A 49227-nucleotide genomic window follows, 5' to 3' on the forward strand; every position below is an offset into this window, starting at 1 on the left:
TGGGGATGTCATGCGTCCCTGCTCTCTACGGGGATACGGGATCCTCGGTGACGGCTACGGTCGGGGGTGAGGGCGCCCCGGAGCGCTTCCCCGCCCCGGCCCGCCCAGGTGTGCTCGCCGCCACATCGTGAGGGTCATGGTGGCCCCCCGCAGCCATGCCCGGCCAATGCCAACTTGGCCGCGCCCCATAGCCATCAGGGCATATCATCCCGCGCCGTCAGGGCATAACCTCCCCGCATGGACCTGCCCCGCCTGCTGGACGGACGCCTGAAGCTCCGTCACCTGATTCTCGTCGACGCGCTCACAGAGCAGGGCAGCGTCGTCGGCGCCGCCGCCTCGCTGCACGTCACCCAGCCGGTGGTGACCCGGGGGCTGCACGACCTGGAGGCCATCCTCGGCGTCTCGCTGTACGACCGCGGGCCGCGCGGCATCACCCCCACCGTGTACGGCGCCGCCTTCACCGACCATGCGCGCGCGGTCCTCGCCCAGCTGGGGCAGGCGGCCCGGCACGTGGTCGAGATCGCGGACGCCGACCGGGGCACGGTCAACGTCGGCATCCACCTCGCCGGGTCCAACCTGCTGCTGCCGCGCGCCATCGCGGCCGTCAAGACCCGGCACCCGCTGCTGACTGTCGTGGTCCGCGAGGCGACCCCGGAGGCTCTGCTGGTCGACCTGGAGGCGGGCCGCATCGACCTGATCCTCGGCCGGCTGACCTCGCTCGGCGGCGAGAGCACCGTCCGCGAACGCCTCTACGAGGAGTCCGTGCAGGTCGTGGTCGGCGCCGCACACCCGCTGACCGGGCGGCCGGAGGTCTCGCTCCCTGACCTCGTGGCGCACCCGTGGATCCTGCCCGGGACGGAGACGGTGCTGCGTCGCGAGCTGGAGGAGTTCTTCGTCCGCAACGGTGTGGCGCTGCCGGAGAACCGGGTGGAGTGCACGTCGTTCCTCACCGTGCGCCAGCTCCTGGTCGACACCGACGCCGTCGCCGTACTGCCGGGCCTGATCGGCCGGGGCGACCCTCGCCTGGCCACGCTGCCCGTCCCGCTCGACCCCATCGGGCACAGCGTCGGGGTCACCCTGCCCGCGGGGCGCCCGCTCGGCCCTTCGGCGCAGAAGCTGCTGACCACGTTGAGGTCGGTGGCGGGCGAGCTGGACGCGCGCTGAACGGGCGGTCGTACGGACGCACACCCGTCGTGGCGATCGAGGGCGCGCCGCAGCTCCCATGCCCGTTCGGCTATAGCTCAGACGCAAATTGACATTAGACAGACATAGATCGCCTGGCGGATGCTCCTCGTGCGGACCGAGAGTCGACGAGCAAGGGGCACATCACGATGAATCCGGCGCACTACATCGGCGGGACATTCCTTCCCCACGGCGACGCCCCCGGCGGTGACGCCACCGGGACGCTCCCGCTGATCGACCCCGTCGACGGCGCCGTCCGGGGACGGGTGCCCGAGGCCGGCCGGGAGACGGTCGACGCCGCCGTCGCCGCGGCCCGCGCCGCCCTTGCCGGGCCCTGGGGCCGGACCTGCGCCGAGGAACGCGGGGCCGCGCTGCGCCGGATCGCCGACGGGATCGAGGCGCGCTTCGAGGAGTTCGTCGACGCCGAGGCGGCGGACACCGGTAAGCCGCGCGAGCTCGCGGCCACCGTCGACATCCCCCGCGCCATCGGCAACTTCCGCGCCTACGCCGACCTGCTGTACGGGGGTGCGGAGCGCTCGTACAGCACCTCGGTTCCGGGGTGGAGCGCCGCCGGTACGGGTACGGGTACCGGCACGGGTGTCTCGGCCGGATTCGGACGTGCGCTCAACTACACCGTCCGGCGGCCGCTCGGCGTGGTCGCGGTCGTCTCGCCGTGGAACCTTCCGTTGCTGCTGCTCACCTGGAAGGTGGCTCCGGCGCTCGCGGCCGGCAACGCCGTCGTCGCCAAGCCGTCCGAGGAGACCCCCTCGACGGCCACCCTGCTCGCCGAGGTCATCGGCGCGGCCGGGCTGCCGGACGGAGCGTTCAACCTGGTCCACGGCAGGGGCGCGGGCGCGGCGGGCGAATATCTGACGTCACACTGTGACGTCGACGCCATCGCGTTCACCGGCGCCTCGGCCACCGGCACCGCCATCATGCGCGGCGCCGCCGACCACCTCACCCCGGTCTCCTTCGAACTCGGCGGCAAGAACGCCGCGTTGGTCTTCGCCGACGCGGACCTGGCGGCCGCCGTGGACGGCACCGTGCGCTCCGCGTTCACCCACTCCGGTCAGATCTGCCTGTGCACGGAGCGGGTCTACGTCGAACGCCCGGTGTTCGACGAGTTCGTCGCCGCGCTCGGCGAGCGGGCCCGCACCCTGACCGGCTACGGCCCGATGATCTCCGCCGCCCACCGCGACAAGGTGCTCGCGTACTACCGGCTGGCCGCCGAGGAGAACGCGCAGGTCATCGCGGGCGGCGGGGTGCCGCGGTTCGGCGACGCCCGGGACAGGGGCTTCCACGTGGAGCCGACCGTCCTGACCGGCCTGCCGCAGGACTCCCGCCTCCTGCAGGAGGAGATCTTCGGCCCGGTCTGCCACGTCGCCCCCTTCGACACCGAGGAGGAGGCGCTGCGGCTCGCCAACGACAGCCGCTACGGGCTCGCCGCGACCGTGTGGACCAGCGACCTGTCCCGCGCGCACCGCGTCGCCCCGCAGGTGGCGGCCGGGGTCGTCTGGGTCAACTGCTGGAACCTGCGCGACCTGCGCACCCCCTTCGGCGGCAGCAAGGACTCCGGCATCGGCCGGGAGGGCGGCACGTATTCGCTCGACTACTTCTGCGAGCCGGTCAACGTGTGCGTACAGATCTGACGCCGCAGGCCGCACCCGCAGGACACCACCCGAACCGCCCCCGTCAGACAGTGGAGTGAGACTCCGTGACCGATCTCTGCACCCCGCCCGACGCCTCCACGAACACCTCCGTCGACGCCGCAGCCGCCCGGCTCCTCGCGGCGCACGCCTCCGGCACCCCCTGCGCACCCGTACGCGACCTGATCGACGACCTCGACACCGCCTACGCCGTCCAGGACCGGCTGACCGAGCACTGGCTGGCCCAAGGACGCCGCCTCACCGGCCGCAAGATCGGCCTGACCTCACCTGCCGTGCAACGTCAACTCGGCGTCGGCACCCCGGACTTCGGCATGCTCTTCGCGGACATGGCGGTGCCGGACGGCGCGGAGGTCCCGACGGGCGCCGTCCAGCAGGCCCGGGCGGAGGCCGAGGTCGCGCTGGTCCTGGAGGCCGACCTCACCCATGACCGGCACACGGTCGCCGACCTGCTCAGGGCCACCGCGTTCGCGCTGCCCGCGATCGAGGTGTGCGGCAGCCGCGTCCGCGACTGGGACATCGCGATCACCGACACAGTCGCCGACAACGCCTCCTCCGGCCTGTACGTCCTCGGCACCCGCCCGGTCCCGCTGCGCGACCTGGACCTGCGGCTCGCCGGGATGGTCCTGGAGCGCCGCGGCGAGCAGGTGTCCACAGGGGCGGGCGCCGCCTGCCTCGGCCATCCGCTGACGGCCGCGCTCTGGCTCGCCGACACCCTCGTACGGGTGGGCCGTCCGCTGCGCGCGGGCGACACCGTCCTCACGGGTGCGCTCGGCCCGATGGTGCCCGTGGCGTCGGGCGACGTGCTCGAAGCCCGCATCGACGGGCTCGGCGACGTCCGCGTCGCCTTCTCCCCCGACGACTCCGACTCCGACTCCCACTCCCACTCCGTCAAGGAGGCGTGACATGCCCGGACAGCACACCACCACCCCGGACGCCGCCGCCCCGGAGGCCACCGCCCTCGCCGCCGCCCTGGACGCCGCCGCCCTCGCCGGCCGCCCCACGGCCCGCCTCACCGACACCACTCCGCTCGACGTGCCCACCGCCTACGCCGTCCAGCGTGCCGGGGTCGACCGCAGGTGCGCGCGGGGCGAGTCGCTGATCGGCGTCAAGATGGGGTTCACCAGCCGCGCCAAGATGGCCCAGATGGGCGTCGACGACGTCATCTGGGGGCTGCTCACCGACGCCATGCTGGTCGAGGACGGCGGCGTCCTCGACACCGGCGGCCTCATCCACCCCCGGATCGAACCCGAGATCGCGTTCCTGCTCGGTCGGCCGCTGTCCGGCCGGGTCACCCCCGCGGAGGCCGCCCGCGCGGTCGCCGGCGTCGCTGTCGCGTACGAAGTACTCGACTCCCGGTACGACGGTTTCCGGTTCACCCTGCCGGACGTCATCGCCGACAACGCCTCCGCCGCCCGCTTCGGCGTCGCCGCCTGGCATCACCCGGACCGCGTGGACCTGCGCAATCTCGGCCTTACCGTGGAGTGCGACGGCCGCCCGGTGGCCACCGGTTCGTCCGCGGCGGTCCTCGGGCACCCGCTGCGCTCCCTCACCGCCGCGGCCCGGCTCGCCGCCGAGGCGGACGTCGTACTGGAGCCCGGCTTCGTGGTCCTCGCGGGCGCGGCCACGGCCGCCGTACCGCTGCCCCCGGACGCGTACGTACGGATCTGCGCGGCGGGTCTGGGCGCGGTGGAGGTGACGACCCGATGAGCAACGACCCCGGACTCCTGGTCGAGGGCAAGGCGCGGCCGCGCGGACGTTTTCCGCACCTCAAACGCGCCGGTGACCTGGTCTTCGTCTCCGGCACCAGCTCCCGGCGGCCGGACGGCTCCTTCGCCGGGGCCCGTGCCGACGCCCTCGGCACCACAAGCCTCGACATCCGCGAGCAGACCCGCGCCGTGATCGAGAACATCCGCGACCTGCTGCGCGCCGCCGGCGGGGACCTGTCGGACGTCGTCAACGCCTCCGCGTACCTGGTCAACATGAACGACTTCGGCGGCTACAACGAGGTCTACGCCGAGTACTTCGACGAGACCGGCCCCGCCCGCACCACCGTGGCCGTCCACCAACTCCCGCACCCGCACCTGCTCATCGAGATCGCCTGCGTCGCCCACCTGCCCCGTGTCACGCCCTGAGGAGCACCACCATGCACCTGCCGAAGATCACGAACGGTCTGCCGTTCAACTTCCACGAGTGGATCGACGCCCACCAGAAGCTGCTCAAACCGCCGGTCGGCAACGTGCAGATCTGGCGGGACGCCGACCTGATGGTCACCGTCGTCGGCGGCCCCAACCAGCGCACCGACTTCCACGACGACCCGCTGGAGGAGTTCTTCTACCAGCTGCGCGGCAACATGGTGCTGCGGGTGATGGAGGAGGTCGGCCGGCCCCCGGTCGACGTGCAGATCAACGAGGGCGACGTGTTCCTGCTGCCGCCGCACGTACGGCACTCCCCGCAGCGTCCGGAGCCCGGCAGCATCGGCCTCGTCGTCGAGCACGCCCGGCCGGAGGGCAAGCGGGACGCCTTCGAGTGGTACTGCGTCAAGTGCCATCACCTGGTGCACCGTTCGGAGCTCCAGCTCTCCTCGATCGTGGACGACCTGCCGCCCGTCTTCGAGTCCTTCTACGGCGGCGACCGCACCTGCCCGCACTGCGGTGCCGTGCACCCGGGCCGGCAGTGGCCCGAAGAGCTGCGCCCGCGCACCCGGACCCGCGCCTGATCCGCCGGACATTCCACAGCCCCCACGGAGAACCCCCTTGTCTGTCATCGACGTCCATGCCCATGTCTTCCCCCGTATCTCGGAGAGCGAGAGCCGACTCCTTGCCGGCGCCGGCGAGCCCTGGCTGCGGGTCCACCGCAACGGCACCGGCACGATGATGAGCGGCGCCGACGCGTACCGACCCGTCACCGGGCCGCTGTGGGACCCGGAGCAGCGGGTGGCTGCGATGGACACGCTGGGCGTGGACGTCCAGGCCGTCTCCTCCACTCCGCTGATGTTCGGCTACGCGGCCGAGCCGGCCCGCGCCGCCGAGTGGTGCGAGCTGGTCAACCAGCGCATCCTCGACTACTGCGCGCAGGCCCCCGACCGGCTGCTGCCGCTGTGCCAAGTGCCGCTGCAGGACCTGCAGTCGGCCTGCGAGACCGTCTCGAAGGCGGCCGCGGCCGGACACCGCGGGGTGCACATCGGCAACCACGTCGGCGACCGCTCCCTGGCGGACGGGGACATCGTCGCGTTCCTCGCGCACTGTGCCGACGAGGGCGTACCGGTGCTCGTCCACCCCTGGGACATGCCGGGCGGTGAACGGCTGCGGCCGCACATGCTGCAGTGGCTGGTCGGCATGCCCGCCGAGACCCAGCTGAGCATCCTCGGCATGGCCCTCGCCGGCACCTTCGAGCGGCTGCCGGATTCTCTCAAGCTCTGCTTCTGCCACGGGGGCGGCAGCTTCGCCTACCTGCTCGGGCGCGCCGACAACGCCTGGCATCACCGGGACATCGTCCGTGCCGACTCCCCCAAGCCGCCGTCCGCATACGTCCGGCGGTTCCACGTCGACTCGGCCGTGTTCGACCCGCGCGCGCTGCGGTTGCTGGTCGACGTGATGGGCGCCGACCGGGTGATGCTCGGCACCGACTTCCCGTTTCCGCTCGGGGAGCAGGAGCCCGGCTCGGTGATCCGCGGCTGCCCGGGCCTCAGCGAGGCCGAGCGCGCCCTCATGCTCGCCGGCAACGCCGCCGCGTTCTTCTCGCTCCGTACGGAGGGCCCGCAGGTCTGATTCGGGTTCCGGCCCCGGCTTCGGCCCCTGTCCTGGGCGGGCGCGGCCAGGAATCCGCGGCCGGGATGCACACCAGCGGGATGCACACCTGCGGGATGCACACATGCGGGATTCACACGTGCGGGGCAATCTCGGCCCGAACGCTCCCCAAGACGCCCTGCGCGCAGCAGAGTTGTGCAGATGCACCGAACGAGGACCGCAGCGGCCCTGCTCATCGCCATGACCGCCTCGGCCGTCAGCGGCTGTGTCTCCGTGGGCGGGCCGGCCGTACCGCAGCCACACTCACGGTCCGACGGGGCGGAGCCCCAGCCCGCCCCGCAGGCCCGTGGCGGCTCGGGGCCACGACTCGTGACGGCCCCGGCCCAGGAGGCGTTACGGATGATGGATCCGGCCGCCCCACAGTCCATCGACTCACTGCACGCCCCCGAACAGCCGAAGCACGACCACTCCCCCGCGAACCCGGCCTCCGGCTCCGGTCAGGGATCCGGCCCCGTGCCGTCCGAACAGCCGGGCCAACACCGGCTCGCGGACGGAACGAACCGCTCCGGCCTGACCGGTGCCGGCACCTCACCCCTGCCCGGCACCCTCGTACCGCCCAAGTCCCTGCTGCCCGGCGGCGATCCCTGCGGTCTCGGCGAGCAGTACGGGCAGTGGGACCCGGGCAGCCCGCAGGACCGCATCTGCCGTGCCGAGTACGGGAGTTGACACGTCGGCGGGCCCGGCGCGAGGACCGGGAAGCCCGCCACCCCGCCCGGCCCAGCCCGCCCCTGCCCCACCCCACCCCGCCCCGCCCCGCCCTGGCTACTCCTCACGTCGGGGCGGCGCCACCTGCCCCCCGTCCTCGCTGATCCCCAGTTGCAGCTCCAGGCGTTCGATCGCGGCGCGGATGCCGTTGCCGTACGCATCGTCCCCGAGGGTGCCGATGGCTCCGCGGGCCTGGCGGAGGTGGGTGCGGGCCTCGTCCTCGCGGTGGAGCTTCACATAGTCCGCCGCGAGGTTGAGGTGCAACGACGGGTAGAACGCGCGCACTTCGAGCGATCTGTGGTGCTGCTCCAGGCGCGCGTCGGTCAGGACGTCCGCAGCCGTCAGGGCCCGCAGGTCCCAGGCGAGTTCATCGGCCGGGTCGTCCTGGGTGTCCGCCATGTAGTGCGCGATGGTGACGCGGTGCAGCGGGTCACCGTCCTCGCCGATCTCCGTCCAGAGCGCGAGGAGACGGTTGCGCGCCTCCTCACGGTCCCCCGCCTGATGCAGCATGACCGCTTGCCCCGCCCGTGCCATCACGGCGTCCTCGGACGACTGCTCCTGCTGCTCCGCCACTGCGTTCTCCCCACTCGTACGACCATCTGCGAACACCACCGACGCTAGCCGCCGCCACTGACAATCCGGCTCAGGCGCGGGCGCTCAGGCGCGGGCGCTCAGGCGCGGGCGCTCAGGCGCGGGCGCTCGGGCGCGGGCGCTCAGGACGCAGAGGCCGCCAAGTCCGGAATGCGCCAGTCGATGGCCGCGTGGCCCTGAGCGGCGACCGCCTCGTTGATCTGCGTGAAGGGCTGGGAGCCGAAGAACTTCTTCGCCGAGAGCGGCGACGGATGGGCGCCCTTGACCACGATGTGACGCTCGGCGTCGATGAGGGGGAGCTTCTTCTGGGCGTAGTTCCCCCACAGCACGAAGACCGCCGGGTCGGGGCGGGAGGCGATCGCGCGGATCACCGCGTCCGTGAACTTCTCCCAGCCCTTGCCCTTGTGGGAGTTGGCCTCGCCCGCCCGGACCGTGAGCACCGCGTTCAGGAGGAGCACGCCCTGCCGGGCCCAGGGCATCAGATAGCCGTTGTCCGGGACGGGCGTGCCGAGCTCGGCCTGCATCTCCTTGTAGATGTTCCGCAGGGAGGGCGGGGTCTTCACGCCGGGCTGCACGGAAAAGCACAGGCCGTGGCCCTGGCCCTCGCCGTGGTACGGGTCCTGGCCGAGGACGAGGACCTTCACGGCGTCGTACGGCGTGGCCTCCAGGGCGGCGAAGACCTGCTCGCGGGGCGGGTAGACGGGGCCCTTCGCGCGCTCCTCCTCGACGAACTCGGTGAGTTCCTTGAAGTAGGGCTTCTCCAGCTCTTCGCCGAGAACCTCGCGCCAGGACTCGGGGAGCAGGGCTGCGGTGGTCGGGTCCGTCACGTGAACAACCTCCAGTGTGCGGTCACTTCTCACCGATGAACCTACCGGCGACCACTGACAACGCCGAAGGGCGGCCGGATTCCGGCCGCCCTTCGGGGTCGTGGCGCGCGATCGTCCCGGACCGCCGGCTACCAGCTGGTCTTCCGGCTCAGCTCCCACATCGTCATGATCGTCGAGGGGTCGAGGGCGCGCTCGCCGCCGGCGATCTCCTCGGAGGCGGCGACGTACTGCTTGCCCTGCCATATCGGCAGCAGCCGGACGTCCTCGACGAGGATCTCCTGCGCCTTCTCGAACTCCTCGGCCACCGCGCCGCGGTCGGTCTCACGTCGCGACTGGGGCAGCAGCTGGTCGGTGATGCGCGGGCTGGCGTAGGGGATGCCCAGGTTGTTGCGCTCGCCGACGAACGGCGCGATGAAGTTCTCCGGGTCGGGGAAGTCGGGGAACCAGCCGCGGCCGAAGACCGGGTACTCGCCGCTGCGGAAGCCCTTCTCGAACTCCTTCCAGGGGCGGCCCTTGATCGTCACCTCGAAGAGGCCGGAGTCCTCCAGCTGGCGCTCGATCTCCTCGAACTCCAGCTTGGTGACCGAGCCGTAGCGGTCCGTGGTGTACCAGAGGGTCAGCGGGACACGGCTGGTGATGCCCGCCTCGGCGAGGATCTTCTCCGCCTTGGAGGCGCTGGGCTTTCCGTACGTGTCGAAGAAGCCCGTGGTGTGGCCCGCGAGACCGGTCGGGACCATCGAGTAGAGCGGTTCGACGGTGTCCTTGTAGACGTTGTGCACGATGGCGCCGCGGTCGATGACCTGGGCGACGGCCTCGCGCACGGCGGGGTTCTTCGCCCACCGGTCCTTGGGGTTGAACACCAGGAAGCGGGTCTCGGTGCCCGCGCCCTCGACGAGCTGGAGCTTGTGCTTCCCGGCCGCGCCGCCCTGCAGGTCGACGATATCCTGCGAGGTCAGACCACGGAACGTGACGTCGATGTCGTGCTTCTTCAGCGCGCTCACCATGGCGCCCGACTCCTGGAAGTAGCGGATCGTGACCGCGTTGTTCTTCAGCTCGGCGAAGCCCTTGTAGTTCGGGTTCCGGGTGAGTTCAGCGGTTTTGCCGGCCTTGTACGAGTCGAGGTTGTACGGGCCGGATCCGACGATGCTGTCGGCCTTGCGCAGCGCGTTCGCCGGGTACTCCTGGGGGTCGACGATCGACATGGCCGGGGTGGCGAGCACGAACGGGAAGGTCGCGTCGGACTTCTTCAGGTGGAAGGTGACATCGCGGTCGCCGCTGGTCGTGACGCGGTCGAGGCTGCCGAGCAGTCCGGCGGGGCCGCCCTCGACGCCGATGTTGCCGATCCGGTCGATGGAGTGCTTCACGGCCTTGGCGTCCAGCGGGTCGCCGTTGGAGAACTTCAGGCCCTCGCGCAGCTTGCAGTGGTACGCGGTGTTCGACTCGTCGGTGAACTCGCAGGCCTCGGCGGCGTCCGGCTCGGGCGTCGCGGCGCCGGTCGGGTAGCTGACCAGGGTCTGGTAGACGTTCCGGTACAGCTCCCAGGATCCGTCCCAGGCCGCGGCGGGGTCGAGGGTGCTGGGCGCACTGGTGGTGCCGACGACGATCGGCTTCTCCTCGTCGGTACTTTCGGAAGTGAAGACACCGCATCCCGCGAGCAGGGATATGGACGCAAGAGTCGCAGCGGCCTGCAGACTTCGGGTCCGGTTGAACACGCGCACGCTCCTCGATCAACCACGCCAGGGGGTTGGCGCACCTTACCGCAGCGCCCCGCCCGGCCAACCTCCAGGCCGAGCAGGGCACTTGATGTACCGGAAAACGCCATTCATCCGTTACGTACGTCTACGTACCGGTTTGACCGTATTCTCGGCAGGCTCAGCCGACGCCCGCATTGAGGAAGATGCCGCCGTCCACGACGAGCGTCTGCCCGGTCACCCAGTCCGACTGGTCGGAGGTGAGGAAGGCCGCGGCGCCGCCGATGTCGGCGGGCACGCCGAGCCGGCCGAGCGGGTAGGCGGCGACGGCCTCCTCCTCGCGGCCCTCGTACAACGGCTTGGCGAACTTCGTCTTCACCACGGCCGGCGCGATGGCGTTGACCCGCACCTTGGGCGCGAACTCGTGCGCCAGCTGCAGGGTCAGGTTGACCATCGCGGCCTTGCTCATGCCGTACGCGCCGACGAACGGCGAGGCGGAGATGCCCGCGACGGAGGCGATGTTGACGATCGCGCCGCCGTTCTCGGACTGCCAGGCCCTCCAGGTCTGCTGGGCGAAGCCGAGCGCCGAGATCACGTTGGTCTCGAAGACCTTGCGCGCGACGTTCAGGTCCATGTCGGCCATCGGCCCGAACACCGGGTTCGTACCGGCGTTGTTGATCAGGAAGTCGACCCGGCCGAAGGCCTCCATGGCGCGTTCCACGGCGACGGCCTGGTGGGCCTCGTCGTGGGCCTTGCCGGCGACGCCGATGACCCGGTCGGCACCGAGCTTCTCGACGGCCTCCTTGAGGGCGTCCTCGTTGCGTCCCGTGATGCAGACCCGGTCGCCGCGGGCGACGAGCGCCTCGGCGATGCCGTATCCGATGCCGCGGCTCGCGCCGGTGACGAGGGCCGCACGGCCGCTGTCCTGCACGGTCATGTTCTGTGTCCTTTACGTCCCGTGTGCGTCTGTCGGGGTGCGGCCGGGTCAGTTGAGGGGGCCGCCGGCGACGTACATGACCTGGCCGGAGACAAAGCCCGCGGCGTCGCCGGTGAAGAAGGCGATGGCGTTGGCGATGTCATCGGGGCGGCCGACGCGCTGGACCGGGATCTGGGTGGCGGCCGCGGCCTGGAAGTCCTCGAAGCCCATGCCGACGCGCTCTGCGGTGGCCTTGGTCATCTCGGTGACGATGAAGCCGGGGGCGACGGAGTTCGCGGTGATGCCGAACTTGCCGAGCTCCTTGGCGAGGGTCTTGGTGAAGCCCTGCAGACCGGCCTTGGCCGCCGAGTAGTTGACCTGGCCGCGGTTGCCGAGCGCGGAGGAGCTGGACAGGTTGACGATCCGGCCGAAGCCCGCGTCCACCATGTGCTTCTGGCAGGCCTTCGACATCAGGAAGGCGCCGCGCAGGTGCACGTTCATGACCGTGTCCCAGTCGGAGGCGCTCATCTTGAAGAGCAGGTTGTCGCGGAGCACGCCCGCGTTGTTGACCAGGACCGTGGGAGCGCCCAGCTCGTCCGCGATCCGGGCCACGGCGGCCTCGACCTGCGCCTCGTCGGAGACGTCGCAGCCGACCGCGATCGCCTTGCCACCGTCGGCCTGGATCTGCTCGACGGTGTCCTTGCAGGCGGCCTCGTCGAGGTCGATGACGGCGACGGCGCGGCCTTCGGCGGCCAGCCGGATCGCGGTGGCGGCGCCGATGCCGCGCGCGGCTCCGGTGACTACGGCGACGCGCTGCTCGGTGGTGGACATGCTGGTTCTCCCTCGCCCTTGGAATGCGGCTCTCGCGGTGCGCCGGCCGGGACGGCCCGTACGGGTGAGCGACCGCTTAGTACTACGCAGACGTGACGCTAGAAGCCCTGGCACCCGGTGTCAACGGCCGGTCGGGTGCCAGGGCTTCCTGAGGTACGGGGTACGGCCTCGGGCTCAGCGCACGAGGAGGTCCAGAAGCCGCTCCACCTCGGCCTCCGGGTCGGCCGTCAGGCCGGTGTGCACGGGGCCCGGCTGGACGACCGTGGAGCGCGGTGCGATCAGCCAGCGGAAGCGCCGTCCGGCGTCGTCCCTGGCCGCCTGGCCCGCGTCCGCGCCACCCCGGCAGACGCCCTCGACGGCGCGCAGCGCGGCCCGCACGCCCGCGACGTCGGCGGCCGGGTCGAGCGCGGTCAGCTTGCGCTCGTCGAGGTGGGTGCGGGCGGCCACGAAGGACTGTGCGCGGCAGTAGACCACCACGCCCGCGTTGAACTGCTCGCCGCGCTCCACGCGGGGGACGACGCGCAGCAGCGCGTACTCGAACACGTCACGACCGTTGCGCTCGCTCACTGGCCCGCGCCCTTCTTGTCCTTGGTGGGGTGCGGCCAGGGGGCGAGGTGGTCGGTGAGCCACCCCGGTGCGTTGGACTGCTTGCGCTCCACGCGCGGGCCGAGGGTGATCCGCTCGGCGAGGCCCTGCACGCGCGCGTGCAGGACGTCGACGTACGCGCGGCGCAGCTCGTCCGGAGTCTCGAAGCCGGGCTCGTCGACCAGCCACTCGTCGGGGACGTCGGCGGCGACCTCGGTGAGGAGTTCCTCCGTCACGCGCGGGGCGAGTTCGGCGGCGGCCGCGGCGAGGTCCGGGCCGAAGGGCGCCAGCGCGTGGTCGGAGGCGTCGTACGGCTTCGCGGCGGCGGCCTGGGCGGTGCGCCAGTTGTGGTGCCAGATCATGCTCGCGCCGTGGTCGATCAGCCACAGGTCGCCGTGCCACACCAGCATGTTCGGGTTCCGCCAGGACCGGTCGACGTTGTTGACCAGCGCGTCGAACCAGACCACGCGGCCCGCCTCTTCGGCGCTCACCTCGTACGCGAGCGGATCGAAGCCGAGGGAGCCCGGCAGGTAGTCCATGCCGAGGTTGAGGCCACCGCTGGCCTTGAGCAGCTCCTGCACCTCCTGGTCGGGCTCGCCGAGGCCGATCACGGGGTCGAGCTGGATCTGCACGAGGTCGGGCACGCGCAACCCGAGCCGCCGGGCCAGCTGCCCGCAGACGACCTCCGCGACGAGCGTCTTGCGGCCCTGTCCGGCGCCGGTGAACTTCGTGACGTACGTCCCGAGATCGTCCGCCTCGACGATCCCGGGGAGCGAGCCGCCCTCACGCAAGGGCGTGACGTAGCGGGTGGCTGTGACTTCGGTCAGCATCTCGCCAGGCTATACGGCGCTCTGAACTCAGGAATCGCCGCTTCCCCCGGCATTCGGCGCGCACGTCGGCCGATCCCCGCGCGGCCTCTTGCCCGCGTCCGCGGTGATCACTACGGTCCCGCCAGGGAACCTGTCTACGCGCGTCACCCCCACCCCCGCTCTCTCTCCTCCCCGCTCCCTCCTCCCCGCCCCACACGAGAGGCCGCCCATGCAGCCGCACCACAAACTCCTGCTCCTCGCCGTCGCGGCAACCCCCCTCGCCCTGTCGGCGGCTCCCGCCCAGGCGGGCGCCGAACCCGTCGTCGCGTGGCGGCAGGTCGGTGATGACGCGCAGACCGGAATCAGCGGTCTGGCCCTGACGGCCGGACCGGCCGACCGGATCGGGGCGCTCGTCGTACGGGACAACAAGAAGCCGGGCGAGAGCAGGATCGGCCAACTCGCCTACGAGAGGGGCGAGTCGGGAGCGGCGTCCGTCACCCCGGTCGTCTGGCAGGGGCCGGAGCCGGTCGACCTGGAGGCCGTGGAGGCGGTGCCCGGGACCCCCGGCGAGTACGTCGCGCTGGCCAGTCGGGGCCTCGTCTACCATCTCCGCGCCACACCCGGCAGCGTGCGGGTTCTGGACGTGTCTCCGCTGCCCGGCATCGAAGAAGGCGCCGACTTCGAGGGTTTCGCGCTCACCTCGCAACCGGGCGGGACGGTCGCGGTCTGGGCCGACCGGGGCGCGGGGGCGGACCGTCCGGCGACGGTCTTCGCCGCGCCCTTCTCCTTCGACGCGTACGGGGCGGCATCCTTCGGGGCCGTGCAACGGGAGAGCTTCCGGGCGACGGCGCCGCAGGGCGAGGTGCGGCACGTCTCGGACATCGCCCTCACCGGCACCGGCCGGATCCTGGTGAGTTCGGCGTCGGACGCGGGGGACGACGGGCCCTTCGCGTCCGCGGTGAGCGAGGCGGGCAGGGTCTCCGTCGACGCGGCGGGCTCGCCCGTACGGCTGCGCCTCTCGGACTCCCCGACCGTCCTCGGCACGTTCGAGGAGCACAAGATCGAGGCGCTGGAGTGCCTCCCGGACAGCCCCGAGGCGGTTCTCGGCACGGATGACGAGAACCTGGGCGGATTCGTCACTTCCGCGCCTCTCTGCGGGAGTTGACGGCCCGCCCCAGGGACTGCAGGGCCGGTCCGGGGGTCTCCAGGGCCGGTCCGGGTTCTCCAGGGCGGGTCCGGGTTCTCCGGGGCGGGTCCGGGCGGGGCCTCCAGCGCGGGCCGGGGTCTCCGGGGGGTGTCCGGGCAGGGCCTCCAGCGCGAGGCCGGGCGGCGGCGGAGGCCTGCCGTCGCGGTCAAGGGCGGCGAACGCCTCCGCCGGCTCCTGCCCATGCCGAAACCGCCTGCTGGGAGCGCACGCGCTCGTCCGGGCTCACGGCGCCGCCCCCGTCGCCGTCCACCAGGGCGAAGTGCGCATCCACGGACGGCCGGGCCAGATCGCCGATCGCGCCCTGCTCGTACACCCGGGGCAGCGCACCCGCGGGTCCTTCCTCGTTCGATGGCTGTTCGCATCAGCAAGCAAGGACACCGGCGACCGGGGTCTGATCCGACACTCGCCGCCGTGATGCACCTGCCGCCAGGCAGTCGCCTTCCCGTAGTTGACACCGCCCATGCAACCCGAATGGCCGATGGAAGTCGCCGTTCACTCCAGCGAAGATCATGCCCATCGCGGCTGGACCGAGCCGCGCGGCCGGTCGGCCTCCCTCCGCCGTTCCGGCCCGTTCGCCGTGCTCACCGAACCGATGGGAGATCCCCGTGACTTTGACCGCAGACAACGTCAAGAGCGAGATGGAGGCCGCGAACCAGGCCGGTGATCCGTCCGCCGACGCCCTCGTGTCGGACCTGATCGACAGCGAGCAGGTCGACGGCGTCAACGGCCTGTTCCGTACGATCGGCACGCTCAAGCCGCACCAGGACCTCTCCCAACTCCCCGCGCCGCTCGCCGAGTTCCTGCGTGAGGCCGCCCAGGAGCCGCCGGACTGGACCGAGGCGGACGCCGCGGCGGCGGAGGGCTTCTTCGACCACCACCACGGCGTGGTCTCCATGCTTCAGGGCACCGTCGGACTCATCGGCACCTACCTCTCGCCGACCGGGGCGTTCACCCTGCGCTCCACCGGCCGCCTCGGCGGTGTCGAAGGACCGGGGCGCCGGCTGTCGCAGTCCTCGCGGCTCTTCGTCGACATGGGCAACCGCGGCGCGCTGCGCGACGGCAGCCTCGCCGCGACCGTGACCAAGGTCCGCCTGGTCCACGCCTCGGTGCGGCAGTTGCACAAGAAGAGCGGCACGTGGGACTACGCGAAGTGGGGTGAGCCGGTGTCGCAGAAGTACACCACCGGCGCCGCCTGCGTGTTCAGCGTGCAGATCCTGGAGGCGATGAAGAACCTCGGCCTCACGGTCTCCCGCGAGGACGCCCACGGGTTCCTGTGCGCCTGGCACTACGTAGACCACTACCTCGGCACCCAGGAGAAGTGGCTCCTGCCGAAGGACGTCGACGAGGTCACGCGGGCGTGGCAGTCGGAACGGGAGCGGGAGTGGGCGAAGACGGACGACGGTGTGTTCATGACCGCGCAGGCCGTCGAGTTCTACAAGAGGTTCCTGCCGCCGGGCATCCACGACGCGTTCGTCGCGATGATCCGCGTCGCGCTCACCGACCGGTACGCCGACATGGCGGGCCTGCCGCACACCGTCCTGGCCGAAGCGGGCAAACCCCTGGCCGCGGCGCACGGCGCGTTCAGCAGCACGGTCGGCGGTCTGTTCGGCGGCACCGCGAAGAAGGCCGTCGGCGTCAACCCGTACGACGACGTCATCGGCATCGCCTCCAAGGCCTACAACGAGGTCCAGCGGTACGCGCTCACCCACGACCAGGACGACCAGCCGCAGATGCACCAGGAACTCCACGACAACCGCTGACCGGCCCGAGGTCCGGCGCCCGCCCCCCTTGCCCGTAAGGACCCCACGGCGTACGGACCCACGGCGTAAGCACCACGACGCAGGAAGGGAGCGCGGTCCGGGGCTCCGTCCGCTGCGCGGGCTCAGGACCGCGGCACTGCGACCGGTCGCGGCCATGGGACCGGTCACGGCCATGGGACCGGTCACGGCCATGGGACCGGTCACGGCCATGGGACCGGTCACGGCCATGGGACCGGTCGCGGCCATGGCAATCGTCGGCCGGAACCGGTACAGATGGCGCGGTCAGGCCAACCCTTCACCCGCAGGAGGTCGCATGACTGGCCAGCCCGTTCCCGACGTGCTGTCGCCGGGGCGTATCGGTCCGTTGGAGCTCCGGAACCGCACCATCAAGGCCGCGACCTTCGAGGGGCGGAGCGACGGCGGGCTCGTCACCGACGCGCTCGTCGCGTTCCACCGGGAGGTGGCGGCCGGTGGGGTCGGCATGACGACCGTCGCCTACTGTGCCGTCGCTCCCGAGGGGCGCACGCAGTACGACCAGATCTGGATGCGGCCCGAGGCCGTGCCCGGGCTGCGGCGGCTGACGGAGGCCGTGCACGCCGAGGGGGCGGCGGTGTCGGCGCAGCTCGGGCACGCCGGGCCGGTCGCGAACCCGCGGTCCAACCGGATGGCCGCGCTCGGGCCGAGCCGGCGGTTCAATCAGCTCGGCGGGCAGCTGACCCGCGCCGCCACCGAGGACGACATCGACCGCATCGCCCGGGCCCACGGCACCGCCGCCCGGCTGGCCGTGGAGTGCGGGTTCGACGCGGTCGAGGTGCACCTCGGCCACAACTACTTCGCCAGCTCGTTCCTCAGCCCGCGGATCAACCGACGCCGGGACGCGTACGGCGGTTCGCTGGAGAACCGCGCGAAGGTGGCCCGCGCCGCGGTCCGCGCCGTCCGGGACGCGGTGGGTGACCGGATCGCGATCCTGGCGAAGTTCAACATGGACGACGGGGTCGGCGGCGGCCTCTGGCTGGACGAGGCGCTGCACGTCGCCCGCTGGATCGAGGCGGACGGCAGCGTCGACGCGCTGGAGCTGACCGTCGGCAGCTCGCTGCTCAACCCGATGTACCTGTTCAAGGGGCGGGCCCCGGTAAGGGACTTCGCGGCCGTGCTGCCGCAGCCGCAACGCCTCGGGGCGCGGCTCCTCGGCGGGCGCTTCCTGCGCGAGTACCCGTACCGCGACGCGTTCCTCCTCGACGAGGCCCGCCAGTTCCGGGCCGCCCTCGGCCTTCCGCTGGTCCTGCTCGGCGGCATCTGCGACCGGGCGTCCATGGACCTGGCGATGGCGGAGGGGTTCCAGTTCGTCGCGATGGCCCGCGCGCTCCTGCGGGAGCCGCACTTCGTCGACCGCGTACGGAGAGAGGGCGCGGCGGCGCGCTCGCTGTGCGTGCACTGCAACAAGTGCATGCCGACCAATTTCTCCGGTACGCGCTGCGTGCTGGTGTGAGTGAGATGGAATCAGCCGCCACGGAGAAGCCGGACTTTCCGAGGCAGTTCGCGCGTACGCGACGGTTCACGCTCGGGGCGCCGTGCGCCTTCACCGTCGCGCCGGACGGGACCCGCGTGCTGTTCCTGCGGTCGACCAGCGGCACCGACCCGGTGAGCCGGCTGTGGGTGCACGAGGACGGGGCGGAGCGGGTGCTCGCCGACCCGATGGTGCTCAACGGGGAGGGCCCGGTGCCCGAGGAGGAGCGGGTACGGCGGGAGCGGGCCAGGGAGTCGTCGGACGGCATCGTGGCGTACGCCTGCGACCGGCACGCGCGCGTGGTGGCGTTTTCGCTCGGCGGCGCCCTGTGGGTGGTGACGCCCGGGGGCTCTCTGCCGCAGCGCGTGCCGACGGCCGGGCCGGTGGTCGACCCGCGGCCGTCGCCGGACGGCTCCCGGATCGCGTACGTCTCGCGGGGCGCGCTGCGCGTGGTGGAAATCGACGGTGCGGGCGACCGGGCGCTGGCCGTGCCGGAGTCCGCCGACGTGACGTACGGGCTCGCCGACCACACGGCGGCCGAGTCGATCGGCCGGCACCGGGGGTACTGGTGGGCGCCGGACGGTACGGCGCTGCTCGTCGCGCGCGTGGACCACGGTCCCGTGCAGCTCTGGTACCAGTCGGACCCGGCGCGTCCGGAGCGGCCGCCGCGGGCGTTCCGGTACCCGGCGGCGGGCACCGCCAACGCCGTGACGACGCTGCGTGTGCTGCCGCTGTCCGGCGAGCCGGTGCGGGTGCGGCTGCCCGCCGCCGCGGACGCCGAGGGGCGGCCGGCGGGCGAGTGGACGGACCCGGCCTTCGAGTACGTCACCGGGGTCGCGTGGGACGCGCACGGCCCGCTGGCCGCCGTCCTCACCCGCGACCAGCGCACGGAGTACGTCTGCGCGCTCGACCCGCACACGGGCGCCGCTGAGGTGCTGCACCGACGGCACGACGCGCACTGGGTGACCGCCCTGCCCGGCACGCCCGCGCGCACCGCGTCCGGCGCCCTGATCGTGCACCGCGCGGTGGGCGACGCGGACGGCCTGGAGGTCGACGGGGCCGCCGTGACACCCCGGGGGCTGCATGTACGCGAGGTGCTCGGCACGGTCGGCGAGCGGGTGCTGTGCGCGGCGAGCGAGGACCCGGAGGAGACCCATGTGTGGTCGTACGAGGCGGGCCGGGGGTGCGAGCGGATCAGCGAGGGCCCCGGCCTGCACACCGCCGTGCCCGGCCCCGGCACGCTGCTGGTCCTGCAGACCCGGACACCGGACGGCGACACGGTACGGCTGATGCGCGAGGACAGGTTCCACGGGGACCGGCTCCGCGAGGACCGGCTCCGCGAGGACCGGCTCCGCGCGGGCGTGCGGCGCGAGGAACCGCCGCGCGAGGACGTGCCCCGCGAGGACCCGCCCCGCGAAAACCCACCGCGCGCGGGCGTGCCGCGCGTGGACCCGCCGCGCGCGGGCGTGCATCACGCGGGCGTCCAGGTGGGGCGGATCGAGTCGGTCGCGGCGCGTCCCGTGGTGCGGCACGCGCCCGTGCAACTCCGGCTCAGCAAGCGGGAGTTGCGCGGGCGGCTGTTCCTGCCGAGGGGGTACGAGCCCGGCTGCGGGCGGCTTCCGGTGCTGCTCAGCCCGTACTCGGGGCCCGGCGTGCAGCTCGTCGTGCGGGCGCCCAGCTGGCCGTCGGCCGTGTGCCAGTGGTTCGCCGACCAGGGCTTCGCGGTCCTCGTCACGGACGGGCGGGGCACTCCCGGGCGCGGCAGGGCGTGGGAACGGGCCGTCCACGGGGACCAGTTGACGCCCGTCCTCGACGACCAGGTGGACGCGCTGCACGCGGCGGCGGAGCGGCACCCGTACCTCGACCTCGGCCGGGTGGCGATCCGCGGCTGGTCGTTCGGCGGCTATCTGGCCGCCGGGGCGGTGCTGTTGCGGCCGGACGTGTTCCATGCGGCTGTCGCGGGTGCGGCCACGGCCGACCAGCGGCTGTACGACACGTACTGGAAGGAGCGCTTCCTGGGACACCCGGGCGTGCGGCCCGACCTCTACGATGCCGCCTCACTCCCCACGCATGCTCACCGCCTCACGCGCCCCCTGCTGCTCGTCCATGGCCTCGCCGACGACAATGTGGTGGTCGCACACATGCTGCGGTTTTCGGCGGCGCTGCTCGCGGCCGGCCGCCCGCATGCGGTGCTCCCGCTGGCCACGGCGACGCACGGCGCGAACGGCGAGGGCGTGGCCGACATGCTGCTGCGGCACGAGCTCGCGTTCCTGCGGACGTCGTTGAACGCAAGGGTCACATCGGCGGGGCGACCCGTGCGTCCGCTGGATTTCACGGCGCGGGCATTGGAACGTTGAACCACATCGGCGTTGAACGACACCGGGGAGTGCGTCGTACACCTCGTCAGAGCCCGGTCGACGGGCCGCTCCCCCGGCGTGCGCCCCGCGCCGGCCGCCCGTACCGGATCCGCGCAACGCCCCGTACCGCACACCCCGCAATGGAGGATGGCATGGCCGCATCGCAGGACACCCCTCGCCTGGACCCCGCCCGGCGCACCGTCGTGGCAGCCGTGGGCGCCGCAGGGCTCGCCGCAGCCGTGACGGCGTGCGGCGGTTCGGACGACTCCGGACCCGGCTCCGAGGAGACCCCCACCGGGGGCGCGGACACGGGCGCTCCCACCGACGGCGCGACGGAGGAGACGGGCGGCGACACCGGCGGCTCGGGCGGCGCCCCGCTCGCCAAGACCTCCGACATCCCCGAAGGCGGCGGCAAGATCTTCAAGGACGAGACGGTCGTCGTCACCCAGCCGACCGCCGGCGACTTCAAGGCCTTCTCGGCCACCTGCACGCACCAGGGCTGTGTCGTACGGAGCGTCTCGGGCGGCACCATCAACTGCGCGTGCCACGGCAGCAAGTTCGCGGTGGCGGACGGCAGCGTGGCGAACGGCCCGGCGACCCGCCCGCTGCCCAGCGCGAAGATCGAGGTCTCGGGCGACGAGATCCGGCTGGCCTGACGGGCCTGCGGGACGGACGCGGGAGAGGCCCCGTCGGACCTCTCCCGCCCCACCCGCCCCTTCACACCCCCTGGCCCCCTGGCCCCCTGGCCCCCTGGCATCCCTCTAGCGCTCCGCTTGAGGCTCCCGTTTCCAAGTCCTCAGCACGTCCTCCGTGGCCGTGACCGTCGCGACGAGCGACAGCGTGTTGCGGATCATCACAGGCGTGTAATCGGACGGCACCCCCGCGATCGCATCGGCCGGCACGACCGCCGTGTAGCCCAGGTTGACCGCGTCGAACACCGCGTTGGGGATGGCCACGTTGGTCGAGACGCCGGTGACGACCAGGGTGCGGCAGCCGAGGTTGCGCAGCAGCGGGTCGACGTCGGTGCCCGCGACCGGCGAGAGCCCGTGCAGCCGCCGTACGACGAAATCCTCCTCGGCGACCTCGATCGGCGGCGCCACCCGCACCGCGCGCGTACCGGACAACTGCTGCACCGGCAGCCGCTCCGCCGCGCGGAAGAGCCGGGCGTTGCGCCCCGCGCCCCGGCCGTCGGGGCGCCGCTCCGCCACCGCGTGCAGCACCTGGACGGAGGCGGCGTGCGCGGCCGCGACCAGGCGCGCGACGTTGCCGAGCGCCCCTGACTCCCGGGCCTCGCGGGCGAGTTCGGGCAGCGCGCTGTCCTCGCCGACGACACCCTGCTGGCACTCGACGGTGAGCAGCGCGGTGGTGGCGGGGTCGAGCAGTTCGGCGAGCTGTGCGCTGGACGGCATGGTTCCCCCTGTCGCTGGCCTCGGATGCGGCGGAGGGTAGCCCCCATTGCGTACCGGTGGAAGAGCGTTCATGATTTCCTGATGCATAGTCAGTTGTGGGGTCACGGCTGGCTTCCGGCGAGAGGGAGGACGGACCCATGGCCGGTACGCAGCGCAGGGGCCGCAAGATCATGATGACGCCGGACGAGCGTGACGCGTTCCTCGCGGAGCAGCGCACCTGCCGGGTCGCGACGGTCGCGGCGGACGGCGCCCCGCACGCCGGCACGCTCTGGTTCGCCTGGGACGGATCGGCGCTGTGGCTGTACTCGATCACCCGCAGCAAGCGCTGGTCCGACCTGCGCCACGACCCGCGCATCGCGGTGGTGGTCGACGCGGGCGAGGAGTACGGGGAGCTGCGCGGGGTGGAGCTGTCCGGCAGCGTCGAGTTCGTGGGCGAGGCGCCGCGCACGGGTGAGCCGTGTCCCGAACTGGCCGTTCCGGAGAAGCTGTTCGCCCGGAAGCTGTTCGGCATGGACGTGATGCCGCACGACGGCCGCCACGCTTGGGTCCGCCTCGCGCCGGATTCGATCGTGTCCTGGGACTTCCGCAAGCTGACCGCACTGAGGTGAGCCCATAGCCGGCGGCGGCCCGCCACCTAAGCGATCGATTCCCCCGCCTCCTTGAGGGCCGTGACCGCCGCGCGGATCGACGGTCTTCGGTCGGCGTCCGCGCGCCACACCGCGTACACATGACGCCGCACGCCCTGCCGCACCGGCACCACGCTCACCCCCTCCGGCAGCAGGCCGCGCCCCAGGCGCGGGGTGATGCACACGCCCAGTCCGGCGGCGACGAAGGCGAGTTGGGTGTGGTGCTCCTCGGCGAAGTGCCGGACCCGCGGCTCTATGTCCTTGGCGCGCAGGGTGTAGAGCAGCCAGTCCGCGCAGTACGCGCCATCGGGCCAGGAGATCCAGTCCTCGCCGGCCAGCTCCTCCAGGGCGATCTCCGCGCGGGTGGCGAGCGGGTGCCGCGCAGGCAGCACCACGTCCGCCGGGTCGTCGAGCAGCGGGGCCTTCGCCAGGCCGTCGGGCACCGGCAGCGGCTTGTTGTACCAGTCGAGCACCACCGCCAGGTCCAGGTCCCCGCGGACCACCGCCGCTGCGCCCTCCTCCGGCTCCAACTCCCTTGATCTGACCCGCAGTCCGGGGTGCTCCTGGCGCAGCGCCACCAGGGCCGCGGGGAACAGCCCGCGCGCGGCGGTGGGGAACGCGGCGATCCGCAGCTCGCCGACGGCCCGGCCGAGCTGCGCCTCCAGGTCCGACTGGGCCAGCTCGACCTGCGACAGGATCCGGCCCGCGTGGTCCGCGAGGAGCTGCCCGGCGTCGGTGAGGCGGATGCCGCGGCCGTTCTTGGCGAGCAGCTGCTGGCCCACCTCGCGCTCCAGCTTGGTCATCTGCTGCGAGACGGCCGAGGTCGTCACATGGAGCCCGGCGGCGGCCTTGCTCACCGAGCCGTGCCGGGCCAGGGCGTCGAGGGTGCGCAGGCGCTCCAGATTCAACATGTAAGCAATACTACGCAGTCCCACTGACAAATTCTCGCTTGTTCTACGAAATTGCTTCGGTCATCGTGAGAGGCATGGCTTCCGTCACCACGCGCCGCACCACCTCCCGCACCGCTCCCCCTCCCCCTCCCCCACCGGCCTCCGCGCCGGCCGAAGGGCGCACCCGTCCCGCCCTGGACTGGCGCATCCGTTTCGCCGCGCTCACTCTGGTGTGGGGTTTCAGCTTCCTGCTCATCAAGGTGGGTACGCAGGGCTTCGCGCCGTTCCAAGTCACGTTCGGGCGGCTGCTGTTCGGGAGCGCGGTGCTCGGGGTGGCGCTCGCGGTCAAGCGGGAGCGGCTGCCTCGCGGGCTGCGGACCTGGGGCCATCTGGCCGTGGCGGGGCTGCTCCTGAACGCCCTGCCGTTCTCCCTGTTCGCCTACGCGGAACTGACCATCCCGTCGACGCTGGCGGGCATCTGCAACGCCACCTCACCGCTGTGGGGCATGATCCTGTCGCTCGTCGCGCTCTCCGAGGACCGGCCGACGCGGCGCCGGGTGGCGGGGCTCGGGCTCGGCTTCCTCGGGGTGCTCACGGTGCTCGGCGCCTGGCAGGGCTTCAGCGGCCTGGACGTGCGGGGCACGGCGCTGGCACTGCTGGCCTCCCTGAGCTACCCGGTCGGCTGGATCTACGTCCGCCGCACGCTCGCGGGGAACCCGCACTCGAACCTGTCCCTCACGGGCGGCCAGCTGCTCCTCGCCACGGCCCAACTGGCCGTCGTCACCCCACTGTTCACGTCCCTCCCGGCCCGCCTGCCGCTTGTCCCGCTGCTCGCGGTCGCCGCGCTCGGCGCCCTGGGGACTGGGCTCGCCGTGCTGCTGCAGTTCGGCCTTGTCTCCGAGGTGGGGCCGACGACGGCCCAGATGGTCACGTACTTCATCCCGGTGATCGCGACCGCCGCGGGCGTCGCCCTGCTCGGCGAGCCGCTGACGTGGTCCACGCCGGTGGGTGCGCTGATCGTCATCGCGGGCGCGGCGCTGACGCAGTCGCGGGCGCGCCGGTCAGCACGCCGCTGAGGCAGGCGCGCCGTCACCCGTAACGGCGCGCCTGCCCCCCGCCCACCGCCGCCGCCACCGCGTCGGCCACCGTACCGATCTCGTCCGGAGCGAGGGCCGAGACCGTGATCCGTACGCCGGGGCCGGCGTTCATCCGGAAACGGGCGCCCGGGGCGACCGCCCAGCCCGCGTGCAGCAGCCGGGCGACGGCGCCGGTCTCGTCGGCGACCGGGACCCAGACGTTCATGCCCGTACGACCGTGCGCCGCGACGCCCCGCTCGGCCAGGGCCGCGATCAGCGCCTCCCGCCTGCGCCCGTAGGAATCCGCCACCACGCGCGCGTGCACGGCCTTGTCCGACCACAGCCGCGTCACCGCGTACTGCAGCACCCTGCTGACCCATCCCGGCCCGAGCCGCTGCCTGCCGCGCACCCGGTCGAGGGTGACGGGGTCCCCGGTGAGCACCGCGAGGCGCAGGTCGGGGCCGTACGCCTTCGCCGTGGAGCGCACCACCGCCCAGCGCTCGGTGACTCCGGCGAGGGGGTGCAGGGGGACGTCGACGATGTGGTGGCCGTGGTCGTCCTCGACCAGCAGGACCTGCGGGTGGTCCGCGAGCACGGAACGCAGCGCACGCGCGCGTGCCGCACTGACCGCCGCGCCGGTCGGGTTCTGCGCCCGGTCGGTGACGACGAGCGCGCGGACGCCACCCCGCAGGGCCCGCTCCACCTCGTCGGGCAGCGGCCCCTCGTCGTCCACCCCGACGGGCACCGCGCGCAGGCCGAGCGCGGGCACGAGGTCCAGGAGGCTGCCCCAGCCCGGGTCCTCCACGGCGACCGCGTCACCCGGCTTGAGGTGGGCGTCGAGCACGCGCTCGATGGCGTCGAGGGAGCCCGAGGTGACGGCGATCGGCCCGTCCGGCACGCCGTCGGCGTCGAAGAGCGCCCGCGCGGCGCGCGCCAGTTCGGGCTCCACCGCAGGGTCCCCGTACAGCACCGGCTGCCGGTCGGCGCGCTCGCCGGCCGCGGCAAGGACGCCGGCCAGGGAGGGCAGCAGGGCGGTGTCGGGGTTGCCGGAGGACACGTCGCGCGCGCCCTCCGGGACGTCCACGCCGATCGCGTCACGCGCGGAGCTGGCCGGGCGGGACCGCACCCGGCTGCCCCGGCGCCCGGCGGTCTCGATCACCCCGCGCTCGCGCAGCGTGCGGTACGCGGCCGCGACCGTATTGGGATTGACGCCCAGCTCGCCCGCCAACTCCCGCATCGGTGGCAGTAGTTGGCCCGGCTCCAGCATGCCGTCGGCGATGCCGCGCTCCACACTGGCCGCGATGTCGGCTGCGCGCCGCCCCGAAATTCGATACTCTCCTAGCACAAACCTGATTATGCACTAGTGCAATGGAGATCGCAATGTCCGTGCAGCCAGCGCCCGCCGCGTATGCCCCGACCGACCGCACCGTGCCGACCCGCGCCCGCGATCGCGCCGCGTACGACCGGGAGTCGGTGCACTCGATACTCGACGCCGGCTACCTGTGCCATCTGGGTTTCGTGCGCGACGGCGCGCCGGTCGTCCTGCCCACCCTGTACGGGCGGGTGGGCGAGCGCCTCTATGTGCACGGTTCCACCGGCTCGCGCCCGCTGCGCGAGGCCGGGCGGCAGGATCCGGGGCTTCCGGTGTGCCTGACGGTCACGCATGTGGACGGTCTGGTCCTTGCCCGTTCGGCCTTCCACCACTCGATCAACTACCGCTCCGTGGTGGTGCACGGCACCGCCCACCCGGTGACGGACCCGGAGGAGAAGCGCAGCGCCCTGGACGCGTTCGTGGACCACGTGGTCCCGGGACGGGCCGCCGACTCGCGTCCGGCCGACGCGAAGGAACTGGCCGCCACCGCGGTGCTGAGCCTCGACCTGAACGAGGTCTCGGCGAAGGCGCGCACGGGCGGCCCCAACGACGACCCCGAGGACCAGGAGCTGCCGTACTGGAGCGGCGTCCTGCCCGTCGCCCGGGCATACGGGGCGCCGGTCCCGGCGGACGACCTGGCGCCGGGGGTGGCGGTGCCGGACTACCTGAGGGCGCTCTGACGGGCGCACGGCGTTGCGGCCCGGCCGTGTCGCCCACGGCCGGGCCCGCGGTGCGGCAGTCGTTACGCGGTCGTGCGCGAGGGGGCGTTACGTGGTCGTGCGCGAGGGGGCGTTACGCGGTGGTGCGCGAGGGCGACAACTCGCCCTCCCTGTCCGGCATTCCGCCCGCCACCGGCTCGGCGGCGGCCTTGGCCGGGGTGCTGCTCTGCGCGATGAACGCGCCGACCAGGACCATCGTGCCGCCGATGACCTGCGGCGCGGACAGGTGCTCGCCGAGCAGGATCCACGCGAAGACGGTCGCGATGACCGCCTCCAGGCAGGAGACGACTCCCGCGACCTGCGGCGAGAGCCGTCGTACGGCCATCACCCCGGCCCCGTACGCCAGCACGGTCGCGATCAGCACGATCCAGCCGAGCAGCAGCAGACCGGGTACGGACGTCCCGTCCATGTCGGCCCGGCCGCTCAGGACCGACCAGTCCATGGTCCAGGGGCGCGACACGGCGGTGAGGACGACGGCGCCGATGAGCAGCCCGTACGCGATGACGCCGAGCGGGTTCGGGGCCTCCTCGCCGGCGTCGCTGCCGTGGTCGCCGAGGATGAAGTAGCCGGCCTGGCAGACGGCGGCGCCCAGGCCGAGGAGCACGCCGAGCACGTCGAAGCGCATGCCCGCCCACACCTCGACGACGCAGGCCAGGCCGCCGACGGCGAGGACGACGCCGAGCGCGGCGGCGCGGGTGACGGGCCGCCGCTGCACGAACCGGATCCAGCCGAGCACCAGCGCGGGCCCGAGGTACTCGATGAGCAGCGCGACACCGACGGGGATGCGGGAGATCGCCACGAAGTAGCAGGTCTGCACACCCGCGACGGCAAGCAGTCCGAAGCCGGCGAGCAGCGCGGGCCGCCGCGTCAGGAGCGACCGGTGCCGCCAGGCGAGCGGCAGCATGATCAGGGCGGCGCCGGCGATCCGCAGCCATACGACGTGCAGCGGGTCGAGCCCGGCCTCGATCAGCGGTTTGGCCGCGACACCGGAACCGCCGAACGCGAACGCCGAGACGAGCGCGAGACCGAGCCCGGCGCCACGGCCGGCCCCCGTCCCCCGGCCGCCCCGAACTCCCGGTCCTGCCGGGTTCCCCTGGATCTCCTGAGACGTAGACACCGGCACATCATGACAGTCGCGTAATGAGCGTCACCAGTGTTGCGCCTGACATCTCACTGCGCGAGACCGGCAGTCGGCGTCGCGCCGGGTGAGGGCGGCGCGATCAGTCGGCCGCCGCCGTCACCGCCGCGACCAGCGCCGCCGGGTCGACCCCCGCGCGCCCGAGCACTTCCACGGCCCGGCACTCCGGGTCCTGGGCGAGGGTGACGAGCAGGTCGACCCCGCCGACCTGACGGGCTCCGCGCGCCCCGGCCCGTACGAGCGCCGCCTCCATGGCGCCGGCGGCGGCCGGGGACCAGCCCGCGGCCTCTCGTACGACCGGCATCGCGCCGGAGTCCTCGACCGCGCCCTGCCACTGCAGCCCGTACCCGATGCTGCGCTGGACGAGATAGCCGAGGAGGCGGGCGACCTGGCCGCCGTCGAAGAGGGCGCTCACCGCCGGGTCGGTCTCAAGCAGCGAGTGCAGCAGGTGTGCGGTGTCGATGTGCCGGTCCCCGTCCCGGAGCGCACGTCTGCGCGCGCCTGCGACGACAGACGTCAGCTCGACGCTGAGCCGGTCGTCGGCGGCGGTACGGGTCGGGCCGGACTCCGCGGCCGGGGGCGAGCTATGCACAACCCCCACCCCATCAGCCGCGATCGGCCGTAGCATCCCCGCCGGGAAGCATTTTCGCGTCCGACACAGGTTGGGCATGCATGTGCGGGTTCTCCTCCTTACGGATGAGATCCGACCGTTCTGCCCGAAGGGGCGCGCGCCGTCTTGCTTCGCTCCCCCTGCGCAACCATGTCCCACCCCCACACGTCCCACAGGAGAGCCCCACCAGATCCACACCTGACACCGCACCTCCGGGACCACTCACGCACCACGGCGAAGGAAGCCCCACATGCCCTCCGGCCCGCACTGCACCCCCCGCAGTGCGCCGAGCCATGCGCATGAGTACGGGTACGAGTACGGGTACGAGTACGGGCACGAGTACGACTACGAGCACAGCTACGACTACCCGTGCGACGAGTACGACCAGTACGCGGAGTTCTCCGACCCCGACGAGGACACCGAGGAGTACGGCTGCTGGCTGGTGGCCCTGGCGGCCGTCGACGGCAGGAGCTACGTCTACCGCGTGTACGCGCCGCCGGACGCACTCCTGGGGGACCTTTTCTGGGAGGCCTGGCACTGCCACGACGAGGGGCCGCACGCGCGCGCGTACGACGTGTTCGACACCGCGGCGATACGCCGCATAGGCAACCTGCACCAGAACAATGGGGCCACCGGAACCGGATTCTGACGGCCCGTCAGTCTTGAAACTTCCCCACCCTGCCGCTACGTTCCGCGACACACCGGCTGCGCCCGCCGCAGCGCCCGACGAGAGAGGTGGTCGCACATGGCCGAAGTCACCGCCGAAGCACGCATCGAGGCGCCCGCCGAGAAGGTCTGGGCGAAGCTCACGGACTTCTCCGTCTACGGCGAGTGGAGCACGACCCACACCGGCTTCCCGAAGGGGGCGCCGACCTCGCTCGAACAGGGCGGCACGTTCGAGGAGAACATGAAGCTGATGGGCTTCCCGGCCGAAGTCACGTGGACCGTCGACGAGCTGGACCCCGGCCGCACGCTCTCCATCCGCGGCAAGGGCCCGATGGGCGTGAACGTCGGCACGCGCTACTCGCTGACGCCGGACGGCGACGGCACGAAGGTGCGGATCGACGGCGAATTCACCGGCGCGGCGGTCACGTTGATGGCCGGGAAGCTCAAGGACTCGGCGTCGGCCGCACTCGACGAGTCGCTGCGCAAGCTGACGGCTCTGGTGGTCTGAGTCCGACACGAGACGGCGCGGCGGCGCCCTCCCTACGGGGTGGGCGCCGCCGCGCCGACCGGCCAGCCGTCCAGGGCGCCACTCTTCAGTCCTCGTCAGTCCTCGTCAGTCCTCGTCAGTCCTCGTCAGTCCTCGTCGGCCAGGATGAGATACAGCTTCTTCCGGGCCTCGTTGACGACCGCGAGGGCCTTCTGCCGCTGCTCGGCCGAGCCCGTCTTCCAGACCTGGCCGAAGGCCTCCATCAGCCCGAAACCGGCCTGCCGGATCTCGTTGACCGTCTCCCAGTCGACGCCGCGGCCGGCGTCCTCCCAAGGGGCCTCGGGCCCTTCGGCGGCAGCTTCCGTACCGGCCTCGGTGAGCGCGAACAGCTTCTTGCCGCCCTCGCTCTCGCTGGCGATCAGGCCCTCGTCCTCCAGGAGTTGGAGCGTCGGGTAGACCGAACCGGGGCTGGGCTTCCACGCCCCGCCGCTGCGTTCGGCGATCTCCTGGATCATCTCGTACCCGTGCATCGGCCGGTCCTTCAGGAGCGCCAGGATCGACGCGCGTACGTCTCCACGCCGGGCCCTGCCGCGCCCGCCCCCTCGACCGCGACCGCCCCAGGGGCCGCCGGGTCCGCCGAATCCGGGCCCGAAGGGCCCGAAGGCCGACCTCCGCCCCTCGAACTCACCGCAGCCCCCGGGGCCGCGACCGTGTCCATGACCGCGTCCGGGCCCAGGCCCGTGTCCGTGCGAACGCATGGGAACCACTTCCTCTTCATGTCTGTACGTCTGTACGTCTCTGTACGTCGGGTTTTCCTCGCTTCGATCCACTGCGACGTGCGCATCACGAATCCAGCGGGACCATTGATCCATTGATCCATCACGTCTCTATCGCGATGGTTCGACGATATATCGGAAGCGTTCGAATGGCAAGGGGAGCTCCGCTGCATGAGGCTGAGGAGGTCGGGAGCGACCCACTCCCTGCCGAACCCGACCTGTGCTGCCCGCACGTCGGACCGAGGACCCGGCCCGGCCGGCCAGGCGCCCACCGCTCCTCCGGCAGACTGGCCGCATGACTGCAACGGACCCGACAGCGCCCTTCAAGGACGACCTGCGCTTCTACCTCCAGTCCGCCCGCGACGCGCTGCTGTGGAAGCTCGAAGGGCTCTCCGAGTACGACGCCCGCCGCCCCCTCACGCCGACCGGCACGAACCTCCTCGGACTCGTCAAGCACGCCGCGAGCGTCGAACTCGGCTATCTCGGCGACACGTTCGGCAGGCCGTCCGGCGAACCGCTCCCCTGGGTCGCCGAGGACGCCGAGGCCAACGCGGACATGTGGGCCACCGCCGGCCAGTCGCGGGACTTCGTGGTCGGGCTCTACCACCGGGCCTGGGCACACGCGGACGCGACGCTCGCGGCGCTGCCCCTGGACACCGTCGGCAGGGTGCCGTGGTGGCCGAGCGACCGGGCCGAGGTGACGCTGCACCACGCCGTCACCCGCGTCGTCGCCGACACCCAGCGGCACGCCGGGCACGCCGACATCCTGCGCGAACTCCTCGACGGGTCCGTCGGGTTGAACGAGGGCAAGGACAACATTCCGCCGGGCGACGCCCGTTGGTGGGAGGAGTACCGCGAACGCCTGGAGCGCACGGCCCGGGAGGCCGAAGAGCGGTCGTCGGCGCAGCGCTCGCCGTGAGGGTGCCGCATGCGCGGCGGAGCGATTGTCAGCCCCCTCCCCTACGGTCGACAGCGTGACCGACACCGCCGACCCCGCGCGCTCCACCCGCCAGGCCCACCGGGCCCACCCGGCCCACCCGGCCGGGCCCGGTCGCGGGCCTGGGCTGCGGTCCTCGCAAGGTCATGGCGCACCTCGCCGGGCTCGGGCTGCCCGTGCTCCTACTCGACCTGTCGTGCAGCAGTCCAGTCCGCCGGAAAGCCGGGCCACCGATCCGCAATTGGCCTTGGTTCCGCCCCGCTCCGCGCCCGTACCGTCGGGCCCATGCGGATCCGAATCGTCGACGCCTTCACCGACCGACCCTTCGCCGGGAACCCCGCCGGCGTACTCCTCCTCGACGCCTTCCCCTCCGACGCCTGGCTGCAGAACGTCGCGATGGAGGTCAACCACGCCGAGACCGCCTTCGCCCACCCGCTCCCCGTCGGCGGCGAGGCCGACTGGGCGCTGCGCTGGTTCACCCCGGCCACCGAGGTCGACATGTGCGGCCACGCCACCCTGGCGACCGCACACGTCCTGCACACCACCGGCGCCGCCACCGGGCCCGTGCGCTTCGCCACCCGCTCCGGCGTGCTCACCGCCACCGCCCACGACGACGGCGCGATCACCCTCGACTTCCCCACCGCGCACCTCACCGAGATCACCGTCGACCACGCCATCGCCAAGGCGCTCGGCGCGCAGCCCGTCGCGGCCGTCGACACCGGGCGGGCCGTCGGCGACCTGCTGGTCGAGCTGGCCGACGAACAGGCGGTGCACGCCCTCGACCCCGACCACAAGGCGCTCGTCGCCCACTCGGAGCGCGGCATCATCGCCACCGCCCGCGCCGACGACCCCGCCCGCGGGTACGACTTCGTGTCGCGCTGCTTCTTCCCGCGCGTCGGCATCGACGAGGACCCGGTGACCGGCAGCGCCCACACCGCCCTCGCCCCGTACTGGTCCCGGCGCCTGGGCCGGGACGAGCTCACCGGACTGCAGGCCTCCCGGCGCTCCGGACGCGTACGCACCGCGCTGCTCGGCGACCGCACCCTGATCACCGGCCGGGCGGTCACCGTGATCGAGGGCGAACTGCACGCCTGACGCGGCGCGTCGGGGTGGCCCCGCGTCACGCCGTGGGCAGCCACCCCACCTTGCCCGCGAGCAGCGCGTACCCCACGAACGCCCCCACGTCGAGCAGCGTGTGCGCCACCACCAGCGGCCCGACCCTGCCCCAGCGGCGGTACAGGTACACGAAGACCACACCCATCACCATGTTGCCGATGAAGCCACCGATGCCCTGATAGAGGTGGTACGAGCCGCGCAGCACCGAACTCGCCGCCATCGACGCCCCCGGCGACCAGCCCAACTGGTCGAGTCTGCGCAGCAGATAGCCGACGACGATGACCTCTTCCACGATCGAGTTCTGCGCGGCGGACAGGATCAGGACCGGGAACTTCCACCACACCTCCGGCAGCCCCTCCGGCACCACCGTCAGGTTGAACCCGAGCGCCCGCGTCGCCAGATAGAACGCGATGCCCGTGCTGCCGATCCCTGCCGCGATCACCGCCCCGCGCCCCAGATCCGGCAGCGGTCGCCGCCGGTCGAAGCCGAGCGCGCGCATCCCCGCGCCCTCGCGTACGAGCAGGTGCGCGACAAGCGCCACCGGCACCAGGGCCGTCGCGATGCCGAACAGCTGCCAGGCGAGATCGAGCCACGGGCGGCCGGGTGCGGCCGAGGCGTTGAGCGTGGCCGCCTGGTCCTTCAAGCCGCCCGGTCTTGTGGCCGAGCCGACAAAGCTGATCAGCGCGGACACCGCGCTCGCGCCGAGTGACAGCGCGAGGACGAGCAGCGTCTCGTCCCGGAAGATCCGTCTTGTCGGACGTTCCCGGCGAAAAGAACCGGCCAACGGCCCTGCCTCCGACTGCACTCCTGCCTCCATCTGTTCAATCGCGGCGCATCCCCCTCCTCACCCGCTAAGGTCTCGAAAGCAGGTACGAAGATCGTGCGCGACAGCCGAGGGGGAGCGTACGTCGACGCGAGGCCCCGCCGCCTCGTTCCGATGGCCCCGCCGCGCACCTGAGGAGGGGCACCACCGCCATGGGACGTCAGCAAACGCCCGAGCCCGCCGGGCCCGACACGTACGCGACGGACATGGCGCGATCGCGTCGCCGCTCCCGCCGCCGCACCGTGGCCATCGCGACGGTCCTGGTGCTCGGCGTGGCGACGGGCGCCGGTGTCGCCGCGCGGGGCGGCCTGCTCACGTTCGCGGGCTCCTGCGAGGACGACGCGGTCCGGGTCGACATCCTGGCCTCGCCCGATATCGCCCCGGTCCTGGACGAGGCCGCCGACCGCGCCCGCGACCGGGACGTGACGTCCGACGGCCGCTGTCTCGACGTACGCGTGCAGGCCAAGGAGTCGCACAAGGTCGCCGGGTCCCTGCAGGACGACGGGAGCCCGGAGTTCGAGGTGTGGGTGCCGGACTCCGAGCTGTGGGTGGACCGCGCGGCCCTCGGCGCCAACGAGACGGCCCTGACCCCGGCGGGGAACATCGCGTCGACGCCCGTGACCATGGGCATGGTGCCCTCGGCCGCGCAGTCCGTCGGCTGGCCGGAGAAGCGGTACACCTGGGCCGAGCTGACCGCGCTCGCCACCGAGGACGACGAGCTCCGCCTCGGGGCCGCCGACCCGGCGCGCAGCGCCGGCGGACTGCTCGCCCTGACGAAGATCGGCGCGTCCGCGGCGAAGGCCGACGGCCCGCAGAGCGACACCCAGGTCGCCGCCACCGCGAAGCTCCTCGCCCAGCGCGTGTCGGACACCGACAGCCGCGCCCTGGAGACGCTCGCCCGGGACGACTCCGACGCCGAGCAGGCCAACCCCCGGCGCAACCAGGCGCTGATCGTCTCGGAGCAGGCCGCGTTCACCCACAACCAGGAGGCGGCCGCGGACGGACAGTTGCAGCTGTTCTACCCCGAGGACGGCACGCCGCAGCTGGACTACCCGTACACCCTGGTCGACGAATCGCACATGAGCACCGACGAGAGCCGGGCGGCGCTGCGCTTCATGGCGCTGCTCGGCGAGCGGGACAGCCTGGGCCTGCTGGAGAAGCACGGATTCCGCTCCGGTGCCCGGGAACCGTCCGAGGAGCTGGTGACGGCGGCGGGCGGCAGCGAGCCCCAGCCCTACGCCACGGCGACGGCCGAGCCGCCGGAGCCCAAGGAGGTCCGGGCCACGCTCGGCATGTGGACCATCACGGTGCAGAGCGCCCGCCTCACCACGGTCGTCGACGTCTCCAACTCCATGGGCGAGATCGTGCCCAACCGCGGTCGGTCCCGCCTGGAGGTCACCAAGGCGTCCCTGGTGCGCGCGCTCTCGCAGTTCACCTCCGAGGACGAGATCGGCGTCTGGGAGTTCGCCACCTATCTCGACGGCATGCGCGACTACCGCAAGCTGGTCGACACCCGCCGCCTCGGCGAGCACACCGGCGACGGCACCACCCAGCGCGAGCGCCTCATCGCCGCGTACGGCGCCCTGCGCCCCAAGCCGGGCTACACCGGCCTGTACGACACCACCCTCGCCGCGTACAAGGACGCGCAGAAGTCGTACGTGAAGGGCAAGTTCAACGCCCTGGTGATCCTCACCGACGGCGCCAACCAGGACCCCGGGTCGATCAGCCGCCGCGCCCTGGTCGACCAGTTGGAGCGGCTGGCCGACCCGAGGCGGCCCGTGCCGCTGATCGCGATCGCCGTCGGCCCGGACGCCGACAAGAAGGAGGTCAAGGAGATCGCGGCGGCGACGGGCGGCACCGGCTACCAGATCGACGACCCGGCCCAGATGCAGGACGTCATCCTGAAGGCGATCATCGCGGCGGGCGGCAACTCGGGCAGCTGACGCCGTCGGCAAGGCGGGTCAGGTGGCCGGCCAGGCCGAGCGCGCCGGCCTGTTCGGGCAGCACGACCGCATGACGGCGTCACGGCGTCGCGGCGTCGCGCGTCGGCCGCGTCGGCCGCGTCACGGCGTCACGGCGTCACGGCGTCACGGCGTCACGGCGTCACGGCGTCAACCGCAGCACGGGGTCACGGAGTCGCCGCCGCCGGCCCCGGCAACAGCCCCACCGGCCAGGTGTGCACCGGCTCCCCCCGGTGCATCAGCTCGCCGTACCGGCGCGTGGTCGCCGCGAGCGCCTCCCCGCGCGCCAATCCGCCCCGTACCGCCCGGTGAAAGGTCGCCGCCTGCCAGGACGCCCCGTTCATGCGCCGTCGGCACCGCCCCTCGATCACCCCGAGATACAAGTCCCGGTCCCCCGGCTCCACCCCCCAGGCGTCAAGCCCTGCCGCGGCCAACGGCAGCAGCTCGTCCCGTACGAGATCGACCGCGGGCAGCATCTGCGTACCGCCGAACCGCCCGGGGCGGGGCCACTCCAGCTCCGCCTCGATGCCGTACCGGCAGGCCGCGTCGAAGTTCCGCTCGGCCGACGCGAACGGCAGCCTGGACCACACCGGGCGCGCGTCCTCGGCGAGGGCCCGCACGATGCCGTAGTAGAACGCGGCGTTCGCGATCACGTCCGCGACGGTCGGCCCGGCGGGCAGCACCCGGTTCTCCACCCGCAGATGCGGTACGCCGTCCACGACCCCGTACACCGGACGGTTCCAGCGGTAGACCGTGCCGTTGTGCAGCGCCAGCTCGGCGAGGCCCGGCACCCCGCCGTCGTCGAGCACCCGCAGCGCGTCCTCCTCGTCGCAGATCGGCAGCAGCGGCGGAAAATAGCGCAGGTTCTCCTCGAAGAGGTCGTACGCCGAAGAGATCCACCGCTCCCCGAACCAGGTGCGCGGGCGCACCCCCTGAGCCTGCAGCTCGGGCGGCCGCGTGTCCGTGGACTGCAGAAACAGCGGCGGCCGCGACTCGCGCCACAGCTCGTGCCCGAACAGGAACGGCGCGTTCGCCCCCAGGGCGATCTGTACGGCGGCCACCGCCTGCGCGGCGTTCCAGACGTCCGCGAACCGGCCCGGGGTCACCTGCAGATGCAGCTGCACGGACGTGCACGCCGACTCCGGGGCGATCGACGTGGACGTGCACACAAGCCGCTCCACGCCCTCGATGTCCAGGCTGAAATGCTCGCCGCGGGCCGCGACCATCTGGTCGTTGAGCAGCTTGTAACGCTCCACCGCGGAAAGGTTCGCGGTCACCAGATGTTCCTCGCCGAGCGTCGGCAGGATACCGATCATGACTATCCCGGCGGCGACCTCGTTGGCTTTTCGCTGGGCGTACCCGAGCCCCGTGCGCAACTCCTCGGCGAGCTGGTCGAAAACGCGGCCGCCGAGCCGGTGCGGGGCAATATTGACTTCCAGGTTGAACATGCCGAGTTCCGTCTGGAAATCGCCACTCGCGATCCGTTCGAGCACTTCCGCATTCAGCATCCTCGGCAGCCCGTCGGGCCCCGCGAGATTCAGCTCTATCTCCATCCCCATGAGATTCTGCGGCCGCTCGAAACGCTCCTCCTCCAGGAGTCTCCGCAGTGCCGCGAGACACTGCTGCACCTTCCTGCGGTACCGCTGCCTGTCGGCCAGGTCGAACGCACCGGCCGCGACCTTCTCCCCCATCGAAGCGTCCCTCCTCGATTGGGCAGCCCACCGCATGCCGCTGCGCCACGGAGGAGGATGCCCAGGCAATGTGATCGATAACGCCCCGCACATGCCCATCGGCCACTAGGCTCAACCCTGTTGCCGTACGGCACATTCAAGAGGCAAGAGACAAAGCGCAGTTGCACGCCGTACATGCCTGGTGAAAATCTCCGACGACATCAGGCCGACCCCTCGCGGAACAGATCCCGAGGTCATGGAGACGGTCCTCGCAAAACCCCTGGACGAACGCGGAATTGGGCCGACCGAATAGCGACTTGCGGGCCCTTGCGGATACGGCTAGATGAAACAAAGTCTGAACATACGTCGTATAAACTCCGCGAACGAGGCAGAGAGCCGGCGCTCCCGGGACGTCCGTCCCCCGCCCCCTCTCGCTCCCAGAGCCGACAGCGCCGTCCCGCTCTGCCCGGTGCGCCCGCCGCCACCTGCGCACCCAAGCCTGTCGAACGAGAGGCGACCCACCATGCCGCTGCACCCCCGCACCGCCCCAGCGCCCGCCCTGCGCAGCGTCCTCGCCGCACTCGGTTCCCCCACGGCCGTGCGCGAGGCGCGCACCCCTGCCCTGCGCGCCGCCACAGGTCCCGTACGCCCCGAACTCCCGCTGCCCGTCCATGTGCTGGACCGGATCAGCCCCCTCGGCGGCCCGGCCCGCACCCGGTTGACGGGATGGCGTTTCCTGCTCCACGCCGGTGCACAGGCCGTGGCCGCGGCCGACACCAGGCTCACCCCGGACGGCTGGACGTTCTCGCACTTCTTCGAGGGCCCGTACGCCACCGCCACCGAACGCGCCCTGCGCCAGGCCGAGGCCCTGCCGGCGCCGTACCAGCCGCGGCTCCTGTCCGTGCCCGAGCTGTACATGCTCACGCTCTGGCTGCACGGCGACCTGGCCGCCGACCCGGGCGAGGGCACGCCCCGGCCTACGGACCTCCTCGTGCCCCTCGCGCCCGCCCCGCCCGGCATCGCCGCGCACCGGCCGCACCGCGTGGCGGATCTGCTGCCGGTCCTCACCCACCGGATCACGCCCGCGCCGCCGCCCCTGCTCGGCTCACCCGCCTGACCGGCCCAACCGGACTAGCCCCATTCGACCACCCCGAACCACCCGAACAGACAACGGAGTTGGCTGAACCAGCCGCACGGGTGACGCGTCCTGCTCCGGTGTGGAGCGCTGTCGTCAAATGCCTGCGGAATCACGTCTGCAGGGCAACACTTGGATCCGACCGACACACAAACGGGGGGCGGAATGAACGCCGCATCGAGTCGCAGGACACAGATCCCAGCCACGACACACTCAGCCACGACACACCGAAAGAACACACCCATGTGCCAGCACCAGCCACCCTGCCCCACAGCCGACTCCGCCGACCGGGAGGCCGCCCTGCTCGTGGCGCACCACCCGGAGCAGGGCTGGAGCCTGCTGTGCAACGGAGTCCTGCTCTTCGAGGACACCGGTGAGCTGCTGCCCAACGGCCAGATCATCGCCCCGCACCGCCCACTCGGCACCGACGGCGTGGTCCGCGCCGCGTAGGCACATCGCACACAACGGGCCGGCCCGGAGATCACTCTCCGAACCGGCCCATTTTTGCGCTCAGTTACCCGTACTCACGGGGTTACCTGTGCTCACGGGGTCACCCGTGCCTACGGGCCTCTCAGCCCTCGTACGCGTCGATCGGCGGGCAGGAGCAGACCAGGTTGCGGTCGCCGAAGGCCTGGTCGATGCGGCGCACCGGCGGCCAGTACTTGTCGGACGCCTCGACACCGGCCGGGAACGCGGCCTCCTCGCGGCTGTACGCGTGCTCCCACTCGCCCGCGAGCACGGCGGCCGTGTGCGGGGCGTTGCGCAGCGGGTTGTCCTCCGCGGGCCACTCGCCCGAGCCGACCTTGTCGATCTCCGCGCGGATGGCGATCATCGCCTCGCAGAACCGGTCGAGCTCGGCAAGGTCCTCGCTCTCGGTCGGCTCGATCATCAGCGTGCCGGCGACCGGGAACGACATGGTCGGCGCGTGGAAGCCGTAGTCGATGAGGCGCTTGGCGACGTCGTCGATCGTGACGCCCGTGGCCTTGCTGAGCGGCCGGATGTCGATGATGCACTCGTGCGCGACGAGGTTGCCGGGACCGGTGTAGAGCACCGGGAAGTGCGGCTCCAGGCGCTTGGCGATGTAGTTCGCACCGAGCACCGCGACCTGCGTGGCGCGCTTCAGGCCCTCGCCGCCCATCAGCCGGACGTACGACCAGGAGATCGGCAGGATGCCGGCCGAGCCGAACGGCGCCGCCGAGATCGGGCCGACCCCGGTCTCCGGGCCCGCGGCGGGCTGCAGCGGGTGGTTCGGCAGGTACGGGGCCAGGTGCGCGCGCACGCCGACCGGGCCGACGCCCGGACCGCCGCCGCCGTGCGGGATGCAGAACGTCTTGTGCAGGTTCAGGTGCGAGACGTCGCCGCCGAACCGGCCCGGCTTGGCAAGCCCCACCAGGGCGTTGAGGTTCGCGCCGTCCACGTACACCTGGCCGCCGGCGTCGTGCACCTGCGCGCAGATGTCGGCGACGTGCTCCTCGAAGACACCGTGCGTCGAGGGGTACGTGATCATCAGCACGGCGAGTTCGTCGCGGTGCTTCTCGATCTTGGCGCGCAGGTCCTCGACGTCGATCTCACCGTCGTCGGCGGTCTTCACGACGACGACCTTCATGCCGGCCATCACGGCGCTCGCGGCGTTCGTGCCGTGCGCGGAGGACGGGATGAGGCAGATGGTGCGCTGCTCGTCACCGTTGGCGCGGTGGTACCCGCGCACCGCGAGCAGACCGGCCAGCTCGCCCTGGGAACCGGCGTTGGGCTGCAGCGACACCTTGTCGTAGCCGGTGACCTCCGCCAGCCGCTCCTCCAGCTCGCGGATCAGCGTCAGGTAGCCCTGCGCCTGCTCGGCGGGCACGAAGGGGTGCAGCGCGCCGAACTCGGGCCAGGTGACGGACTCCATCTCGGTCGTCGCGTTCAGCTTCATCGTGCAGGAGCCGAGCGGGATCATGCCGCGGTCGAGCGCGTAGTCCCGGTCGGAGAGCCGGCGCAGGTAGCGCAGCATCGCCGTCTCGGAGCGGTACTGGTGGAACACCGGGTGCGTGAGGTACGCGTCGGTACGGAGCAGGTCCTCGGGCAGCGTGTCCGCGACGGCCGAGTCAAGCGCCTCGGTCTCCGCCTCGACGCCGAACGCGGCCCACACGGCGGCCAGTTGGGCGCGCGTGGTGGTCTCGTCGCAGGCGAGGGAGACCTGGTCGGCGTCCACGAGGCGCAGGTTGACGCCCCGCTCGCGCGCGGCGCTCACGACGTCCGCGGCGCGGCCGGGCACACGCACGGTGAGGGTGTCGAAGTAGGCGCCGTGCACGACCTCGACGCCGCCGGCCTTCAGGCCCTCGGCGAGGATCGTGGCGTAGCGGTGGGTGCGCAGGGCGATGTCCTTCAGGCCCTGCGGACCGTGGTACACGGCGTACATCCCCGCCATGACGGCGAGCAGCACCTGCGCGGTGCAGATGTTGCTGGTCGCCTTCTCGCGGCGGATGTGCTGCTCACGGGTCTGCAGCGCCAGGCGGTACGCCTTGTTGCCGTCGGCGTCGACGGAGACGCCGACGAGCCGGCCGGGCAGGCTGCGCGCGAACTTCTCGCGCACCGCCATGTAGCCGGCGTGCGGCCCGCCGAAGCCCATCGGCACGCCGAAGCGCTGCGTCGTACCGACCGCGATGTCCGCGCCCAGCTCGCCGGGCGAGGTCAGCAGCGTCAGCGCGAGCAGGTCGGCGGCGACGGTCACGATCGCCCCGAGCTCGTGCGCCTGCTCGATCACCGGCTTCAGGTCGCGTACGGCACCGGAGGCGCCCGGGTACTGCAGCAGCACGCCGAAGACCCCGCGCTCGGCCACCTCGGCCGGGATGCCCTCGCTCAGGTCGGCGACGACGATCTCGACGCCGGTCGGCTCGGCCCGCGTCTCGATCACGGCGACGGTCTGCGGCAGCGCGTCCGCGTCGATCAGGAAGACGCCGTCCTTGACCTTGCCGACCCGGCGCGACATCGCCATGGCCTCGGCCGCCGCGGTGCCCTCGTCGAGCAGCGAGGCGCCGGAGGTGGGCAGCCCGGTCAGGTCGGCCACGGTGGTCTGGAAGTTCAGCAGCGCCTCAAGCCGACCCTGCGAGATCTCCGGCTGGTACGGGGTGTACGCCGTGTACCAGGCGGGGTTCTCCATGACGTTGCGCAGGATCACCGGCGGCGTGAACGTGCCGTAGTAGCCGAGGCCGATCATCGGGGCCAGGACCGCGTTGCGGTCGGCGAAGGACCGCAGCTCGGCGAGGACCTCGGCCTCGGTGCGCTCACCGGGGAGCTGCAGCGCCTCGGCGCTCTTGATCACGTCCGGGACGGCGGCGGCGGTCAGCTCGTCGAGCGAGCCGTATCCGACCTGGGCGAGCATCTTGGCGCGGGCTTCGGCGTCGGGGCCGATGTGGCGCTGCTCGAAGGGAATGCCGCGCTCCAGCTGGGAGAGCGGAATGCGAGGGGCGTTCATGTGCGGAGGCCTCCTGGTCGATTGCGACCTACGAGGGGCACCACGGCGCGGGTACCCGGACGGCCTCCCCCTCTGTCATCTCAACCTGAGAGCTTCACCGGACCGCCCGCTCGCTGCGACCCGGCTTTCACCGTCGGTGAGAGCGGAAGCCGTCGACACCCGCTCTGCTTTCCAGAGTGACCTCGTCCGTGCGGTACAGGTGCCTGAGAGATTCCGGGGAGGATTTGCTCCTTCGGCGCCTCCGGTCGGCGTCTTCGTCGACCGGAGAGCTCTCCCGCACGGGGTCAGCAGCCGTGGCCAGCCTACCAGCGCAGACATCCGGCCAGTCGGGGAGAGCCGGAGCTCCCCTGGTTCGAGTGGCCTTCGCCGGAAAACTGCTCTTTCGTAGTGATGACGGATGTTTTCGCAGTGCTGACGGATGAGTCGCGACCTTCTGGAGGGACCGTGCAGACCGATATGGATCCGCGGAGTCTGATCGGCCGGAAGGCGTTCGACCGCAACGGCTCCAAGCTGGGCACGGTGGACGAGGTGTACCTCGACGACGCCACCGGCACCCCCGAGTGGGCGGCGATACGGACCGGCCTGTTCAGCCGGGACGCCTTCGTGCCCCTCGAACCGAGCGAGTTCAAGGAGGGCACCCTGCGCGTCCCCTTCGAGCGCTCACTCATCAAGGACGCGCCCGACTTCGGGGTCGGCCGCCACCTCTCCCCCGAGCAGGAACTGCAGCTCTACCACCACTACGGAATCGACGTCGCGGCCCCCATGGAATCCCCGCCTCCGGACCGCGACTTCGGCCGGATCGCGGGCGCCGACGAACCGGACTCGCCTGCCTGAGCCCCGTACGACGACTCCGCCTCCAGCTCGGCGGCCCCTGCCACAAGAGGCAGCGGCTCCCCGGGCTCCAGCTGCGGATCGTCGCTCCGGAACGTCCGTACCCGCCCCGGCGGGGACCATGGCGTCTCGAACCGCACCGTGACCCGCCCGAGCCCACTGCCCTGGACCCAGCCGGGCCCGAACTCCGTGTGCCGCACATCGTGCCCGGCCAGCCAGCGCCGCTCAGCCGGGGCGTCGACGGCCGCCTCCTGCGCCGGTACGGCCTCCTCGGCCTCCTGCGCCGCAGCCCCGGGCACGGGCGCCTCCAGGCCCCGCTCCAGCCTCTCCTTGTCCTCCCTGGCCTGAGCGACCAGCGCTGCCTCTGCTGCCTGCGTTGCCTCTGCCTCCGCGGCTTGTGCCGCCTGGGCCGCCTCGGCCGCCGCCTGGGCCGCCTCGGCCGCCGCCTGCGCGAACAGATCCTCCTGCGTGAAGTCCGCAAGCCCCGACACCCCCACCCCGAGCAACCGCACCCCGCCCGTCGTGTCCACGGCGTCAAGCAGCCGCGCCGCCGCCTCCCGTACGACACCGGGATCGTCCGTGGGCCCGCGCAGCGTCTCGGACCGGGTCAGCGTCGAGAAGTCGTACCGCCTGACCTTCAGAACCACCGTCCGCCCCGAGTGCCCTGCCGCCCGCAGCCGCTGCACGCACCGCTCCGCGAGCCGGTCCACCTCAAGGCGGACCCGGACGCGGTCGTGAATGTCGACGTCGAAGGTGTCCTCCACCGACACCGACTTCGTGTCCCGCTCGGCCACCACGGGCCGGTCGTCACGCGCCAGCGCCATCTCGTACAGATGCACGCCGTGCGCCTTGCCGAGCAGCCGCACCAACTCGTCCTGCCCCGCCTCGGCGATCTCGGCGACCGTGGTGATCCCGGCCCGCCGCAGGTGGTCCCCGGTCACCGGGCCGACCCCGGGCAGCGTGCGCACCGGCATCGGCCCGATCAGCTCCCGCTCCGTGCCCGGCACGATCAGCCGCAGCCCGTCCGGTTTGGCCTCCTCCGACGCGATCTTCGCGAGCATCTTGGACGCCGCGAGCCCCACCGACCCCGTCAGCCCCGTCACCGCCCGTATGTCCGTCCGCAGCCGCTCCCCCACGGCCCGCGCGGAGACCGCGTCCGAAGCGACGCCACCGGCCTCCAGATCCACGAACGCCTCGTCCAGGCTGAGCGGCTCCACCAACGGTGAGAGCCCCCTGAGCAGCTCCATGACCTGCTCGCTCACGTCCCGGTAGAGCCCGAACCGCGGCACCAGATACGCGGCGTTCGGCGCGAGCCTGCGCGCCTGCCCCATCGGCATCGCCGAGTGCACCCCGAACCGCCGCGCCTCGTACGACGCGGTGGCCACCACACCGCGCGGCCCGAGCCCGCCGACGATCACGGCCTTTCCGCGCAGGCTGGGCTTGGCTGCCTGCTCCGCCGATGCGTAGAAGGCATCCATGTCGAGATGCAGAATCGTGGGCGCCGCTCTCACATGACCGATGCTGCCCTATGCCACTGACAATGCGGCCCGCGCCCGGCGCACCGCCGGCGCCGGAGCGCCCTCAACCAGCGCGATTACGGCGCCGCGCCAGCTCGTCCGTCGGGTTGGGCCCGATCAGCGTCTCGCCGGTGTCGATGCGCTCCCCGTGCAGCTGCGACAGCGCCGCCTCCACGTCCCGCCACACCACGCCCACGGCGATCCCGAAGACCCCCTGGCCGCCCTGCAGCAGATCCACCACCTCGTCGGGCGAGGTGCACTCGTAGACCGTCGCACCGTCGCTCATCAGCGTCATCCGCTCCAGATCCGCGAACCCGCGGTCCCGCAGGTGCTGGACCGTCGTCCGGATGTTCTGCAGCGAGACACCGGTGTCCAGGAAACGCTTCACGATCTTGAGGAGGACCACGTCACGGAAGCTGTAGAGCCGCTGCGTCCCCGACCCGTAAGCGGGCCGCACACTGGGCTCCACCAGGCCCGTACGCGCCCAGTAGTCCAGCTGTCGATAGGTGATGCCGGCGGCCGCGCAAGCCGTCGGCCCGCGATACCCCACGGTTTCCGGCGCCGCGTCCACCCCACTCAGCGCGGGCCGCTGAGGCCCCTGCCCGACTGCCCTGCCGTGGAGCGGATACGGCCCGCTCTCTCCCGGAATCCGTCCGGAAGCTCCCCCAGCCGTACCGTCGCCGCTGCTTCTCACGCCGACCTCCGTCCTTGACCTGCCGTCTCGACGGTAGGCAGTACCCATGGGTGCGTCAACGAACGCCACACTCCCCTTGCCGAGTGATAATCACCCTGAGAGTGGTTTCCGGTACGTGGACACCGGGAAAGGCTGGCCGAATGGTCTGACAGGTCCGCCTGAGCGGCGCTTCACTGGCTGTTGGTGCCGAAGTCTTCCGGCGAGATCTGGTCGAGGAACTCGCGGAACTTCTCCACCTCGTCCTCCTGCTCGTCCGGAATCGCGATCCCCGCGTCATCGAGCACACCGTCACTGCCGTAGATCGGCGTGCCGGTGCGCAGCGCGAGCGCTATGGCGTCGGACGGACGGGCGGAGACCTCGACTCCGCTGGCGAACACCAGATCCGCGTAGAAGACGCCTTCCCGCAGGTCCGTGATGCGCACTTCCGTGAGCTCCTGCCCCACGGCCTCCAGCACGTCCTTGAACAGGTCGTGCGTCAGCGGCCTGGCAGGCGCCATCCCCTGCTGTGCGAAGGCGATCGCGGTCGCCTCCCCTGGACCGATCCAGATGGGGAGGTACCGATCGCCTCCCACTTCACGCAGGAGCACGATCGGTTGGTTGGAGGGCATTTCGACCCGGACACCGACGACGTCGAGCTCATTCACACAGCAACCCTAGGACCTGCCAGGCAGGTTTGGGTAGTCGGGGGCCTCCCGGTCAGTGCAGCCGCACCCGCAACGCGGTCTGCACGAGCGCCGAATGCAGCCGCACGGTCAGGCCCGCCAGTTCTTTCGTACGCGCTTCCGCATGCGCTCTGGTCTGCGGATTACGGTGCCGGCGCAGCGGCGCGACGACCTGCTCCACCAGCCCCGCCTCACGTTCGGCGGAGGCTCGCATCGCCCGCAGATGCCTCGGCTCGATCCCGAAATCCCCGAGCTGCGCGATCAGCCGCGCCACCTGGACGGCCTCGATGTCGTACCCGCCGTCCGCCGCCGGCGTGATCAGGCCGTACGACTCCCACTCGTCGAGCTGTTCGGCGCCGACCTCCGCCGCGGCCAGGAACTCCGCACGCCCGACCAGGGCCGCGGCGCGCACCACGACCTCCGGCAGCTCGTCGGCCACCGGGTCCCCGGGACCCCGCTGCGGCCCCACGGACGGCAGCCGTACGTCCTCGCCGCACTCGGCGGCGTCCAGGTGCTCCTTGATGACCCGCAGCGGCAGATAGTGGTCGCGCTGCATGCGCAGCACCCGAGCCAGCCGCTCGACGTCCTCAGGGCTGAACTTCCGGTACCCGGACGGTGTGCGCTGCGGCTCGACGAGCCCCTCGGACTCCAGGAACCGGATCTTGGAGATGGTGACCTCGGGGAACTCGTCGCGCAGCTGGTTGAGCACCGAACCGATGCTCACCAGGCGACCGCCCGCGGTGGCGGTGCCGGAATCGGCACCGCCCCTCGGTGATTGACGCATGGACCTTCCCTGGAGTGCTCCCCCGGGCGGAGCCAGGGGGAGGGTCAGATGCTCCGCTGGCTCCCGTAGAACACCAGGCGGTACTTACCGATCTGCACCTCGTCACCGTTGGACAGCAGGACCGAGTCGATCCGCTCCCGGTTGACGTACGTGCCGTTGAGGCTGCCCACGTCGGCGACGGTGAAGCTGCCGTCGGCGGCGCGGCGGAACTCGACATGGCTGCGCGACACCGTCACGTCGTCCAGAAAGATGTCGCTCTGCGGGTGGCGGCCGGCCGTTGTCAGATCGCCGTCGAGGAGGAAGCGGCTGCCCGAGTTCGGACCGCGGCGCACCACCAGGAGGGCCGAGCCGAGCGGCAGCGCGTCCACGGCGGCCTGGGCCTCCGGGGACAGCGCGGGCGACTGCGTCTGCCCCGTAGCCTCCGCGTCGTACGCCTCGATGCCGGAGATCGAGATCGTCGACGTCGTCTCCGAGGGGCGCTCCGCGGCCGCGCCCGCGCGCAGCGGGGAACCGCAGTGGGAGCAGAACCTGCTGGCCTCGGCGTTCCGATGCCCGCACCTGGTACAAACCGGCAAGGCCGACATGGACGGATCCTCCTGCCGCGCGGCGTCCGATGCGTACGGGCCGGACGCGAACTCTCCACCCGTACTTGAGGTTGACGGTTCCCCGAAACCTATGCGGCCGGACGCCGCAGGGTCAACAGAAGACGCGCCCCGGCCGTCCGAAAGGTCACCGGCGCCGCCGGCCACCTCATCGCGGAACAACGGCCGCTCGGCGCCCTGCGCCTCGGCCTGGTGCGGCGCGCGGTGCCGAGCGGTGGCGTCGCCACCGTCCTCCCGGCCGCTCTTGCCGAACAACTTCGCAAACAACTTCACGGGCGATTCCCCTTGACCGAAACAGACCCGCCCGTGGGGCAGGACGAACCCTGAATGCTCACACCTGCGTACATCGGGAAGACGGACGCACTCATACTCACAACGTCCGTATCCACCCGACAGTTTCCACCACGCACCAAACTTCCGGTGCGTCGACCCCCCGTTACTCCTTGTCCCTGCACAACTGCCCTCATGTACCCCCGCCTCCTCAGGAGGACGACCGAGCGTAGTCAGGACGATTCGCCCGTCGCAAGGCATCAACGACGATCTTCTCGACCTGCGCCACGGCGACCGTGGCCTGCTCCTTCTCCAGCGACTGCACCACGCCGCCAGGGATGTTGAGCGCGGGCGCCAGGTCCTGCGGCTTGCCGATGACCTTGAAGCGGTACGGCGACTTCACCTTCCGGCCGTCCACCTGCACTCCCCCCGACGTGTCTTCGAGATAGGTGTTGGCCACCACCCGTACGTCGTTGATCTGGATCGCCTCCGCACCGGCCGCGCGCAGCTCCTGGATCGCGTCGAGCAGCATGTCCGCCTCGACGGCACCGCGCGTGTCGGTCACGGTCAGGGTGATGCCAGGTCCCTGCGCCGCCACCGTGCCCGCGAGCACGCCCAGTTGCCGCTCCTTCTCGATCGTCTGCTTACGCGCCTCCTCGGCCTGGTCCGAGCTGTTCTCCAACTCGGTCCGCTGGTCGTCGAGACGCTGCTTCTCGTCCTCTAGACGCTGAGTACGGTCGTCGAGTTCATCGAGAATGCGGACGAGATCTTCCTGTCGCGCGCCGCGCAGTGCACTGCTCTCGCTGGTGGAGCGGACCTGGATCGCCAGCCCGAGCCCGAGCACGAACAGCAGCAGCGCCACGATGAGTTGGGCCCGCGACACCTTCGGCGGCCACAGGCTCCGCGCCAGGCGCTGGCGACCGCTCAGCTCGCCGTCCCCGCCGCGCTGCTCCGTAGCGCCCGCGTCGCCGAGTGCAGCCTCGCTCTCCTCGGCCCGCGGCTCCGCGCTCTCGTCGGCGCCCTTCTCCGTACGAGAGGTGCTGGAGTCCTTCTCCGTACGAGCCGTACCGGAGCCCTTCTCCGTACCAGCCGTACCGGAGCCCTTCTCCGTACCAGCCGTACCGGAGCCCTTCTCCGTACGAGAAGCGCCGGACGTCTGCGCCTCGTCCTCGGCGGTCTCTCCGGACTGCTCCGGCTTCCTCGGCTCCTCGGGGGGCAATGCGCTCCTCATCGGCCTCACGCCCGGAACACGTGCCGCCGGATCGCGGCAGCGTTGGAGAAGATCCGGATGCCGAGCACGACCACGACACCCGTCGACAGCTGCGCGCCCACGCCCAACTTGTCGCCAAGGAACACGATCAGCGCGGCCACGACCACGTTGGAGAGGAAGGAGACGACGAACACCTTGTCGTCGAAGATCCCGTCGAGCATCGCGCGCAGGCCGCCGAAGACCGCGTCGAGTGCCGCCACGACAGCGATCGGAAGATACGGCTCGACCACCGCGGGAACCTCTGGCCGGACCAAAAGTCCGGCCACGACTCCCACGACGAGGCCCAGTACGGCGATCACGATGTGCCCTTTCCTGCTAGCGGCTCGGCATTGCGCACGATCAGGCTCGGCGCGGCGGGCAGCCGCACTTCGTCCTCCACGTAGATGCGCGCCCTGATGTTGAAGTTCTCCTGCAGCGCGTGCAGATACTGGCCGTCGACGCTGGCCTGGAAGTCGGTGCTCAGCTTCTGCCCGTTCCCCACGGCGAGCACCGTGTACGGGGGCACCAGCGGCTTGTTGTCCACCAGTATGGCCTCGCCCGCCGCACGGATCGCCGAGAGCGAGGTCAGCCGCTGCCCGTTGATGGAAATGGCCTCCGCGCCCGACTGCCAGAGGCCGTTGACGAACTGCTGCATGTCCCGGTCGCGCACCCGGCCGGTGTCGGAGAAGCCGGAGCTCTCGCGCGGCCCGCCCCCGCCCTGCTCGGCGTCCTTGGCGTCGTCGATGACCAGGCGGATGCCCGGCCCGTGCACCTCGGTCGCACCCGCGAGCAGGGCCGTCAACTCCCCTTTGTCGCCGCCGTGTTTCTGCAGTGCGGCGCGCTGTCGCCGGCCGACGTCCTCGCGGAGCGCGTCCACGTCGGCCTCGATCTTCTCGGCGGCCGCGGTCTCGCGCTCGATGCGGTCGATGAGCTCCTCGCGCTCCTTGGCGACCACCGGTGCCGCTATCCGCGCCTGTGCCGCCCCTACGGTCACGATCAGCGCGGCGAACACCAGGCCGAGGGCGAGGCCCAGCTTGGCGCGCAGCGTACGCGGCAGGCCTCCGCCGCCCTCCGCCTGCTTGCGCGCCGCCGCCTCCGCGTAGCCGTCGTCGAGGCTGTGGTCCATCACGTTGGTGAGCAGCGACATCGAAGCGTCCGGGCGCGAGGGCGGGGAGGGGGTGCTCCGAACGGGGGGCTGCGGCATGCCGCACATCGTCGCACGTCGCGCCCTGTACCTCCGAATGGCCCCACCGGCGTGCCGGGCGGGGCGCCCCCCCGCCCCCCCCCCCCCCCGCGCCCCGCGCGCCCC

At 71.9% G+C, this 49227-nt stretch carries 49 protein-coding genes and 1 riboswitch (1 of these 50 cut by a window edge); of the genes, 24 read left to right on the forward strand and 25 right to left on the reverse strand.

What is annotated here, in order from left to right; genetic code table 11:
• A protein-coding gene (locus QIS99_RS18065; protein ID WP_282514528.1) for an APC family permease crosses the window boundary here: on the reverse strand, positions 1–12 show its beginning. 1383 nt of this gene lie to the left of the window's left edge; the window shows 12 of its 1395 coding nt (coding positions 1–12); it begins with the start codon at positions 10–12; its stop codon lies off the left edge, out of view.
• 225 nt (positions 13–237) lie between these two features.
• On the opposite strand from QIS99_RS18065, the gene QIS99_RS18070 reads away from it, so the two are divergent.
• The 8 genes from QIS99_RS18070 (at position 238) to QIS99_RS18105 (ending at position 7321) form a co-directional block, all read left to right on the forward strand.
• Positions 238–1164, forward strand: coding sequence for a LysR substrate-binding domain-containing protein (locus QIS99_RS18070; protein WP_282514530.1), 927 nt, complete (start codon positions 238–240; stop codon positions 1162–1164).
• A gap of 167 nt (positions 1165–1331) precedes the next feature.
• Positions 1332–2831 carry a 2-hydroxymuconic semialdehyde dehydrogenase gene (locus tag QIS99_RS18075; protein ID WP_282514533.1) on the forward strand — a complete coding sequence of 500 codons (1500 nt, stop codon included), beginning with the start codon at positions 1332–1334 and terminating at the stop codon, positions 2829–2831.
• 65 nt (positions 2832–2896) lie between these two features.
• Positions 2897–3751, forward strand: coding sequence for a 2-keto-4-pentenoate hydratase (locus tag QIS99_RS18080; protein ID WP_282514534.1), 855 nt, complete (start codon positions 2897–2899; stop codon positions 3749–3751).
• A gap of 1 nt (position 3752) precedes the next feature.
• A complete protein-coding gene (locus tag QIS99_RS18085) occupies positions 3753–4556 on the forward strand; it encodes a 2-keto-4-pentenoate hydratase (RefSeq protein WP_282514536.1) in 804 nt (267 codons plus the stop codon).
• A complete protein-coding gene (locus tag QIS99_RS18090; protein ID WP_282514538.1) occupies positions 4553–4981 on the forward strand; it encodes a RidA family protein in 429 nt (142 codons plus the stop codon). The genes QIS99_RS18085 and QIS99_RS18090 overlap by 4 nt, the downstream gene beginning before the upstream one ends.
• 11 nt (positions 4982–4992) lie before the next feature.
• Complete coding sequence (locus QIS99_RS18095) at positions 4993–5565, forward strand: 3-hydroxyanthranilate 3,4-dioxygenase (protein WP_282514540.1); 573 nt, start codon at positions 4993–4995, stop codon at positions 5563–5565.
• A gap of 37 nt (positions 5566–5602) precedes the next feature.
• A complete protein-coding gene (locus QIS99_RS18100; RefSeq protein ID WP_282514542.1) occupies positions 5603–6616 on the forward strand; it encodes an amidohydrolase family protein in 1014 nt (337 codons plus the stop codon).
• Positions 6617–6796: 180 nt separating this feature from the next.
• Positions 6797–7321, forward strand: coding sequence for a hypothetical protein (locus QIS99_RS18105; protein WP_282514543.1), 525 nt, complete (start codon positions 6797–6799; stop codon positions 7319–7321).
• 96 nt (positions 7322–7417) lie between these two features.
• On the opposite strand, the gene QIS99_RS18110 is transcribed toward QIS99_RS18105, so the two are convergent.
• From QIS99_RS18110 to QIS99_RS18140, 7 genes are all read right to left on the reverse strand, one after another.
• Positions 7418–7933, reverse strand: a complete 516-nt coding sequence (locus tag QIS99_RS18110; RefSeq protein WP_282514546.1) for a hypothetical protein — start codon at positions 7931–7933, stop codon at positions 7418–7420.
• Between the two features lie 140 nt (positions 7934–8073).
• Positions 8074–8778 carry a uracil-DNA glycosylase gene (locus QIS99_RS18115; RefSeq protein ID WP_282514548.1) on the reverse strand — a complete coding sequence of 235 codons (705 nt, stop codon included), beginning with the start codon at positions 8776–8778 and terminating at the stop codon, positions 8074–8076.
• A 128-nt stretch (positions 8779–8906) separates the two neighbouring features.
• Positions 8907–10490: an ABC transporter substrate-binding protein gene (locus tag QIS99_RS18120; RefSeq protein ID WP_282514549.1), complete on the reverse strand. Its 1584-nt coding sequence runs from the start codon at positions 10488–10490 to the stop codon at positions 8907–8909.
• Positions 10491–10650: 160 nt separating this feature from the next.
• The gene (locus tag QIS99_RS18125) at positions 10651–11406 is read right to left on the reverse strand and encodes an SDR family oxidoreductase (protein ID WP_282514550.1); all 756 of its coding nucleotides are present in this window, start codon (positions 11404–11406) and stop codon (positions 10651–10653) included.
• Between the two features lie 48 nt (positions 11407–11454).
• Positions 11455–12216, reverse strand: a complete 762-nt coding sequence (gene fabG / locus QIS99_RS18130; protein WP_282514551.1) for a 3-oxoacyl-ACP reductase FabG — start codon at positions 12214–12216, stop codon at positions 11455–11457.
• A gap of 174 nt (positions 12217–12390) precedes the next feature.
• Complete coding sequence (locus QIS99_RS18135) at positions 12391–12783, reverse strand: DUF3037 domain-containing protein (RefSeq protein ID WP_282514553.1); 393 nt, start codon at positions 12781–12783, stop codon at positions 12391–12393.
• Positions 12780–13631 carry a HipA family kinase gene (locus QIS99_RS18140; RefSeq protein WP_282514555.1) on the reverse strand — a complete coding sequence of 284 codons (852 nt, stop codon included), beginning with the start codon at positions 13629–13631 and terminating at the stop codon, positions 12780–12782. Before QIS99_RS18140 ends, QIS99_RS18135 begins: the two co-directional genes overlap by 4 nt.
• Before the next feature lie 208 nt (positions 13632–13839).
• Between QIS99_RS18140 and QIS99_RS18145 the strand changes: the two genes are divergently transcribed.
• The 5 genes from QIS99_RS18145 (at position 13840) to QIS99_RS18165 (ending at position 21097) form a co-directional block, all read left to right on the forward strand.
• On the forward strand, positions 13840–14775 hold the full coding sequence (locus QIS99_RS18145) for a hypothetical protein (protein WP_282514557.1): 936 nt from the start codon (positions 13840–13842) through the stop codon (positions 14773–14775).
• A 647-nt stretch (positions 14776–15422) separates the two neighbouring features.
• The gene (locus QIS99_RS18150; protein ID WP_282514558.1) at positions 15423–16577 is read left to right on the forward strand and encodes an oxygenase MpaB family protein; all 1155 of its coding nucleotides are present in this window, start codon (positions 15423–15425) and stop codon (positions 16575–16577) included.
• 313 nt (positions 16578–16890) lie between these two features.
• Positions 16891–18066 (forward strand): NADH:flavin oxidoreductase, encoded by a 1176-nt coding sequence (locus QIS99_RS18155; RefSeq protein WP_282514560.1) that lies wholly within the window; start codon positions 16891–16893, stop codon positions 18064–18066.
• 5 nt (positions 18067–18071) lie between these two features.
• On the forward strand, positions 18072–20441 hold the full coding sequence (locus QIS99_RS18160) for a prolyl oligopeptidase family serine peptidase (RefSeq protein WP_282514562.1): 2370 nt from the start codon (positions 18072–18074) through the stop codon (positions 20439–20441).
• Positions 20442–20593: 152 nt separating this feature from the next.
• Positions 20594–21097 (forward strand): Rieske (2Fe-2S) protein, encoded by a 504-nt coding sequence (locus QIS99_RS18165; RefSeq protein ID WP_282514563.1) that lies wholly within the window; start codon positions 20594–20596, stop codon positions 21095–21097.
• 105 nt (positions 21098–21202) lie between these two features.
• Here QIS99_RS18165 and QIS99_RS18170 read toward each other — a convergent pair whose 3' ends face one another.
• Positions 21203–21850 carry an isochorismatase family protein gene (locus QIS99_RS18170; RefSeq protein ID WP_282514564.1) on the reverse strand — a complete coding sequence of 216 codons (648 nt, stop codon included), beginning with the start codon at positions 21848–21850 and terminating at the stop codon, positions 21203–21205.
• A gap of 137 nt (positions 21851–21987) precedes the next feature.
• Here QIS99_RS18170 and QIS99_RS18175 point away from each other — a divergent pair, with 137 nt between their 5' ends.
• Positions 21988–22458 carry a pyridoxamine 5'-phosphate oxidase family protein gene (locus QIS99_RS18175; RefSeq protein WP_282514565.1) on the forward strand — a complete coding sequence of 157 codons (471 nt, stop codon included), beginning with the start codon at positions 21988–21990 and terminating at the stop codon, positions 22456–22458.
• A 26-nt stretch (positions 22459–22484) separates the two neighbouring features.
• On the opposite strand, the gene QIS99_RS18180 is transcribed toward QIS99_RS18175, so the two are convergent.
• Positions 22485–23387, reverse strand: a complete 903-nt coding sequence (locus tag QIS99_RS18180; protein ID WP_282514566.1) for a LysR family transcriptional regulator — start codon at positions 23385–23387, stop codon at positions 22485–22487.
• A gap of 74 nt (positions 23388–23461) precedes the next feature.
• Between QIS99_RS18180 and QIS99_RS18185 the strand changes: the two genes are divergently transcribed.
• Complete coding sequence (locus QIS99_RS18185) at positions 23462–24442, forward strand: DMT family transporter (RefSeq protein ID WP_408909577.1); 981 nt, start codon at positions 23462–23464, stop codon at positions 24440–24442.
• Positions 24443–24455: 13 nt separating this feature from the next.
• Here QIS99_RS18185 and QIS99_RS18190 read toward each other — a convergent pair whose 3' ends face one another.
• Positions 24456–25787, reverse strand: a complete 1332-nt coding sequence (locus tag QIS99_RS18190) for an aminotransferase class I/II-fold pyridoxal phosphate-dependent enzyme (RefSeq protein WP_282514568.1) — start codon at positions 25785–25787, stop codon at positions 24456–24458.
• Positions 25788–25810: 23 nt separating this feature from the next.
• Here QIS99_RS18190 and QIS99_RS18195 point away from each other — a divergent pair, with 23 nt between their 5' ends.
• Entirely contained in the window at positions 25811–26494 is a 684-nt protein-coding gene (locus tag QIS99_RS18195) for a pyridoxamine 5'-phosphate oxidase family protein (protein ID WP_408909578.1), read from the forward strand.
• A 112-nt stretch (positions 26495–26606) separates the two neighbouring features.
• Here the strand turns inward: QIS99_RS18195 and QIS99_RS18200 are convergent, their stop codons facing one another.
• Both QIS99_RS18200 and QIS99_RS18205 read right to left on the reverse strand, forming a co-directional pair.
• The gene (locus tag QIS99_RS18200; protein WP_408909579.1) at positions 26607–27656 is read right to left on the reverse strand and encodes an EamA family transporter; all 1050 of its coding nucleotides are present in this window, start codon (positions 27654–27656) and stop codon (positions 26607–26609) included.
• Between the two features lie 97 nt (positions 27657–27753).
• On the reverse strand, positions 27754–28299 hold the full coding sequence (locus tag QIS99_RS18205) for a Clp protease N-terminal domain-containing protein (RefSeq protein ID WP_408909583.1): 546 nt from the start codon (positions 28297–28299) through the stop codon (positions 27754–27756).
• 424 nt (positions 28300–28723) lie between these two features.
• Between QIS99_RS18205 and QIS99_RS18210 the strand changes: the two genes are divergently transcribed.
• Both QIS99_RS18210 and QIS99_RS18215 read left to right on the forward strand, forming a co-directional pair.
• Positions 28724–28930: a hypothetical protein gene (locus QIS99_RS18210; RefSeq protein WP_282514601.1), complete on the forward strand. Its 207-nt coding sequence runs from the start codon at positions 28724–28726 to the stop codon at positions 28928–28930.
• A 96-nt stretch (positions 28931–29026) separates the two neighbouring features.
• A complete protein-coding gene (locus tag QIS99_RS18215; protein ID WP_282514572.1) occupies positions 29027–29455 on the forward strand; it encodes a type II toxin-antitoxin system Rv0910 family toxin in 429 nt (142 codons plus the stop codon).
• Between the two features lie 125 nt (positions 29456–29580).
• Here the strand turns inward: QIS99_RS18215 and QIS99_RS18220 are convergent, their stop codons facing one another.
• Positions 29581–30192: a PadR family transcriptional regulator gene (locus QIS99_RS18220; RefSeq protein WP_282514574.1), complete on the reverse strand. Its 612-nt coding sequence runs from the start codon at positions 30190–30192 to the stop codon at positions 29581–29583.
• 313 nt (positions 30193–30505) lie between these two features.
• Here QIS99_RS18220 and QIS99_RS18225 point away from each other — a divergent pair, with 313 nt between their 5' ends.
• Both QIS99_RS18225 and QIS99_RS18230 read left to right on the forward strand, forming a co-directional pair.
• A complete protein-coding gene (locus tag QIS99_RS18225) occupies positions 30506–31129 on the forward strand; it encodes a DinB family protein (protein WP_282514576.1) in 624 nt (207 codons plus the stop codon).
• A 303-nt stretch (positions 31130–31432) separates the two neighbouring features.
• On the forward strand, positions 31433–32242 hold the full coding sequence (locus QIS99_RS18230; protein ID WP_282514577.1) for a PhzF family phenazine biosynthesis protein: 810 nt from the start codon (positions 31433–31435) through the stop codon (positions 32240–32242).
• 25 nt (positions 32243–32267) lie between these two features.
• On the opposite strand, the gene QIS99_RS18235 is transcribed toward QIS99_RS18230, so the two are convergent.
• Positions 32268–33068 (reverse strand): CPBP family intramembrane glutamic endopeptidase, encoded by an 801-nt coding sequence (locus QIS99_RS18235; protein ID WP_282514579.1) that lies wholly within the window; start codon positions 33066–33068, stop codon positions 32268–32270.
• 170 nt (positions 33069–33238) lie between these two features.
• Here QIS99_RS18235 and QIS99_RS18240 point away from each other — a divergent pair, with 170 nt between their 5' ends.
• Positions 33239–35029 carry a substrate-binding domain-containing protein gene (locus tag QIS99_RS18240; RefSeq protein WP_408909580.1) on the forward strand — a complete coding sequence of 597 codons (1791 nt, stop codon included), beginning with the start codon at positions 33239–33241 and terminating at the stop codon, positions 35027–35029.
• A gap of 185 nt (positions 35030–35214) precedes the next feature.
• Here QIS99_RS18240 and QIS99_RS18245 read toward each other — a convergent pair whose 3' ends face one another.
• On the reverse strand, positions 35215–36738 hold the full coding sequence (locus QIS99_RS18245) for a glutamate--cysteine ligase (RefSeq protein WP_282514581.1): 1524 nt from the start codon (positions 36736–36738) through the stop codon (positions 35215–35217).
• 502 nt (positions 36739–37240) lie between these two features.
• Between QIS99_RS18245 and QIS99_RS18250 the strand changes: the two genes are divergently transcribed.
• Complete coding sequence (locus tag QIS99_RS18250; protein WP_282514582.1) at positions 37241–37834, forward strand: hypothetical protein; 594 nt, start codon at positions 37241–37243, stop codon at positions 37832–37834.
• Positions 37835–38095: 261 nt separating this feature from the next.
• Positions 38096–38302 carry a DUF5999 family protein gene (locus QIS99_RS18255; RefSeq protein WP_282514583.1) on the forward strand — a complete coding sequence of 69 codons (207 nt, stop codon included), beginning with the start codon at positions 38096–38098 and terminating at the stop codon, positions 38300–38302.
• Positions 38303–38423: 121 nt separating this feature from the next.
• On the opposite strand, the gene gcvP is transcribed toward QIS99_RS18255, so the two are convergent.
• The gene (gene gcvP / locus QIS99_RS18260; protein WP_282514584.1) at positions 38424–41309 is read right to left on the reverse strand and encodes an aminomethyl-transferring glycine dehydrogenase; all 2886 of its coding nucleotides are present in this window, start codon (positions 41307–41309) and stop codon (positions 38424–38426) included.
• Positions 41310–41490: 181 nt separating this feature from the next.
• Positions 41491–41596: riboswitch (glycine riboswitch) on the reverse strand.
• Positions 41597–41753: 157 nt separating this feature from the next.
• Here gcvP and QIS99_RS18265 point away from each other — a divergent pair.
• The gene (locus QIS99_RS18265; protein WP_282514585.1) at positions 41754–42143 is read left to right on the forward strand and encodes a PRC-barrel domain-containing protein; all 390 of its coding nucleotides are present in this window, start codon (positions 41754–41756) and stop codon (positions 42141–42143) included.
• On the opposite strand, the gene QIS99_RS18270 is transcribed toward QIS99_RS18265, so the two are convergent.
• The 8 genes from QIS99_RS18270 to QIS99_RS18305 form a co-directional block, all read right to left on the reverse strand.
• The gene (locus QIS99_RS18270; RefSeq protein WP_282514586.1) at positions 42047–43651 is read right to left on the reverse strand and encodes a DNA polymerase IV; all 1605 of its coding nucleotides are present in this window, start codon (positions 43649–43651) and stop codon (positions 42047–42049) included. The two genes, QIS99_RS18265 and QIS99_RS18270, sit on opposite strands and share 97 nt — an antisense overlap.
• Positions 43652–43721: 70 nt before the next feature.
• Positions 43722–44399 (reverse strand): MerR family transcriptional regulator, encoded by a 678-nt coding sequence (locus QIS99_RS18275; RefSeq protein ID WP_282514587.1) that lies wholly within the window; start codon positions 44397–44399, stop codon positions 43722–43724.
• Positions 44400–44521: 122 nt separating this feature from the next.
• Entirely contained in the window at positions 44522–44995 is a 474-nt protein-coding gene (locus QIS99_RS18280) for a bifunctional nuclease family protein (RefSeq protein ID WP_282514588.1), read from the reverse strand.
• 52 nt (positions 44996–45047) lie between these two features.
• Positions 45048–45797, reverse strand: coding sequence for a transcriptional regulator FtsR (ftsR, locus tag QIS99_RS18285; RefSeq protein ID WP_282514589.1), 750 nt, complete (start codon positions 45795–45797; stop codon positions 45048–45050).
• A gap of 44 nt (positions 45798–45841) precedes the next feature.
• Entirely contained in the window at positions 45842–46672 is an 831-nt protein-coding gene (locus QIS99_RS18290) for an FHA domain-containing protein (protein ID WP_282514590.1), read from the reverse strand.
• Positions 46673–46880: 208 nt separating this feature from the next.
• Positions 46881–47888 (reverse strand): DUF881 domain-containing protein, encoded by a 1008-nt coding sequence (locus tag QIS99_RS18295; RefSeq protein ID WP_282514591.1) that lies wholly within the window; start codon positions 47886–47888, stop codon positions 46881–46883.
• 17 nt (positions 47889–47905) lie between these two features.
• Positions 47906–48238 (reverse strand): small basic family protein, encoded by a 333-nt coding sequence (locus QIS99_RS18300; RefSeq protein WP_003988855.1) that lies wholly within the window; start codon positions 48236–48238, stop codon positions 47906–47908.
• Positions 48235–49131, reverse strand: a complete 897-nt coding sequence (locus tag QIS99_RS18305) for a DUF881 domain-containing protein (RefSeq protein WP_282514592.1) — start codon at positions 49129–49131, stop codon at positions 48235–48237. The genes QIS99_RS18300 and QIS99_RS18305 overlap by 4 nt, the downstream gene beginning before the upstream one ends.
• Positions 49132–49227: the final 96 nt, after the last annotated feature.

It is taken from the genome of Streptomyces solicavernae (genome assembly GCF_029968095.1).
GTDB classification, from domain to species: domain Bacteria; phylum Actinomycetota; class Actinomycetes; order Streptomycetales; family Streptomycetaceae; genus Streptomyces; species Streptomyces solicavernae.

Excerpts from the sequence above, each read along its gene's own strand:
- QIS99_RS18070 (WP_282514530.1), top strand. The coding sequence starts at position 238 with ATGGACCTGCCCCGCCTGCTGGACGGACGCCTGAAGCTCCGTCACCTG.
- QIS99_RS18075 (WP_282514533.1), top strand. The coding sequence starts at position 1,332 with ATGAATCCGGCGCACTACATCGGCGGGACATTCCTTCCCCACGGCGAC.
- QIS99_RS18085 (WP_282514536.1), top strand. The coding sequence starts at position 3,753 with ATGCCCGGACAGCACACCACCACCCCGGACGCCGCCGCCCCGGAGGCC.
- QIS99_RS18090 (WP_282514538.1), top strand. The coding sequence starts at position 4,553 with ATGAGCAACGACCCCGGACTCCTGGTCGAGGGCAAGGCGCGGCCGCGC.
- QIS99_RS18095 (WP_282514540.1), top strand. The coding sequence starts at position 4,993 with ATGCACCTGCCGAAGATCACGAACGGTCTGCCGTTCAACTTCCACGAG.
- QIS99_RS18105 (WP_282514543.1), top strand. The coding sequence starts at position 6,797 with ATGCACCGAACGAGGACCGCAGCGGCCCTGCTCATCGCCATGACCGCC.
- QIS99_RS18125 (WP_282514550.1), bottom strand. The coding sequence starts at position 11,406 with ATGACCGTGCAGGACAGCGGCCGTGCGGCCCTCGTCACCGGCGCGAGC.
- fabG (WP_282514551.1), bottom strand. The coding sequence starts at position 12,216 with ATGTCCACCACCGAGCAGCGCGTCGCCGTAGTCACCGGAGCCGCGCGC.
- QIS99_RS18140 (WP_282514555.1), bottom strand. The coding sequence starts at position 13,631 with ATGCTGACCGAAGTCACAGCCACCCGCTACGTCACGCCCTTGCGTGAG.
- QIS99_RS18145 (WP_282514557.1), top strand. The coding sequence starts at position 13,840 with ATGCAGCCGCACCACAAACTCCTGCTCCTCGCCGTCGCGGCAACCCCC.
- QIS99_RS18155 (WP_282514560.1), top strand. The coding sequence starts at position 16,891 with ATGACTGGCCAGCCCGTTCCCGACGTGCTGTCGCCGGGGCGTATCGGT.
- QIS99_RS18160 (WP_282514562.1), top strand. The coding sequence starts at position 18,072 with ATGGAATCAGCCGCCACGGAGAAGCCGGACTTTCCGAGGCAGTTCGCG.
- QIS99_RS18165 (WP_282514563.1), top strand. The coding sequence starts at position 20,594 with ATGGCCGCATCGCAGGACACCCCTCGCCTGGACCCCGCCCGGCGCACC.
- QIS99_RS18170 (WP_282514564.1), bottom strand. The coding sequence starts at position 21,850 with ATGCCGTCCAGCGCACAGCTCGCCGAACTGCTCGACCCCGCCACCACC.
- QIS99_RS18175 (WP_282514565.1), top strand. The coding sequence starts at position 21,988 with ATGGCCGGTACGCAGCGCAGGGGCCGCAAGATCATGATGACGCCGGAC.
- QIS99_RS18180 (WP_282514566.1), bottom strand. The coding sequence starts at position 23,387 with ATGTTGAATCTGGAGCGCCTGCGCACCCTCGACGCCCTGGCCCGGCAC.
- QIS99_RS18185 (WP_408909577.1), top strand. The coding sequence starts at position 23,462 with ATGGCTTCCGTCACCACGCGCCGCACCACCTCCCGCACCGCTCCCCCT.
- QIS99_RS18195 (WP_408909578.1), top strand. The coding sequence starts at position 25,811 with ATGGAGATCGCAATGTCCGTGCAGCCAGCGCCCGCCGCGTATGCCCCG.
- QIS99_RS18205 (WP_408909583.1), bottom strand. The coding sequence starts at position 28,299 with ATGCTACGGCCGATCGCGGCTGATGGGGTGGGGGTTGTGCATAGCTCG.
- QIS99_RS18215 (WP_282514572.1), top strand. The coding sequence starts at position 29,027 with ATGGCCGAAGTCACCGCCGAAGCACGCATCGAGGCGCCCGCCGAGAAG.
- QIS99_RS18220 (WP_282514574.1), bottom strand. The coding sequence starts at position 30,192 with ATGCGTTCGCACGGACACGGGCCTGGGCCCGGACGCGGTCATGGACAC.
- QIS99_RS18225 (WP_282514576.1), top strand. The coding sequence starts at position 30,506 with ATGACTGCAACGGACCCGACAGCGCCCTTCAAGGACGACCTGCGCTTC.
- QIS99_RS18230 (WP_282514577.1), top strand. The coding sequence starts at position 31,433 with ATGCGGATCCGAATCGTCGACGCCTTCACCGACCGACCCTTCGCCGGG.
- QIS99_RS18240 (WP_408909580.1), top strand. The coding sequence starts at position 33,239 with ATGGGACGTCAGCAAACGCCCGAGCCCGCCGGGCCCGACACGTACGCG.
- QIS99_RS18245 (WP_282514581.1), bottom strand. The coding sequence starts at position 36,738 with ATGGGGGAGAAGGTCGCGGCCGGTGCGTTCGACCTGGCCGACAGGCAG.
- QIS99_RS18250 (WP_282514582.1), top strand. The coding sequence starts at position 37,241 with ATGCCGCTGCACCCCCGCACCGCCCCAGCGCCCGCCCTGCGCAGCGTC.
- QIS99_RS18255 (WP_282514583.1), top strand. The coding sequence starts at position 38,096 with ATGTGCCAGCACCAGCCACCCTGCCCCACAGCCGACTCCGCCGACCGG.
- gcvP (WP_282514584.1), bottom strand. The coding sequence starts at position 41,309 with ATGAACGCCCCTCGCATTCCGCTCTCCCAGCTGGAGCGCGGCATTCCC.
- QIS99_RS18275 (WP_282514587.1), bottom strand. The coding sequence starts at position 44,399 with ATGGGTACTGCCTACCGTCGAGACGGCAGGTCAAGGACGGAGGTCGGC.
- ftsR (WP_282514589.1), bottom strand. The coding sequence starts at position 45,797 with ATGCGTCAATCACCGAGGGGCGGTGCCGATTCCGGCACCGCCACCGCG.
- QIS99_RS18305 (WP_282514592.1), bottom strand. The coding sequence starts at position 49,131 with ATGTGCGGCATGCCGCAGCCCCCCGTTCGGAGCACCCCCTCCCCGCCC.